The organism is Pasteurella canis (assembly GCF_900454865.1).
Classification (GTDB): Bacteria; Pseudomonadota; Gammaproteobacteria; order Enterobacterales; family Pasteurellaceae; genus Pasteurella; species Pasteurella canis.
The window spans coordinates 1,605,344-1,663,014 of sequence record NZ_UGTV01000015.1; the positions used below are offsets into that span (position 1 = coordinate 1,605,344).

Consider the following 57,671-nt stretch of genomic DNA (forward strand, 5'->3'; position numbering starts at 1 on the left):
ATCGTTGGATAACCTTTATCAATGGTGATTTCCAAACTCTCTTGAATATCGTTTAATTGCGCTGCAATATCTGCGTATGTTGGGTTATATTGGTTTTCTGCTGGTGGATTGGTATCAAGCATTTAATGCCCCCTTTCTCAAGTGGTGTAATGTGGTTTCCTGTAATTGTGCTTTGCGCTGGTGGTAGTCCATACCTAACTTAATCATTACGGCATTTTCAGAAAGCAACTGATCAACTAATTGCAATTGTTCTGCAGTTAAGTATTGGCGTATATCTACATCATCAGGATAGCCATTTACCTGTAACCACGATTTACGGTTATTCCCTAGTGCTACCACATAAACAAGGTTATTCTCTCGGCTATATGCGTGAGGGTCTTCCTTGCCTACTTGTTCTAAGCGGTACTTAATCGCCTCATTCATTCGTATTTGATCAGCTTTCATATTGGCACGTGTCGCAAGGCGTTTTTTCATCTCGTTAAACTCTTTGATGTACTGCTCTTTAAATTGCATTGCTTTCTTGCCAGTAAAACCCATTACTAACAATGTAAAACCGTCTTGGGTCATTAAATACATCGGTCTTTTCTCACCTTTTTCATCCGTGTATTTAACCGCCTTAAAATTAAGGACGTTAAATTCAGGCGAACAACCTAAATTTTTTATAGTCGCAAGAAGGTTGTCATGGCGTTTACCAAAGTAATGCGCTACTTTTAGGCTATCTGTCATCGCTACCGTTTCCTTGTGGAAGACCTTAGGAAATACTGCGCTATTTACCGCACTTTCTGCGCCTTGTAGCTCGTTTACTTGGTTTACTTGATTCTTGGTATTAATCATCATTAAATCCTCGCTATGCGCTAAATATTGGCTTTTTGGCGTGATGGTTTTTGTACTATTCTTTCACCGTCCACCACCGCCAAAGGATCTACATAGTGAAAACGGTTCATTGCCTCATTAATATCTGCCTGTGATAGTGGCTTATAACCTCGTTGGCTTGCTTTCAGGTTGTAATACTTGGCTAACTTCTCGCAATCTTTCGCACTTGCTACTCGGTAAGAGAGATAAACGCCACCGTATACCCCTTTGCGTTCCACTCGCACAAATGAAATATCGTTTTGCTCCTCGAGTTGATTAATCTCGTTACGCAAAGAACGGTTAAAACAGATTTTTTGTAATTCAAGTTCACTAACCTCACCCAATAGCACAGCTAAGCCAGCTACTTTTGGCTTACGCTCCATTGCTGGAAAGTTAAAACTTGCTAGATATTGATCACCTTCCATAATTCCCCCTTATGCGTTAGTGGATTGAATAAAGGCATTGACCTCATCAGCACTAAAACGCACAGAGCCACCGATTTTGATTTTTTTGAGTAAGCCCTGTTTTGCTAAGCGGTCAATTTTGGTACGTGAGCCAATACCAAGTGCGGTTAGCTCGTTGATTGAATAGTATTTTTTGATTGGTGTTTGATTGGTTTGAGTAGTACTCATAAATACCTCTTTTAATTTGGTTAATTAAAATTAAGCAAAGTATTTCGTTTTGCTTGTGAGGTATTTTGAGGGAGTGGGATATGACTGTGACTAAACTTCCAATATTTACAAAATAAATTTTTGGAAGTTTTTTAATGAAGTTTTTGGAAGTTTTTGGAGGTTTTATAAGCTAGTTAATTTTCTGGAGTAAATTCTTTTATTGCTTCTGATATTCTTCGATGAAATGTATCCATTTCTTTTGCGGTGATACAATGCTCCGCACTTTCTTTTGCAAGCATCCTCGCAATTTGGCTTATTTTTAATGCTCCGCTCCCTTTAAAATATAAATTAGGATTTGGGTGACATTCCGCTAACTTAAAAGATAAAAAGCAAATAGCCTGTAAATGTGTTTCTCTCTCTGTAACGCAATACTTAACTCTATCAACTATTTTAGTTATACTTTCGTTATAATTTTTATTAGTGCCTTTCCTGTAAAAATCTACATCTTGTTTTAGTTTAAGATTTTCTTTTTTTAATTTTTCTATTTCTTTCTCTTGTGAAAGTTCTTTTTGTGTAGGTTGTTCTAAAAACGTTTCCTTTCTTACATTTTCTTTTCTCTGATATTCGTCAATGCCTAAGATATAGGAAATTATCTTTTTATCTAAATAAATTTCTTTAAGATCAGCATCATCTATGGCTAGATAAACATTGTTAGTTTCTTCTCCTGTGTCCAAGTCTATATCATGGTATGTGCGATACATAATGCCCCCACTTAAAACGGTATATTTTCGTTTATTCCACTTTCCTCAATCACTTCCAAAATATCTATCAAGGAATCAAAGCCTAACGGTTCAGGTGGTTGATGCAATTTCTTTGGCAAGGTGTAGCAATCAATATCACCCAATTTCTTGAATACATCTAATTGTTTTCTTTCATTTTCATCAAGTAACTCATAAGGTAACTCATCAAGCATTAGATTGCGTGAATATTCTTGATTGTAATATTTGAATTTATCAATTAATACAGTGGCAATTTTATTATCTGATAACTTTGGATGCTTATTTCTGATCATAAGAAATAAATCATATAAACTAATAAAATTATTTTCTCTTTGATCTGCTAATTGAGTATATGCTTTCTCAAAGTCAAGCATCCAAACACCCCTATGTGTTGCCCTATTTAGTGAGAGTGCAACAAAGAACAAATAGGGTTGTTCTCTTTCGGCTCGGGTAATTAGTCCGCTCCTAGTTGCACTAATTCGCAAATTAGTCAGTTTTATACAAGAAAAGTATAATTATACTTCTTGAGTATAATTTAAACTAATTCAAAGTTAGTTAAATTTAATCATATTTCACTATACTGTACAAGCACTGTATAAAAAGTTTATTTTCAGCACAATACAATCTCTTTTTTAGGCTATTTACTACCTCATTTCGTCAAAATCACCTAAAAAAGTAGGACAAAAACAGCCAAAAATAGGACAAAAGTAACTAAAAATAGGACAATTTAAGGGTAAATTAGGACAATAATTGATTAATATTCATACTATTTTAAATGTAAGCTATTGTTTTATATACATCTGCATTTTTTATTGTCCTAATTGTCCTATAAAAATTTATGCTCCTATAAGAAAAGATTTTTTATGGTGTTGGTGGAAATAAAAAAGGCTAAACAAATTAGCCTTTAAAAGAATAGTGTTAAGCCACAACCTTAAGATGCTTTGGTGGTGGAATAATTGGCTCTGGTGCTTGGCTTTCTACATAGTCTGCCCATTCTTGTAACATCACCGCCCTTTGTGAGAGATACAAGGATTTATCATAGGTACGTCTAATTTGATTTTTATCTTTATTTTGCTTGTGTGATAAGGCTCTTTCTATCCAGTCGGCTTTATAGTCTTTCTCGTTTAATGACGTGCTGAATAGATGGCGTATGCCGTGCGTAGTAAGCCGTTTTTCCCCTATCCCCTTGATAATGGCTTTTCGCATTGTCTCAATGCTTAAATGACCGCTTTTCGCTGTTAAACTGGCAAACACAAATTCGCTATTAATCCCAAGTGCGGTGTGTAATTGTTGCATTTTATTAAATATCCCAATTGCTTGGCGTGATAGTGTTACTACGTGTTCTCTCCCCTCTGGTAGATTCTTATTGCCTTTTTGGACTCGGTAAGTCCACGTTTTTTCCTTGTAATTAATATCCGCCCATTTCGCTTTGGCTATTTCAGATGGTCGCCCACCAGTCAATACCACCAGCATAACCGCATAAAATGAAAACGGATTAAAACGGTTTTCATCTCTTGCTTTGTAAAAGCCTTGTAAAAACTCGCTTAATTCTTCAGGGGTGATAGTATTCATTCCCTTAGATACTGGCTTATCAAACTCCTTGCCTATTTCTGCTAACGAATTATGCGCAATCAATCCCCTATGAAGTGCGAACCTCATTACGTTATTAAGATTGCCAATAATCTTTTTAACGGTTTCTAGCTTGCCCTCTTTCTCAAGTGGTTTGATAGCATTAATGGCGATAAGTGGCGTGATTTCTGATATAGGGTAATTAGCAAAGCGTGGGAGCAAATGGCGTTCAAATAAAGCCCACGTATCTTTGGCGGTACGTTCTGAAAAGTTAGCCTTTATCTTTCTATCTTCAAACCACGCTTTAGCCATCTTCTCAAAGGTACGATTTAACTTATCCGCCTGTGCTTGTTCTTGTTGCTTACGGTAGGTTTGTGGGTCGATATTATTAGCCAATAACGCATTATATTCATCACGCTTGGCTCTAGCTTGTGATAAGGATAAATCAGGATAAGCTCCTATACTAATCTTAGCGCGTTTATTAGTGTAAGGTTTACTGTATATAAATCTCCATAATTTAGAGCCTGTATTAGCTACCATTAAATGCAATCCAGCACCATCAGAAAGTAAATACTCTTTGTCCTTTGGTTTTGCGTTTTTTATTTCCGTATCTGTGAGAGGTTTTACTTTTTTAGCCATATCATCAGCCCCTAGGTAATTTTGGTTACCTGTGAATAAATTTTTGCTGCCTGAAAGGTTCAACTTAACCACGTCCTAAAATGGTACGTTAATTACTGTATTTTCAACAGGTTATAATTATTTGTTACCTAATTAAAATTTTATTGTTACCTAAAAATACAAATAAAAACAAAAACAGAGACAAAAATAAATCATTTATTTTCAATAAGATAATAGCTTTTTGTTACCTTTTTATTTTTAATAAAACCTATTTTTAGGGAGTGATTTTAGAGAGTAACAAGCACATTATAAATCAGGTAACAAAAAAGGTAGCTAAAAATGCGGGTTAGAATGAATAAGTTTGATTAATTTTGCACTATGTAAAATGCGATAAATCTTGATTTTATTGGGTTTTATTGATTATTTTGGTGAGGTTTGATGAAGATTGATTTATGGATTGGCGGAGGAGAATGGGAGTCGAACCCACCCGAGATTGCTGGCAACCTCAACAGGATTTGAAGTCCTGCCGCTTCACCGGAAACGACGCTCCTCCGTGTTGGAATTAGTGCAAACTTTAACGCAAATAAGGAATAGATTCAAGTGAGTGAATCATCCTCCATACAAATGACCGTAGTTTTTTAACTTCATCACAAAATTCTCTTTTGATCGTACTGCTTACTGAATTTTGCTAAGAAAACAAGTATGATTGAGTCAATTTAATTTGTAAATAAAATAGGAATAACAATGTCTCTCTATCAAAGCCTTCCTTCTGTCGATAAAATCTTAAAAACAGCTGATGGTGTGGCGCTGGTTGCTGAATTCGGGCATTCAGCGGTGGTCAATATTTGCCGTCAATTAATCGAGCAAGGGCGTGAAAGTATAAAAAATGAAAATAAATTACCGCACTTTTTCACCGATTTTAAATACACAATTGAAACTATTCGCAGCAAATTACAGCAACAACAGCAAGTCAATATTCAATCTGTACATAATTTGACAGGCACCGTATTACATACCAATTTGGGGCGTGCGTTGTGGTCAGAAGCAGCACAACAAGCTGCCTTAACAGCGATGCAACAAAATGTCGCGTTAGAATATGATTTAGAGGCGGGCAAACGTAGCCATCGGGATCATTATATTAGTGAATTACTCTGTCAGTTAACTGGTGCAGAAGCGGCTTGTGTGGTCAATAATAATGCAGCAGCAGTTTTATTAATGTTAGCCACCTTTGCGCAAGGCAAAGAAGTGATTATTTCGCGAGGAGAATTGATCGAAATTGGTGGTGCATTTCGTATTCCTGATATTATGCAACAGGCAGGTTGTAAATTAGTTGAAGTCGGCACGACCAATCGTACCCATTTAAGTGATTATCGCAACGCAATTAACGAAAATACGGCATTTTTAATGAAAGTACATAGCAGTAATTATCAAATTTGTGGTTTTACAAAATCTGTATCTGAACAAGAATTAGTTAAGTTAGCGAATGAATTTAATCTGCCAGTAATAACGGATCTTGGTAGCGGTGCTTTAGTGGACTTAAGCCAATATGGACTACCTTCAGAGCCGACTGTACAAGAAAAATGGGCGCAAGGGGTGGACTTAATTTCTTTCTCTGGGGATAAATTATTAGGTGGTCCGCAAGCTGGCATTATTGTTGGGAAAAAAGCATGGATTGATCGCCTGCAATCCCATCCGTTAAAACGTGCATTACGTTGCGATAAAGTGATTTTAGCAGGCTTGGAGGCGACACTGCGTTTATATTTACAACCTGAAAAATTAAGTGAAAAACTGACCGCACTTTATTTACTGACCCAACCTGTCAATGAGTTACTCGCCAAAGCAGAACAGCTAAAAACTGCGTTACAAGAAAAATTAGGCACTGATTATTTACTGCAAATTGAAGACAGTTCGGCACAAATTGGCAGCGGTTCACAACCATTAGCGATAATTCCCTCTGTTGCTGTCACGATTTCGACAGAAATTTCTGGAAAATTGACCGCACTTTTACAACGTTTTAAACGTTTACCCCAGCCGATCATTTGCCGAGTAGAAAAAGAAAAAATCTGGCTCGATTTACGCAGTCTTGCCAGTTTAGCGCCGTTATTAGAAACCGTTAAACGGCTTTAAAATACATTTAAATAACAAAGGGGCATTTTTAAATTGCCCCTTCTTTTTTTATTCTCTTAGCATTAACCAATACGTTTTAATGCATCGTAAATCAGCCCCCAGAATTTATCTTTGTCTAATTTCATTGCCACTTGTGTATGGCAATTTTCAGGAATAGGGTAACGGAAATCGGCTACTGTCATACCTAATGTATGTGTACCTGTCAGTTCAATATTGACTGGCACAGCTTTTGTTGTGCAAACACTTGGATCGATCACATAAGCTACCGCACAAGGATCATGCACTGGCGGATAATCAAAACCTTGTGCTTGTTTATACATTTTGCCGAAAAACTCAAGCAGTTCGAGCACAAACTTCGCTGGTTTGGTTGGAATTTGAGCAATTTTCTCAACAACATCTGGAGTAGCAAGTGCTTGGTGTGTTAAGTCTAAACCAACCATTGTGACTTTCCATTTTTCATTAAACACAATATGTGCCGCTTCAGGATCAATTTTAATATTAAATTCGGCTACTGCGCTCCAGTTCCCTGTATGATAGCCGCCCCCCATTAATACCACTTCTTTCACTCGCTCTACAATTCGTGGTTCTTTACGCGCTGCCATGGCTATATTCGTCAACCCGCCTGTAGGTACTAATGTAATGGTTTTCGCTGGATGACTCATCACTAATTCAATAATCAAATCTACTGCATGACGAGGATCTAACGTTAAAGTTGGCTCTGGCAAAACAGGACCATCCATACCTGATTCACCATGAATGTTAGGAGCGACTTCCACTTCACGTACTAAAGGACGTACACAGCCTTTCGCAATAGGTACACCAATGATATTGGCAATTTCAGCAACAGCTAACGCATTACGACTAACTTTTTCCAAAGTTTGATTGCCCACTACTGTAGTAATCGCTAATAAATCAATTTCAGGATTACCATGTGCCAGTAAAATCGCAATCGCATCATCATGACCAGGATCACAATCTAAAATAATCTTTTTCATCGTTACCTCATTCTTAGCATATTTGATATACAACACATTGTTTCTTTTCAAATTTCTTGCTGAGATTAGAAGGATTATTATTCAATCACAATGCTTTATTCACATAATTGTGAGCAGGATCACAACATAATGGAATAAACACCATAGTAGGCTAGCAATCCTGAAAAAATCTTAGCCATTCTGTTGCTAAGTGCTAAAATTATGTAGAAATTGATTTGAGGACACTAATAACATGATTATCGTTACATCAGGCCATGTTGATCATGGTAAAACGGCATTATTACAAGCGCTAACAGGCACAAATACAGCACATTTACCCGAAGAAAAAAAACGTGGTATGACGATTGATTTAGGCTATGCCTATTTACCATTAACAGATTTGGGAAAAACAGACCGCACTTTAGGCTTTATTGATGTACCAGGTCATGAAAAGTTTTTAGTTAATATGCTCGCTGGATTAGGCGGCATTGATTATGCCATGCTAATTGTTGCAGCAGATGAAGGGATTCAAGCACAAACCAAGGAACATCTCACAATTTTACGTTTATTACAGTTACAACAAATTATTGTCGTTATTACAAAAGCAGACCGTGCAACTTCACTGCAAATTGACCAGCTTTCTCAACAATTAAAGGCAAATTACCCCATTTTAGCTCAATCGCCTCTTTTTATTACGTCTGCTAAAACCACACAGGGAATCGAAACATTACGCGAATATTTAGCACAGCTCCCGAATCTAGCTGATCAAAATAAACCTTTCCGTTATGCGATTGATCGGGTGTTTAGTGTAAAAGGTGCAGGTACAGTCGTTACAGGTACCGCATTTACTGGACAAGTCAAAATTGATGATGAATTGTACTTATCAACAGGACAAACAGTACGAGTAAAAAATATCCACAGCCAAAATCAAAAAGCCAACTTAGGCGCTGCGGGTGAACGATTGGCGCTCAATATTCATACCGATTTAGATCGTTCTTTAATTGAGCGAGGTGACTGGTTATTTTCACAACCACCAGAAGCTGCAACAGAACGTATTAGTGTTCAAATCAATACGGAAATCCCATTAGGTGAAAGCCAAGTAATACATCTATACCATGCTTGCGCAAGAACGACAGGGAAATTGAATTTATTACAAACTAAAACGCTATCTCCATCTCAACTAGGTTTAGCTGAGATCATTTTAGATAAGCCACTTTTTTTAACTTATGGTGATAAATTAATTTTACGCAGCGCTGATGCAAAACAAGTTATTGCAGGTGCCAAAGTATTAGAGATCAACTCACCAAAGCGATATAAACGTAGCGCAGAACGATTAGCCTTTTTACAGCAATTACAACAAGCAGAAACTTCTGCAAAACGTACCGCACTTTATTTACAAAACAAGGCTATTTCTGCACAAACATTAATGTGGACAGAACAATTAACGCCGAGCCAGCTAGATGAGAGCTTAAAAGAAAATCAGCAAACCTGCTTTCAAGACTGGTGTTTTAACCAAGACTACCAACAACAACAAAATGAAAAACTATTGAATGCACTAACACAGTACCATGAACAACATAACGATCAACTAGGCATTAGTAAAGCCCGTTTATATCGTATCGCGACATTAAATCAACCAGAAAAATTAATTTATCACTTTATCGACGAACTATTAAATGCAGATAAGTTACAACAAACACGCGGTTGGTTACATCTACCCGAACATAAAATTCACTTTTCAGCAGAAGAACAACAACTCTGGCAAGCTGTATTAGCGCAATTTGAACAAAATCATGGGCAAGCACTATGGGTGCGTGATTTAGCTAATGTATTAGAGCAAGAAGAAACGACTATGCGAACTTTTCTCTACAAAGCAGGAAAATTAGGCTACCTTACTCCGATTGTCAAAGATCGTTTTTTTCTCACCGAAACAATCTACGTATATTCTCGCTTAATCAAACAATTCATTGCCGAACACGGCGCTATTTCAGTTAATCAATTACGAGACGAATTAAAATTTGGGCGTAAGTTAGTTGTCCAATTAATAGAATATTTTGATCGTTCGGGTTTTTTACGTCGTAAAGGTAATCTACATATTCTAAGAGATGGAAATATATTTGATTCATAAAAAAGGCAGTAATATTTCATTTACCGCCCCTTTCTGATTTAAATTACTCAATCGATTTTGACTTGTTGTTGTGTTTCAATCGATTTTCTTACTGCACAAGCTACCGTCACCGCTTCTATTACATTTTGGCTTAACACGGTAGCTTTTTCATTATTAATAAGGCTCTGTACGACAATCTCAGCTTCAATCTCCACCGCTCTTGTTAACCAAAGTGGAGCAAGACTAGTGACCGAATTATATTTTTGAGTGGCTTTCCCACTTTCTCTTAACGATAAGTCTGCTTCAAATTCATCATATAAATTGAATTGCTCTCTTGTACCATCAGCAAGTGTTAAGGTAACAGTCGATGTAAAGAAATTAACCACAAGTGCACCAAGCTCGCCATGAATCGCAATTCCCCACTCATGTAGCCGATACGCGGTGCCCATTTCTAAAGACGCAAATACACCACTTTTAAATTGCAATAATAACTGGATAATATCATGGTGATTTGGCGTATCTGGATGTGCTCTATTAGTAGATTGTGCATAAACAGAACTCACATCGCCTAATAACCAACAAAGTAAATCCAACTCATGTATTTCATTAAATAACTTACCACCTGTTAAGTTGACATCATTTTTCCACCAATTTTTATCTTGGAAATCATCAATCCAACGTTGTCTATTTGCTCTTGCTACTGTAATTTTGCCTAATATTCCTTGCTCGATTAATGCTTTTGTTTTGATTAGCCCAGGTAAAGTACGCAATAAGTGGCCAATATAAACGTTTTTTCCTTTTTCATTTGCTAATGCAAGGATTTCTTCGCAATCTTTTTGGTGAATACTAAAAGGGACTTCAATAAAAATATGACTACCATATTTTAACGCCGTGACTGCGGGTATTTTGTGTGCATAATTAGGGGTTGCAATTAAAACTAAATCAGGCTTAGTTTCTAGTAAGAGAGTTTCTGTGTCCACATAAGCCTGAGTACTTAATTTTTGTGCTAGGTTTTCCGCCAATGCCATAGAAAGATCAGTAACACCAAGTAATTCAGCGCCTGCCTTTGTAAAACCTAGCGCTAATTGCTGCCCAAAAAATCCGCAACCAATTAAAGCAATTTTAATGTTACTCATTGTCTTTTCCTTGTGTTAAACGTTGTCTCATTGCTTGAAAATAATACAAAATCGCTCTTTGTACACGCTCAAGATCACGTGCTTCAACTGCATCGATTAATTCTCGATACTGCATAGCAAGTGCAGTTGGAGAAATCAGAATTTTCGGTAATTCTCCATCAAGCTGTTGATAAATTTGCCAAAATGCATCTAAATATTGGGTTAATAAATGATTTTGCACTGACTGATACATTAATAGATGAATCTGATGCTCCTCTTTAATAGAAAATAAGCCTTGTTGTGCATTATCTTCTAAGATATGTACGAGTTGCTGTAATTGCTGGACCTCTTGTGAATTTATCTTTTGTACTGCAATAGGAGCAAATCCATATTGCAATATTTCTCGCACATCTAAAATATCAATAATGCTTTTTAAGTTATCTTGTAAATGTAATTGTGCATAAAACGTTAATCCTCGAATCATTGGTACTAAAGATGACGTTCCAACAAAAGTTCCTATACCATGATGAATATCAAGAATATGTAATGCTTCTAGTGACTTAATCGCTTCACGCAGGCTAGAACGGCTAACGCCAAACAAATCAATTAACTCATTCTCGGTTGGCATCAAATCACCAGACTTCATTTTTCGCTTGATAATCAGCTCTTTAATTTTTTCTTGCAAAGCAAGAGATGCCGCTTTTTTAGTTAATTTCTCCATAGTTTTCTCATTTTTGTGATCTGGATCTCTTTATATTTATTTAAATATAGGACATCATATGTCTAAATAAGTGACAAAATTAAAAATTCCATTTTTAATTAATGAAATCATTTTAATGCGCTAAGTTGTTTTTAAAATCTACGAATAAACTATATTTCTATATATTACTTTAAGGTGGATACATATGGCAACGTTATTACTGAATAATATTAATAAACGTTATGATAATGGTTTTCATGCAGTACAAGATTTTAATTTAAGTGTTGAAGATCAAGAATTTATTGCTTTAGTTGGTCCTTCTGGTTGTGGTAAATCAACATTATTACGAATGATTGCTGGATTAGAAGATATTTCTAGTGGTGAATTTTATATTGATGAACGTCTAGTAAATGATGTGGAAGCAAAAGATCGAGATATTGCAATGGTCTTTCAATCTTATGCCTTATATCCACATATGACTGTCTATGACAATATGGCATTTGCACTAAAATTGCGTAAGTTTCCTAAAGATGAAATTGACCAAAAAGTTAAAGAAGCCGCTAAAATTCTTGGCTTAGATGCCCTCCTCAATCGTAAACCTAAAGCCTTATCAGGGGGGCAACGTCAGCGTGTTGCTCTAGGACGAACGATTGTCCGTTCGCCTAAAGTATTCTTAATGGATGAACCTCTTTCTAACTTAGATGCTAAGCTACGTGGTAATATGCGTGCTGAAATTATTCGTATCCATAAAACTCTTCATGCAACCACGATTTATGTCACCCATGATCAAACTGAAGCAATGACAATGGCTGATCGCATTGTCGTGATGAAAGCTGGCGTAGTACAACAAATTGGCTCACCAAAAGAAATTTATAACACGCCAAATAACCTTTTTGTTGCAGGATTTATTGGTGCACCAACAATGAATTTTATTCATGGAAGAATTGAGAATGGTCAATTTATTGCGCCAAAAGGAACAACTCTTGCTATCCCAGAACAACATTATCAATTAATAAAAGAAAAAGGATTTGATAATAAAGATATTATTCTCGGTATTCGACCAGAAAATATTTCTAATGATCCTATGTTATTAGGTATATATCAACATTCAATGATCCACGCTTATATTAATGTCGCAGAATTACTTGGTGCAGAATATATTTTACATACCGATATTGATGGCGAAGAAATTAAAGCAATTGTCCATGCACGACAAAATATCAAAATGGAACAAGTTGTTAATTTAGCATTTGATATGAAATATGCACATTTCTTTGATCCACAAACAGAAAAATCATTATTACAGCTTTAATAAATGATTTTAACGATTGTTAATAAGAATAGGAGATTCTCTCTATGAAATTGAAAAAACTTTTTTCTGTTTTATTGCCAATTATTGCTGGTGCTTCTGTATTAACGGGCTGTAATGAGGAAAATAAAACAACTCAAACAAGTGCGGCAATGCCAAAAGATGGGCAAGAGTTAGCAGGTAATATTACATTTTGGCACTCATTCACTCAAGGACCTCGCTTAGAAATCATTCAACAAGCTGCAAAAGAATTTGAGGCAAAAAATCCTAAAGTCAAAATTAAAATTGAAACCTTCTCTTGGAATGACTTCTATACTAAATGGACTACAGGCCTTTCTTCAGGTAACGTACCTGATTTAAGTACAGCTTTACCAAATCAAGTTGTAGAAATGATTAACTTTGGTGCACTTCAACCTCTAGGTGATCTTATTGATAGTATTGGGCGCGATAAATTTTCTGAAGCTGCAATTAGTGAAGGGACAGTAAAAGGACAAAATTACTCGATTCCACTTTATTCTCATGCTCAAGTGATGTGGATACGTAAAGATCTCTTGGAAAAACACCAATTATCTGTACCAAAAACCTGGAATGAGCTTTATGACACAGCTAAAAAACTAACGCAAGAGGGTGTCTATGGGCTTTCTGTACCAATGGGTAGTAATGATTTTATCGCAACTCGTTTCTTAAATCTTTATGTACGCAGTGGCGGTGGTAGCCTATTGACCAAGGATTTAAAAGTCGATCTCACTAGCCCATTAGTACAGGAGGGGATTAAATATTGGGTAAAAATGTATAAAGATACCTCACCAAAAGATTCTGTGAATTATAATGTGTTACAACAAGCAACGCTTTATTATCAAGGTAAAACCGCGTTTGATTTTAACTCAGGCTTCCAAATTGGTGGTGTAAAAGCGAACTCTCCACAATTATTAGAGTTTGTTGATGCTTACCCTGTACCAAAAATCAATGAAAATGATCCAACACCTGCATTGGAAACAGCCAATATTCCAATGGTCATTTGGAAAAATTCAAAACACCCTGATGTATCCAAAGCCTTTATGAAAACACTTTATGATAAAGAGCGCTATATTTCTTTCCTAAAAGCTGTTCCAGTAGGTATGTTACCTGCAATAAAAGGAATTTCTGATGACCCAGCTTACAAAGAGGATCCAATTATCAAACAATTTGCTCACGCAGAAAAAGTGATTACAGACGCAGTGCAACTTGGTACAGCTATTGGCTATGAGCATGGCCCAAGTGTGCAAGCGGGTATCTTAACTAATCAGCATATTATTGAAAAAATGTTCCAAGATATTGTGATAAATGGAACGGATCCAATGGTAGCTGCACAAAAAGCAGAAAAAGAATTAAATGCTTTACTCGAAGCTGTTGTAACCCCGTAAACAACCCAATCCCCTAATGTCTTTCAAATTTGCTTACACAAATAAGCATTAGGGGACTTTTACCCAAAATTTAGCGTAAATAATGGATTGAATAAGGAGTTTTCCTTATGTACTACAGACAACATAACTACACCAGATGGATATTTGTATTACCCGCGATGCTAGTCGTATCCGTTCTGTTTGTTTACCCGTTTCTATCAAGTATTTTTTACAGTTTTACCAATAAAAACTTAATTATGCCGAATTATAGCTTTGTTGGTTTTGCTAATTATCAAGCTGTCCTTTCAGATCCCAACTTCTGGCTATCATTCTTTAACTCATTAAAGTGGACTGTTCTTTCATTGACAGGACAAGTATTAGTGGGGTTTTTCCTCGCATTAGCGTTAAATCGAGTCAGACGTTTCAAATGGCTCTATAAAATTTTACTTATCATTCCTTGGGCATTCCCAACTATTGTCATTGCATTCTCTTGGCAATGGATTTTAAACGGTGTATACGGTTATTTACCTAATATGCTAGTGCAACTGGGTCTCATGGAAGTCGCACCGAATTTCCTCTCTGATCGAACTTGGGCATTCGTGTGTTTAGTGTTTATTAATATATGGTTTGGTGCACCAATGATTATGGTAAACGTCTTATCTGCGTTACAAACAGTACCAGCTGATCAATATGAGGCTGCGAAAATTGATGGTGCAAATGCTTGGCAAATTTTCCGTTATATCACCTTACCACATATTAAATTAGTCGTTGGGTTACTCGTCGTCTTGAGAACTGTTTGGGTCTTTAATAACTTCGATATTATCTATTTGATTACAGGTGGTGGCCCTGCTAATGCCACAATGACACTACCAATCTTTGCTTATGATATGGGCTGGGGCAGTAAATTGTTAGGACGTTCCTCTGCAGTCACTGTTCTACTGTTTATCTTCTTACTCTCAGTTTGTTTCATTTACTTCAAAATTATTAACCGTTGGGAAAAAGAGGGGAAATAATATGAAAAAGAAATCTACTCTATTGGGCGACATTATTTCTCATCTTTTCCTGACGGTAACCACTATTATTGCTATTTTTCCGTTGGTATGGATTTTCCTTTCCTCCATTAAAGGTAAGGGAGAATTAACAAGTGAGCCCACTCGTTTTTGGCCAAAAGTCTTAACCTTAGACTATTTTGAACACGTCATTTATGACCTTAATTTCATTGTAAATATTAAAAACAGTTTGTTTATTTCCCTTGTTACGACGGTCATTGCCATTACGATTTCATCTATGGCAGCTTATGGCATTGTGCGATTCTTTCCTAAACTAGGATCCATTATGTCTAAATTATTAGTTACAACTTATATTTTCCCACCTATTTTACTTGCTATTCCTTACTCGATTGCGATGGCAAAAGTGGGATTGACAAATACCACCACGGGGCTAATTGTTGTCTATCTTTCCTTTAGTGTGCCTTATGCTGTGTGGTTATTAGTTGGTTTTTTTCAAACCGTGCCTATTGAAATCGAAGAGGCTGCTAAAATTGATGGTGCTAATAAATTTACAGTGTTCTTCAAAATTGTTTTACCGCTAGTCGCGCCAGGTATTGTCGCCACTGCAATTTATACCTTTATTAATGCGTGGAATGAGTTCTTATACGCCCTTATTTTAGTCAACGATACAAGTAAGATGACTGTAGCTGTAGCGTTACGCTCTTTAAATGGTGCAGAAATTCTTGATTGGGGCGATATGATGGCGGCCTCGGTGCTCGTGGTTATCCCTTCTGTTATCTTCTTTTGCTTTATCCAAAATAAAATTGCAAGTGGATTATCTGAAGGTTCCGTGAAATAGAATTTATTTATCGTCATGTGAGGAGAATTAAAATGATCAAATATGGTGTTGTAGGTGTAGGTTATTTTGGTGCAGATTTAGCACGTTTTATGAACGAAAATGAGAATGCAAAAGTCACAATGGTTTATGACCCCGAAAATGGGCAAACTATTGCACAAGAATTAAATTGCATTGCAGCCAATAGTTTAAAAGAATTGGTAAGTAGTCCTGAAGTAGACTGTGTCATTGTGGCGACACCAAACTACCTACATAAAGAACCAGTAATTGAAGCAGCGAAACATGGTAAACACGTTTTTTGTGAAAAACCAATTGCACTTAATTACCAAGATTGTGATGAAATGGTAAGAACTTGCGAAGAAAATGGGGTGATTTTTATGGCGGGCCACGTCATGAATTTCTTTAATGGTGTTCATCATGCAAAAGAATTAATCAAACAAGGTGTGATTGGCAAAGTATTATATTGCCATTCTGCTCGTAATGGCTGGGAAGATGAACAACCTAGTATTTCATGGAAAAAAATTCGTGCAAAATCAGGTGGTCATTTATATCACCACATCCACGAATTAGATTGTATTCAGTTTATTATGGGTGGTATGCCTAAAACAGTCACGATGACAGCGGGTAATGTTGCACATCAAGGTGAAAAATTTGGTGATGAAGACGATATGTTATTCCTCAATTTAGAATTTGATGATGGACGTTTTGCTGTACTTGAATGGGGCTCAGCTTTCCGCTGGGGAGAACATTATGTACTTATTCAAGGTGAAAAAGGTGCGATTAAGTTAGATATGTTCCATTGTAAAGGTACACTACGTGTCGATGGCAAAGATAGCTATTTCCTTATTCACGAAACGCAAGAGGAAGATGATGATCGTACTCGAATTTATACCAGTACAGAAATGGATGGTGCAATTCAATATGGTAAACCTGGTAAACGTACCCCAATGTGGCTCAGCTCTATTATGAAAAAAGAAATGAAATATCTAAATGATATTTTACATGGTATGAAACCAACAGAAGAATTCGAGAAATTACTTACTGGTGAAGCCGCAAGAGCAGCAATTGCTACAGCAGATGCCTGCACCAAGTCTCGCTATGAAAATCGCAAAGTCGAGGTTGCAGAGATCACAGGTTAATACAAATCGCGGTCAATTTTAAAATTGACCGCACTTATTATCCATAATTAACGCTAAGTTAGGTTAGTTTGGGCGCGCAAGCGCCCTTTTTTATATGCATTAAAAATTTAACTATAACGAGTAATAAGCGTCACAGCATGCACAAAACAACTTATTTTACATTCACCACAACCATTACAATTTTGATTAACTGACAGCTGATTGTGGGAGTAAACAATTGCATCTTGTGGGCACTTTTGTTGGCATTCGTCACAAACTTGCCCACGTTGAAGTAAACAAGTTGCTGCAAACTCAGGACGCAGTTCAGTATCAGCTGGAAAAGCATAATGTAAAGCATGACGATGACATACTTCGGCACATTTAGAACAAAAATCACAAGCAGAAAAATCAATATTAAGGACAGGTTTGTGCTCAATAAGGTGAATCAAACCATAAGGACAAGCATCTACACAATCCCCACAACCATTACAAACTTCAACAAATAATGATTCTTTAGCGGCAAAAGGAGGACGATTGTGTTGACGCTTTTCTTGCTTAATTGCCTGCTCACTTCCACCTAATAACCCACGTAATAAACCTCGACGAGACAGCTTATGATGGCTTAAATATGCCTCATAATAACGTTCATCTCGGTTATTTTGCGAACTATCTGCAATGTGTTTTAACATTATATTCAAATACGATTTTTGTTAACGATATAAACGGGCTTTTTGTACTTCGATAGCTAACTGTTGCTGCCAATCAGTCAAAGTAAGCTGAGTCAATAATGCAATTCCTTGATAAAAGGCAGATTCTTGTTGTGCTGCCATCAGTTGTAAATAACGTGTTGACCAAGTTAAAAAATGTTCTGCTAAAAATACGTTCAATAACTCAGGGTGATTTTCAGCTAAGTAAGCTGCCAACATTAGCATCAAACCAATATGATCTTCAGGTTCATTTTGTTCTATTACAAAAGCAATCTCGTGTTGGCGTAAAAACTCTCGTAGTTTCAATAAAGAATGACCAAAAATCACTGATTCAGGATCAAGATATACGGATCCCCAAGGTGGGGCGATTAATGCATTTGGACCAATAAATAAATGCTGATATTCAAATACCAACTGTTCAGAAAGCAGTCCTTGCTCAATTTTTACAACAACATCTGTACTAGGTGTGGGTTGCCACTCTGCTTGCCAATCAGACTGTTGGAAAAAATCAATAATGGGCGCCAAATTCTGATTATCAGGTGCATAATAAAATAATGAACCTAATAAACGACCCGAAACTGAGATCCATTCTAGCTGCGCTGTATTCATATATTTACCCAAAAATGATTAAAAAAGACCGCACTTTATCCTTGATAATAAAGGGTAAGTATAAACCTACCCCCCATATTATGTCAGTTAAGCACCTACCGCCATGCCTGCTGTCATATGTAAGCCATAAAACAGCAAACGACCAATCATCTCAGCAACAAGTACGCTAATTACCGCAATTAGCTTACTGACCATTGAAGTAGGTTTATGCACAATATAGAACAACAATACAATAGCAAAACCAATTAAACTAAAGCGCACAGCTGTTAATATTGCAAAATCAGGCACAAGTACATTTGCTTTTTGTACTGAAGTCACAATCCCTGCCAGACTAAAGCCCTGATATATTGCAATAATAGCAGCGACTAGTGCTGTGATTGAAATAATAGAAGGTACCCAAGCAACAATTTTACCATCTGGGCGCTCAGTATGTAATAAGCCATAACCAAGTGTAAAGCCTCCTAGAATCACTGTTAAGTAGAAATTCCATGTAGTAAAACTCGTATTCCATGTGGGTACAGTCGAAATATGATAAACTTGATTCATCATATACATAAAAATGACACCAACAGCAGAAGCGAGTACTAATAAGAAACCACCAAGTGCACTAGGTAGCTTATCTAAAACAGCCAACATCCAATAGACACCAACTAAAGTAAAAAATAATACGCCTGTCGCAATTTCATTACTTAACATAGATTCACCGACACGATTTAACGAGTTAAACGCGCGCAATGGTGACCCCAAATGTGCAATAGATGCAATAAAACCAATACCCAATAACACTAATAATACAAATAGTGCTTTATGGATATAACGGCGATAATGGATATCCTGAGTGGCAAAGAGCACCATCGAAAAGAGTAAAAATGCACCCACAACGGATTGTGCTAATACAGTAAAAATCACTAAAGGTAATTCATGTAATCCATTCATTCTACACCTCTCTTGGGTTAGCTAAAAAACCCGTTGTATCGCCACTTGGGCGAGCATGTTTATTCGTTTTCACTACTAAATTTGGTGCAGTAAGATCTGCTGGCGGTAAAGGTGCAATTGAGGCTTGTTCGCCATATTTTTCTCTCAATTCAGAAATAGGCGCAAAATCTAAGGCTCGTAATGGACACGCATCAACACAAATTGGTTTTTGCCCCGCTTTTACACGAGAATAACAGCCATCACATTTTGTCATATGACCTTTCGCTGCATCATATTGTGGTGCATCATACGGGCATGCCATATGGCAATAACGGCAGCCAATACAAATATCTTCATTAACAATCACGAAACCATCAGCATTTTTATGCATTGCGCCTGTTGGACAAACCTTTACACAGGCTGGATTATCACAATGGTTACAAGAAATCGACATATAATAAGTAAAGATGTCTTGATTCCAGCAGCCTTTGCTATCTTCAATCCAATTACCGCCACAATACTCATAAATACGGCGAAAATTTACTTCAGTATCTAAATCTTTATAATCTTTACAGGCTAACTCACAAGTTTTACAGCCTGTACAGCGTTCTGAATCAAAATAAAAACCATATTGTTCCATAGCTCACTCCTTAGACCTTCTCAACTTGAACTAAATTAGAATGTTGTGGATTACCTTTTGCTAAAGGCGATGGTCGTTGTGTCGTCAACACATTAACACACCCTGCATGATCAACCCCTTTACTGTCTGGGGCATACCAAGCGCCTTCACTTAATGCAACCACACCTGGAATAATACGTGGGGTGACTTTAGCATAGATTTGAACTTCGCCACGATCATTAAAGATACGAATCATATCGCCATTTTTAATATTACGGGCTTGCGCATCCAAAGGATTAATCCAAACCTCTTGTGGATTAGCCGCTTTGATTACATCAACATTGCCATAAGTAGAATGTGTACGTGCTTTATAATGAAATCCTGTCATTTGTAATGGATATTTCTCCATTAATTTATCGCCATAATGCTCAAAACTATCTGCATGAACAGGTAACGGATGAATCACTTCATCTTTTTCTAATTTCCATGTTTGTGCAATTTCTGCTAGCCGTTCAGAATAAATTTCAATTTTGCCTGAAGGTGTTTTGAGAGGATGTGCTATAGGATCCTCGCGGAAATGTTTATACGCAATATAAAAACCATTTGGATCAACTTTCTTAAAGATACCTTGCTCTCTAAATTCTTCAAAAGTAGGTAGTTCAGGTAATTTCTCACGTGATAATTGATAAATATGCCGCAGCCATTCTTCTTGTGTCCGACCTTCTGTAAATTGTTCTTTAATACCCATTTTTTCAGAAAGTGCACTCAACATATCGTAAATATTGCGACATTCAAATGCGGGGGTAACAGCTTGATCTGCAAAAATAACATAGTTCATATTCGCCACAAATGCATCCATACAAAAATCCATTTGTTCTGAGGCAGTACAATCTGGTAATAAAATATCACTGTATTTTGCAGTAGAAGTCATGTGATTATCGATTGTAATAATCAATTCACATTGTTCTTCATTTTGTAGAATTTCATGGGTACGATTAATATCTGAATGTTGATTAATCAAACAGTTACTTGCATAGTTCCAAATAACCTTTATTGGTGCAGTGAGTTTATCAACACCTCGAATACCATCTGTTAATGCCGTCATTTCATGTGCACGGAAAATAGCATCAGTCCACATAAACATTGGAATACTAGCTTTTACTGGATTTTGTAAGGTAGGCATACGAACAAAGGGTATTTTGTAAGTACTTTCCCTTGCCCCTGTATTCCCCCCACTAATACCGACATTACCCGTCAAAATAGGCAACATAGCAATTGCACGAGAAATTAACTCACCATTACTGCGGCGTTGCGGCCCCCACCCCTGTGAAATATAAGCAGGTTTTGCCCCTGCAATCTCACGTGCTAATTTAATAATACGAACCTCTGGGATACCTGTGATTTGCGATGCCCATTCTGGTGTTTTCGCAATACCATCATCACCTTGCCCTAAAATATACGCTTTATAATGCCCATTTGTAGGCGCACTTTCTGGCAAGTTTTTTTCGTCATAACCAACACAATACTTATCTAAAAATGCCTGATCGACCAAATCTTCTGTAATCATGACATAAGCAAGTGCTGAAACGAGTGCTGCATCAGTACCTGGACGAATTGGGATCCATTCATCTTCACGACCTGCAGCAGTATCAGTATAACGAGGATCAATTACGATCATTTTCGCATTTGATTTCTCACGAGCTTGTTCAATACAATAAGTTAATCCCCCACCACTCATACGTGTTTCTGCTGGATTATTACCAAATAACACGATTAATTTAGTATTTTCAATATCCGCCAGCCCATTACCTGAAGCCCAGCCACCACCATAAGTATAATCAAGACCTACTGCAATTTGTGCAGTACTATAATCGCCATAGTGATTAAGATAGCCCCCTAAACAGTTCATAAAACGCGCTATCATTGTTGAGCCTGGCGGCCATGATTTTGTCATCGTACCGCCAAGAGTCCCTGTACCATAGTTCAGGTAAATAGATTCATTGCCGTACTTTTCAATATTTTTACGCAAGGATGCTGCAATTTCAGTCAATGCTTCATCCCAACTAATACGTTTAAACTTACCTTCACCTCGTTTACCCACTCGTTTCATAGGATATTTCAGACGATCTGGATTATAGACACGACGACGCATTGAGCGACCGCGCAGGCACGCTCTTACTTGATGATCAAGGTTATAAGTATCAGTCCCTGTATTATCCGTTTCAACATAGAGAATTTTGTTATCTTTAACATGCATTCTTAATGGGCAACGACTCCCACAGTTAACTGTACAAGCACTCCAGACAACCCTTTCTTCTGTAGAACTGACCGCACTTTTCTCTGCAGCAACAGTTTTAAAGGGTAATGAGAGATTAGTAGCGGCTAATGTAGCACCGATTGATGCTTTTTTGATTAAAGACCTTCTGGTCAATGTAGGATTGACAATTGATTTATCCATAACTTCTCCCCCAACGGTTATGTCATAAACAAAAACACAAAAGTGTTATTATTTAACAACTAAAAAGGGGTAGAAATAATGAGATAGATCAAGGTTTTTCAAAAGAAAATAATGTTAATGATAAAAAACATGATATAAATCAATAACATAAGAAAAATGATAATTATTTTTATTTAAAATAACCAAATATTACAATAAGTTATCGTCCAAATTTAACGTTTATAAAACATTGTCACACTCCAATGATCTCTTAATTTTCAATATCTACACTCACTACTTCTGATTCATTTTTTAATAATAAATAGACATTTTGTAGCATTGTTTTATCTGTAATTAAGCAACGTATATTTAATCTTACATCATCTGTATTTGGTAAATCTTTGACATTTAAACTATCAATACGGTAATTATTATTGATTAAAATATCAGTGATTTTACCAATCGCAGTCGGTGTACTGAGCTGAATCGTTAACTTGGTTTTACGAATTTTATTTTTACGGCGTACTAGGCTTTGCACAATTGGACTTAAACGTACAGCGATTAAAATCATCATTGTTGCAATAATTGCGTCAAAGAAAAAACCCGCGCCACTGGCAATACCAATTCCAGCTGCCGCCCAAATAATCGCAGCTGTCGTCAAACCTGAAATCGCATCATTACTCTTACGTAAAATAACACCAGCGCCTAAAAAGCCAATACCACTAATGACCTGAGCCGCTAAACGCATTGGATCAGTACGAATATTCTCCGAAACTTGCGCGTAATGTTCTGCCGCTTGAATCGAAACAATCGTTAGGACACAAGTAGTAACTGCAATAATAACGCACGTTTTTACCCCAACAGCTTTTCGTTTTAACTCCCGTTCTAGCCCAATAATACCACCGAGTAACATTGCCATCGACATTTTGGCTAAAATAGAAAACTGTGCTGAAGCAACAAAAAGATGAAATAATTTAATAAAGCTATCCATAAAACGGTCAAATTAAAAATTAATGAGTAATTCAATCATTCTAACAAGGGAATCTTATAAGTCTAGCGCTAAACTGAAATATATAATTAATTGCAAACAAGAATCTTTTATTAATACGTTTTTAGCTTACTTGCTCAATAAAGGACACCATAGACTGAACTTTCGAATATGTTTGCTCTACTAAAGCGAGTATTTGGGTTAAATCTTTATATCAAGTATCATAAAAATAGCTTATTCATCATCAATCTAATTAACAAAATGATTTTGTAAGGAAATCTGACAAAATTTGCAGTAAAATGACCGCACTTTTAATTAAATAGCGAACATTATGTCAATCTCTAAACAAAAATTGATTGCTTATGCACAATTAATGCGTTTTGACAAACCTATCGGTACCCTATTATTACTTTGGCCAACACTTTGGGCACTCTTTTTATCTGTGAAAGGAATGCCTGATATCAGTATTTTGACTATTTTTATTTTAGGTGTAATCTTAATGCGTGCAGCAGGCTGTGTCATTAATGATTATGCAGATCGGCATATTGATGGCAAAGTAAAACGGACCTCAAAACGTCCCTTAGCAACAGGCACAGCAACTCCCAAAGAGGCAAAATATTTATTTGCCTTGTTAATTTTATGTGCTTTTATTTTAGTCCTCTTTCTCAATTATTATGCGATAGCTTTGTCTTTTATTGCCGTATTTCTCGCCTTTATTTACCCATTTATGAAACGCTATACTCACCTTCCACAATTATTTTTAGGCATGGCATTTGGTTGGTCAATTCCAATGGCATATGGTGCATCAATTGAATCACTTCCTTTAGAATGTTGGTTACTTTTTTTTGCTAACTTAACTTGGACAGTCGCTTATGACACTCAATATGCGATGGTTGATCGTGATGATGACTTGAGAATTGGCGTAAAATCAACAGCGATTTTGTTTGCCCAATACGACAATAAAATTATTTCTTTATTACAAATCATTACTCTGATTTTTTTAGCATTTATTGGTCACCTCGCAAAATTACACAGTAGCTACTTTGTGGTGCTATTCCTTGCAACTTTACTATTCATTTATCAATGTAAGCTGATCAAAAATCGGAAAAGAGAAGATTGTTTTAAAGCGTTCTTAAATAACAATTATTTTGGTTTAATGATCTTTATTGCATTTTTATTTGGTATTTTTAATTAAATTAAGCACAACGTATTTATGTAAATATCAAATAGTTTCTAAAGGGATTACCTTGATTTTTTGCATAACATCTCAATATTAGCCAATACGTTTTGGCATAAAAGGAAAACAAAATGACAACGATTGTAAGTGTTCGCCGTAATGGTAAAGTCGTCGTAGGTGGTGATGGCCAAGTGTCATTAGGCAATACAGTAATGAAGGGGAATGCACGTAAAGTTCGCCGCTTATATAATGGTAAAGTCCTTGCTGGCTTTGCTGGGGGAACTGCCGATGCATTTACGTTATTTGAATTATTTGAACGTAAACTAGAAATGCATCAAGGTCATTTACTAAAAAGTGCGGTGGAATTAGCTAAAGATTGGCGCACTGATCGCGCATTACGCAAACTAGAGGCAATGCTGATCGTTGCAGATGAAAAAGAAAGTCTCATCATTACAGGCATTGGTGATGTAGTACAACCCGAAGCAGATCAAATTTTAGCAATTGGATCTGGTGGTAATTTTGCTTTATCTGCTGCTCGTGCTCTAGTAGAAAATACTGATTTATCAGCCCGTGACATTGTTGAAAAATCGTTACAAATCGCTGGTGATATTTGTGTTTATACTAATACTAATTTGACGATCGAAGAATTACCTTAACTTATCAAAGATATAATATGGCATGGTTCTACTTAGTAATAGCAGGATTACTTGAGATTGGGTGGCCAATTGGTCTCAAAATGGCAAATCAAGTAGAAACGCGTTGGCTTGGTCTTTTTATCGCAATAACCTTTATGATGGGTAGTGGTGCTATGCTATGGCTTGCCCAAAAATCAATCCCAATGGGAACTGCTTATGCAGTGTGGACAGGGATTGGTGCAGCGGGAGCCTTTATTGTTGGCGTGCTATATTACAACGATGCACTGACTTTCTGGCGTACACTTGGTGCATTAATGATTATTAGTGGCGTGATTGTCTTAAAATTAGCGTCACATTAAAGAAATAAGAGAGAAAAATATGTCTGAAATGACCCCTAGAGAAATTGTTTCTGAATTAGACCAACACATTATTGGTCAAGCAGATGCTAAAAGAGCAGTTGCAATTGCATTAAGAAACCGTTGGCGCAGGATGCAATTACAAGAACCGCTTCGCCACGAAGTGACTCCGAAAAATATTCTAATGATTGGACCAACAGGTGTAGGTAAAACAGAAATTGCTCGCCGCTTAGCGAAACTAGCCAATGCCCCGTTTATTAAAGTGGAGGCCACAAAATTCACTGAGGTAGGTTATGTTGGTAAAGAAGTCGATTCAATTGTCCGAGACTTAACTGATAGTGCAATGAAATTAGTTAGACAAACTGAAATTGAAAAAAACCGTTTCCGTGCTGAAGAAGCTGCAGAAGATCGTATTTTAGATACACTACTCCCGCCTGCTAAAAATCAATGGGGACAAGTTGAAGAAAGTGATAACAACAGTACAACACGACAAATCTTTCGTAAAAAATTGCGTGAAGGGCAATTAGACGATAAAGAAATTGATATTGATGTTGCCGCACCGTCAATGGGCGTTGAGATTATGGCGCCACCTGGTATGGAAGAGATGACAAATCAATTGCAATCTATGTTCCAAAATCTATCAAGTGGACAAACCAAAAAACGCAAAATGAAAATTAAAGATGCGTTAAAAACCTTGATCGACGACGAAGCCGCAAAATTAATTAATCCAGAAGAGTTAAAACAAAAAGCCATTGATGCCGTTGAACAAAACGGTATCGTATTCATTGATGAAATTGATAAAATCTGTAAAAAAGGCGAATACAGTGGCGCAGACGTTTCTCGAGAAGGTGTGCAGCGTGATTTACTGCCTTTAGTTGAAGGTACTACAGTAAGTACTAAACATGGCATGGTAAAAACAGATCATATCCTATTTATCGCGTCAGGCGCATTCCAAGTGGCACGCCCATCTGATTTAATTCCAGAACTCCAAGGACGGTTACCTATTCGTGTTGAGTTATCTGCATTAAGTGCGGTCGATTTTGAGAGAATTTTAACTGAGCCAAATGCTTCTTTAACAGAGCAGTACAAAGCACTTATGGCAACGGAAGGCGTTAATATTGAATTTACGCCAGATGCAATCAAAAAAATTGCTGAAGCGGCTTTCCGTGTAAATGAAAAAACTGAAAATATTGGTGCTCGCCGTTTACATACTGTGATGGAACGTTTGATGGATAAAATCTCATTTAGTGCAAGTGAGATGAGTGGTCAGTTAATCAATATTGATGCGTCTTATGTAGAAGATGCATTAGGTAATGTAGTTGAAAATGAAGATTTAAGCCGTTTTATTCTATAACAATGAACTAAAAAGCACCGTACTTTATATAAATTCAGCAAAAGTCCGGTGCTTTTATTCGTTTTCCACTATTTTCTGAGTTTAACCAATTCAACTGCATGATCAGCGCCTTTAGTTAAAATTAGATTGGCACGTTCTCTGGTTGGTAGAATATTTTGCTGTAAATTCAATCCATTAATTTCATCCCAAATCTTACCTGCAGTTACAATAGCCTCCTCTTTGGACAAATTTGCATAGTGCTTAAAATAAGAATTTGGATCGCTAAATGCACTTTGACGAAATTTCAAGAAACGGCTGATATACCATTCTTTTAACAAGGTTTCATCTGCATCCACATAAATAGAAAAATCTACAAAATCAGATACAAACATTTGATTTGAGCGACCATCTCCTGTTTGTAACACATTTAATCCCTCTAGAATCAAAATATCTGGCTGATCCACAAGATTAAATTGATCAGGAATAATGTCGTAAGTTAAATGAGAATAAATTGGTGCACTCACATTCGGCTTACCTGATTTAACATCGGCTAAAAAACGAAGCAGACGAGGAGTATCATACGAAATAGGGAAACCTTTTTTATGTAAAATCTCTTCTTTTTGCAACTTGGCTAATGGATATAAAAAGCCATCAGTCGTAATTAAATCAACTTTTCTTGTTTCTGGCCACTGTGATAACAAAGATTGAACTATCCTTGCCGATGTACTTTTCCCTACCGCTACACTACCTGCAATACTAATGACATAAGGTACTTTTGTTGGAGACACACCAAGAAAACGATTCATCACATACTGACGATGTAAGCTTTCTTCAATATAGTAATTAATTAAACGCACTAGTGGTAAATAAATAGTACGCACCTCATCTAAAGATAACTCTTCATTGATGCCTAACAAAGGTTTTAAATCTTGCTCAGTTAGAGTTAAAGGTACTGATTTACGCAATTCCGCCCATTGCTCACGATTGAATGATAAAAAAGGCGTTAATTGATCTGATAAAAAATTGGCGTTTTTTAATTCCACAATGTATTCAACTTAATCTATATGATGGCAAATTGGATATGAAATATACCCTATAAAAAAGCAAAATCGCATAAGTTTTTTTAAAAACAGCAAAATTTATAATAAAAAAACTATATTTTGACTGATAATTAGGCGAACAATTAAAAAAAAACATTTTTTTTCAAAAAATACTTGTCAGCGATAAAAATTTCCCTATAATACGCCTCACTTGCTTATGAGATGCCGACTTAGCTCAGTAGGTAGAGCAACTGACTTGTAATCAGTAGGTCACCAGTTCGATTCCGGTAGTCGGCACCATTCTTCTCTGCAGGTGTTCATTTAACGCGGAGGGATTCCCGAGCGGCCAAAGGGAGCAGACTGTAAATCTGCCGGCTCAGCCTTCGAAGGTTCGAATCCTTCTCCCTCCACCATTTTTTAAATGAATCGCATTCTGATGGGTCAGATGAATTTAGGACTGCGGGCATCGTATAATGGCTATTACCTCAGCCTTCCAAGCTGATGATGCGGGTTCGATTCCCGCTGCCCGCTCCATACGCTGATATAGCTCAGTTGGTAGAGCGCACCCTTGGTAAGGGTGAGGTCGGCGGTTCAAATCCGCCTATCAGCACCAGTCTTAAACTTCCTTTCTGTCCTATAATTAACAACAAATTTTGAATTTTGGTTAATGTGGTATATTGAACCATCCATAACCGTGTTTGTTTAGAGGGACTCTCAATGTCTAAAGAAAAATTTGAACGTACAAAACCGCACGTAAACGTGGGTACAATCGGCCACGTTGACCATGGTAAAACAACTTTAACAGCAGCAATCACTACAGTATTATCAAAACACTTTGGTGGAGCGGCTCGTGCATTTGACCAAATTGATAATGCACCAGAAGAAAAAGCGCGTGGTATTACTATCAACACATCACACGTAGAATACGATACAGCAACACGTCACTACGCACACGTTGACTGTCCAGGACACGCAGACTATGTAAAAAACATGATTACAGGTGCTGCACAAATGGATGGTGCTATTTTAGTAGTAGCAGCGACTGATGGTCCTATGCCACAAACTCGTGAGCACATTCTTTTAGGTCGTCAAGTAGGTGTACCTTACATCATCGTATTCTTAAACAAATGTGACATGGTAGACGATGAAGAGTTATTAGAATTAGTTGAAATGGAAGTACGTGAACTTCTATCTCAATATGATTTCCCAGGTGATGATACACCAATCGTACGTGGTTCAGCGTTACAAGCATTAAACGGTGTACCAGAGTGGGAAGAGAAAATTCTTGAATTAGCGGGTCACTTAGACACTTACATTCCAGAGCCAGAGCGTGCAATCGACCAACCATTCTTATTACCAATTGAAGACGTATTCTCAATTTCAGGTCGTGGTACAGTAGTAACAGGTCGTGTAGAGCGTGGAATTATCCGTACTGGTGAAGAGGTTGAAATTGTTGGTATTAAAGAAACCACAAAAACAACAGTAACGGGTGTTGAGATGTTCCGTAAACTATTAGACGAAGGTCGTGCGGGTGAGAACGTTGGTGCTTTATTACGTGGTACTAAACGTGAAGAAATCGAACGTGGTCAAGTATTAGCGAAGCCAGGCTCAATCACACCACACACAGACTTTGAATCAGAAGTTTACGTGTTATCAAAAGAAGAAGGTGGTCGTCATACTCCATTCTTCAAAGGTTACCGTCCACAGTTCTATTTCCGTACAACTGATGTAACGGGAACAATTGAATTACCAGAAGGTGTTGAGATGGTAATGCCAGGTGATAACATCAAGATGACTGTAAGTTTAATTCACCCGATTGCGATGGACCAAGGTTTACGCTTTGCGATTCGTGAAGGTGGTCGTACAGTGGGTGCTGGTGTTGTAGCTAAGATTATTAAATAATTAGGCTTAAAGAGCAAAACAGAAAGAAGGCGTATTTTATTACGCCTTTTTTATGACTGAAAATTCTGATTTAGTATATTTACTTGAAACAGAATCTAAAAAAACGCATGTCACTTTAACATGCGTTTTTATTTTCACTATATGAGATTTAAGTACAGTCAGATCTCCCCAAATTCTATCATTTGACCTCCATAACAAACATGGCAATCAAAAAGCGAGGAACTTTACTTTCCTAAACTTATTTTACTAACCGTTGCTCTAAGAGCCACATGATTGCTTCTGGACTATTAAAAACTGCATCCCAAGTATTATGTGGGTTATTATTGATAATGCCATTATCGCCAGCCTGCTGCACGCTAAACTCAGTGTATTTCACATTTGTTGCGTTCACTTTATTTTTTAGAATATCATAATTAATCCGAGAACCAGCAACAGGTGAGATTTTATCTTCGACGCTGTGGAAAAACCACATTGGAACATCTTTCAATGCAGATAAACTTTCAGCTGTCGCATTACCATCTACCCATTCAACCGTATTAGCTTCCCGACCACTCATCAATAATGCACCAGCAAAAAAGTGCGGTCGTTTTTGTAATAAATACAAGCCACCTTCCGCTCCACGGGATAGACCCACAATATAAATACGTGCTGTATCGATATAAGGATTATTCGCGATAACTTCATCGATCATCTTAAATACTAGCTGATGACGATTATTTGTTTGCCAATGAATCCCTTTTTTATCAAATGGATCAAATACAGAGGCATATTGTGGCGCAAGAACAAATCCATCCTCATATTGTAAAGTAGTCATTGCACCTTTACTCGATAATAAATGAGCTATATTATCTTGACCAACTTGCCCTGAACCATGCAAAAACAGTGTTAATGGATACTTTTTACCCTCTTGTAAAACAGGTTTGTATAAACGATAAAGTAATTGATTATCTGCCTTTTCTAAAGATACCGAATGAGCAGTAAAATCATCAATATAATGCGTTTTGACTTGGGTTTTAGCTGCAGTTTGTTTAATTTCACTAGGTTGCAATGTCTTACCATTAGTTAACTTTAACAAGCCTGCCTGTTTAATCGTATAGACTAATTTATCATCATAAAATTCGGGGACACGATTAGCCTGTACTTTTTCCACTTCTACAAGCTGTCCCGCAGTATCTTTCGACTTAAATTTAACAGGTTGATTATTCTCTACTTTTAGCGAATAAAAATCTGCATTTTTATCTCGTTCATCAAGCTCTAATATTACAAAACGCCCAGCTTTACTTTGATATGACTTACTTGGTGTATCATTGACATAAGCTCTTAGTAAAGTTCTTGGCATAGCTTCTGCTTGCTCAAGTGCGGTATGAATTTGATAAACTTGACGTAAATCACTCCCTGCTAACAAATTCGATTCATATTCCAGTGCAACACCAGTGATTTTTGCCCCCTTCTCTGTCACATCAGCTAACAACGTTGCTTTGATCGCTTGTGGAATTTGTGGACTATCAGGTATTTGCGCGGTAGCTGAACTTAATAAGGGAAAACTCACGCAAGATAAAATCAGCATTTTTCTTAACATAATAAAGCTCCATACAAAAGAATAGCAACAAACAAGATAGTGTTGTTGCTATTCATTCAGTAAATTAATTACAGTTTCTTACTTTGTACATTGACATACGCGAGAATCGCAGCAAGCACACCAAGTGGTAATAATAAATCAGTAATCGAACCATCATTACCCCAAATCAAGTTGGCTAAAATTACTGTGCTACCACCAATTGCCCACGCGATTGTTGTCGGTACAGACCATACTATCATTTGTTTTTTCACATCATTGATTCCCATCATACGGTTAACAACCCAGAATAAACTATCATTGAAATAACCGAAGAATAGCGAGCCCATTGTTGCAGCTTGTGCAGCTAATAGCATATTCACGCCTGGAATTTGAGCTAAAATAGGCGCAGAAATTGATGCAGCCGTAATCATAGCGACTGTGCCTGAGCCTTGAATAAAGCGGACTAACGTCGATACAATGAATGGAATCAAGATCGGTGAAATAGGTAAGGCTGCAACTTGCTCTGCAAGCTCTTTACCTGCACCACTCTCACGTAAAACCGCACCTAATGCCCCACCAGCACCAGTCACTAATAAAATAATCCCTGCAGTTTTTACGCCCTCTTCTAAATGCAATGCGGTCGTCGTTTTATCTACATTAGGTAATAAAGTATATACTGCCACTAATACACTAATAGCTAATGCAATCATAGGGTGACCAATGAAATTGAATACTTGATACAATGTATTTTCGGCCAACGCTGGATTTGTTTTTGCCATTAAGCCTAAAATCGCTTTAATAAAAATCAACCCGATTGGTAATAAAATTGGTAGCAATGATAAACCTAAACTCGGTAGATTTTTTTTCTCACGACTTTCGATGTAATCATCATATTTTTGTTTGAGCTCTTCTTGACTAAATACTTCTTGGTTAAATGTTGGGTATTTTTTATCTAACCATTTTGCATAAAGCACTATACCTACAACAGGAAGTACTGCCATCGCCATACCAACTAACAACATCGCACCAATGTCAACACTAAATAAGCCTGCGACACCTAATGGACCTGGTGTTGGTGGTACGGTATGGTGAGTTACAACTAATCCCCCCGCTAATGCAACCCCTAATGTCAATAATGAACGTTTACCATTCTTAGCTAATGCTTTCGCTACTGGATAAAGAATAACGAATGCTGAGTCAACGAAAATTGGAATACTGACCACATAGCCTGTAATAGCTAATGCCCACTCTTCCTTTTTCTTACCTAAAAATTTAATGAAGCTATATGCCATTTTCTCAGCGGCACCAGAGACCTCAAGAATACTTCCCATCATGACACCAAGACCAATAACGATCCCGATACCCCCTAAAGTACCACCAAAACCTTTAGTAATTGCTCCTAAAGTATTATCTACGCTCATTCCGCCGATTAAGCCAGCAATAGCAGCAGCAATCAGCATCGCAATGAAAGCATGCACTCTTGTTCTTAGCACTAAAAACACTAAGACAAATACGGCAACCAACAAGCCGATAATTGGAATAGGTAATCCAAACATAACGCCTCCCGTTACATATCACATTGAATAAATTGTTGAATCACATCAGCAAAATTTTGATCGGCGCTAAAACCTAAACCAAATGCTTGTGAACAGTCAATCGCAGCAGGCCAGCTTGCGACGATATTATTTATGCCTTCATCAAATTCAAATTTTACATACTGTAAAATCTGTTCTCCTTTCACTTTCACTAAATCAGCTAGCATTTGCTCTACACTCACACTGAAGCCAGGTAAATTGATGACATGCCAATCGCGTGCAGGTAAAGAAGGAAGTTTAAGTGCATGAATAAAATTATTAACGACAGTATTTGGGCTAGATAGCCACAAATTCAGTTTTTCTGATACAGGACAAATTGCTTCTTCTTGATGTAATGGTTCACGAATAATACTGCTCACAAAAGAAGAGGCGGCTTTATTTGGTTTACCAGGACGAATACAGATCGTCGGTAAACGCAAAGCAATTCCATCAACAAAACCTTTACGACTATAATCATTGATTAATAGCTCACACATTGCTTTTTGTGCACCATAGGTTGATTGTGGTGTAACAGCGGTATGATCTTGAATCACTGCAGGTAAATCACCACCATATACGGCTAAAGAGCTGGTGAAAATAAAACGAATTTTAGGGTTATTATGACGACAAATTTCAAGCAAATTACGTGTTGCTAAAAAATTAATTTGATAACCTAAATCTGGATCCTGCTCAGCATGGCTACTCACAATGGCGGCTAAATGAAACACGGCATCTGTTTTACTATCCATAATGTCTTCTAGTCCCACTGGTTGACGTAAATCCATTTCATAACAACGTACTCTTGGATCACCATTGGGTGCGATGGGCTTAATTACATCAATCAAAACAAGCTCATCAACTACCACATTAGACTGGGATAACAAGGTTTTTGCTAAACGTTGTCCAAGAAATCCTTGTCCTCCTGTAATAACAATTTTCATCATTTTCTCCTCAAATTCTGACCGCACTTTGACTACATTTTATGCGATTCAAGGTTTAGGATGTAAAAAATGCCCTACCCATCAACAGCAGGGCATTTTTACTGTTTCATTACAACGTTGCTGACTAACTAAATTTTATGCGAGGAATCGACCTATTACTTGACCACCCACTAAAACCCAAGTCATTAAGAGAGAGGTGAAAAATACCCCTAAATAAATGTAGCCAGTTTTCAAATAGCACCAGTGATTGATTACGGTAAACACAATGAACTGTGGAATAACAACTGCTAACATCATCATCCAACGTCCACCAAATTGTGGAAGACCGAGTAAATCAAAGCCAGGTCCCATTTGCATAAAGCCAGGTACAAAATGGAATAGCCACAAAATAACTAATCCAGCTGTGGCAAAAATGATTGTTTTAATACTCCAAATAATGAGTGTTGAGCTAAAAGATGCCGCCAATTTTTGTTTCATTTGCACTGAAACAATCAACCCATTAAAAATGAAGAAAAATGCTAAAATTGGTAACCAATAAACAAAGAATAAACTAAAACGTTCTGCTGTTAATGGTTTCAATAAAGGCCATAGGAAGCGTAACTCGACACTCAACGCTTGATAAATTAAGCTTGTAAGTAGGTACAAACCTAAAATTAACATGACACTGAGGAGTAAATAACGTCCAATAATTTGACGTGTTGTTAATACTGAAGAATGGCTGGTGACACCAAATTCTGCGAGTGAAATAGTAGCTTTTCTTTTCCATAAACTGAATAAAATGATGCCAACAATCCCACTCACCACTAACCATAGAATGATACCATTACCCATTTCCAGTGGCATAAAACTCAATTTAGATGCGATAGGCTCATTAGCGCCACCCCACTGAGTAAACAATGGATAAAGCAACATCGTCAACACAATATTGACCGCAGCAAACACCCACCATTGTTTATCAGAAATAGCTGTTTTTTCAGTTACTGGTTTACGAGCAACAGAGAAATATGCACTATTTAATAACCCACTTGCAAAACATAATGCCGCAATTAAGGCTGATCCTAAGGCAAATAAGCCTGCAAATTCTTTGTACCAATATGTTTGCTGCTCAGGTTCAAGCCAATCCTCCCCTTTTTCGCCATTTTGTAGTGCTTGGTTAAACCAAAGAATTGCTTCTTTATTACTATCAGCCGCAATCATCACGCCAAGATGTGTACCATCAACCATAGCTGCACGACGTGCAGAGCCATCATTAAAATCACCATAGGTATGATCCCACTTTAATGTATCATTTTCAGGCAAACCAAAAGCACTTAAACGTTTAGGGTGAGTCACTAAATTTTTAACAGGGAACGTTCTTTCACGATAACCACCAATTTCCTCATATAAACCTTGAGTTAATAAGTAGTTATTTAGTTCCATATCACCACCATTACTACTTAATCCATTGACTGCTTTGTGATCAGGATTGAGCTTAGCAACACGAATTGCATTTAGTGCACCTGTTGAATGCCCAAAAATACCGAGACGAGATTTATCAACAAAAGATAAAGATTTCAAATATTGATAACCATTATTTGCCCCACTCATATTTTTATTAGATGCAGGTAATTTTGTTGAATAGCCATGTCCAAAGTGGTCAATCGCTAATACAACAAAACCACGTTTTGCTAATTCTAATGCACCAAAAGTACTGGTTGCTTCTTTATCACTTTGATAACCATGTAATGCTAATAACCCTGGTTTCGGCGTCTCTGCAGTTGCAGAAACAGGGCGATAAAGCTTACCTACCATAGGTTGCATCTCTTCCGTCATAAAACTTACTGAACTGACTTCAATCCGTCCAAAATCACGATCAATAGAAGACGCAAGATAAGCACTTAGAAAAGTAAATAATAAAAATACACATCCCCAAAAATAATTTTTCATTAAGTTCATACTAAGCTCCTTCTGCCAGCACGGTGACTTGTGCACTATCAATTCCTTTGACTAATAAAGGCATTGCTAAAACACGTTTTAAAGTTTTGCTATCAAGTTGCGATAGCTTCATATCTTCAATAATGCAAATAAAATTTTCTTTATACATTCCCAACATCACTTGATGCGCTTCAACACCATGATCAGGATTAGCTGGTGAAGCAAGAGAGATAAAATCAAAACCAATAGCTTTTAAATTACTGGCATGATCAATCAAATATTTTGCTGCCTGAATACTCACTGCACCGCCATTTGCGGCATATTGCTGTGGGTCCTTAGCTCTTAATTGCTCTAAACCAGTACGAATCAATAGACAATCAGCTTGTTTAATCTGCATTAAATAAGGTGCTAAATCTTCAGGTTCAATTAACGAACCTGCGGATTTTGGCAAATCAATTAACAGTGGTTTCTCGTAAATGAAATACGTTAAAGGTAGCTCAGTAATGGCTAAACCATTTGGGTTAAAATGCTTAGGCGCATCAAAGTGTGTCCCAAAATGATTAAATAAATGGATAATAGCACTGTTATACACATCACCTTGTGCAGTGCTTGTACAAATATCATAAGTTAGTGTAGGTTCACCTGGAAATCCGGGGTCTTTTACATCCAATGGATAAGAAAGTAACTGATAAGTCATTGTGATCACCTATTTTATTCTTGCTGATAAGGCTTAAACCAATCTAAACCCGCAACTGTCTCAATTCTTGGTTTATACTCACAGCCAACAAACCCTTGATAACCAATTTGATCTAACTTATCAAAAAGATATTGGTAATTTATTTCACCCTCATCAGGTTCATGACGATCTGGCACAGAAGCAATTTGAATATGTGCTACTTTGTCTTTTAACTGATCCGTTAAACGGGATAAATTGCCATCGACATTTTGTGCATGAAAATAATCAAGTTGAATAAATACATTATCTCTGTCTACTAGATTTACTATTTCTAAAGTATCAAACTGGCTTTTTAACAGATAATTAGGCTTCACTTGTGGGCTTAACGCTTCCAATAAGATTTTTATTCCATGTGGTTTAAATTTTTCTGCCGCATAACGAATATTTTTCACAAATGTTTGCTTATATTGCTCTTTATCAGCCCCTTCTGGTACTACAGCTGCCATAATATGTACATTAGGACAGTTAAGTGCCAGCGCATATTCCAGAGCTAAATCAATATCATGTTGACTATCTGCTTCACGATTTGGGATAGCAGATACACCCCATTCACCGTTATCAATATTGCCAGCTGACGTATTAAACAAGACTTGCTGTAAGCCATATTGATCTAATTTCGCCTTCAATACATCTGCTGGATAGTCATAGGGCCATAAATACTCAACATATTTAAATCCTGCTTTCGCAGCGGCTTCAAAACGATCTAAAAAAGGCACTTCAGTGAACATCATTGTTAAGTTTGCTGCAAATTTTGGCATCTTACTTTCCTCTATTTTCGAGATCTTTCACTTCGCTATCTGTGAGATAACGAATTTTTTGTCCTTGCAAAATGAAATACAGCTTTGCGGTTTCTTCTAATTCTTCAGTATTGTCAACAGCATCCACTAAATCACTACCTGTCACCACAACACCATGATTAGCTAATAAAAATGCTTTGCCAGATAAGGCTCTTTCACTTAATTCACGTGCAATATTCACATCTCCTGGCCGATAATAAGGAATCACAGGTAATTTCCCTACACGCATAACATAATAAGGAGTGAACGCTTGCATCGCGTTCTCTGGATTTAAATTTTCCAAACAAGACAACGCAGTTAAATACGTAGAATGTAAGTGAACAATCGCTTTACAATCTGGATTTTTTTTGTACATCGCGAGATGGAATACCGATTCTTTCGATGGTTTTTTACCAGATAACAAATGGCCATCCATATCAAGTACAGATAAACTTTCTGCCTCTAAACGACCTAAAGATGAACCTGTTGGCGTGACTAAAATCCGTTTGTCATCTAAACGAACTGATAAGTTTCCTGCCCCACCGACAGTATAACCGCGCTCAAACAACGAGCGCGCAAGTTTGACCATTTCAATTTTTTGTTCTAATTCCGTCATACAAACATTCCTTGTGCAAAAGCAAAAAAGTCTTCTGTACCAAAGTTACCCGATTTCAGTGCTAAGAAAATATTGTCATCTAATGCTTTTAACCAAGGCACACCTGGTGCAATTTGCTTGCCGATGTGGAAACCTGTAAAACCTAATTGTTGTACGACAATACTTGATGTTTCGCCACCTGCAGTGATGAAGTTCACTACACCTGCTGCTTTTAATTTTTCGGCTAACTGAGCAAAAGTATTTTCAATTGCATGACTTGCCTTATCTGCACCAAATTCTGCTTGAATCTGTTTCAGTTTCTCTGGTGATACTGTGGCATATACCATTGGTGCTAATGTATGATTTAAATTTGCAAGAACCCATTGGGCAAGTTCATCAGCATAGGCTGGGTTTGAAATACTTTGCGCGACATCTAAATAAACGTGTGGTGCTTTTTCTGCATATTTAGCCACTTGTTTATTCGTCATAACCGAACAAGAGCCAGACAACACCACTGTTTTTGCTTTATTTGGTAATAGCGCATTATCCCCTTGTTTACCACCACTTAAGCGTGCTGCCATATAGGCGGCTAATCCTGAACCACCTGTAACTAATTTAAAATCGGCAATCGCTTCTGCAAGTACTGCCAATTGGCTGTTATCTACAGAATCTACTACCGCATAACGAAAGCCTTGCTGTTTTAATTCCGCAAAACGTGACTTCACAAAATCAGCGCCTTTCATTAAATCTGAATAGCTTACTAAGCCAGTCTTTCCTCGTGCTTGTTTGTCCATTAAGCGCACTAAATTCGCATCTTTCATTGGCGTAATTGGGTGGTTTTGCATACCAGATTCATTTAAAAGCACATTACCAACAAATAGATAGCCATTAAAAATAGTACGTCCATTCACAGGTAATGCAGGACAAATCATAGTGAAGTCATCTTGTAACGCATCTAATAATGCATCTGTGACTGGACCAATATTACCTTTCTCAGTGCTATCAAACGTAGAACAATACTTAAAATAAAACTGTTTACAGCCATTTTGCTGCAACCACTCTAACGCCTGTAAAGATTGCACAATCGCTTCTTCAACTGGATTAGAACGCGATTTTAAGCTGATGACGATAGCATCAACTTGGCTTTGTAATGCACAGTCAGGTACGCCATTCATTTGGATTGTTTTTAATCCATTTTCGACTAAGAAGCTCGCAATATCACTTGCCCCAGTGAAGTCATCTGCAATCACACCTAACATTACGCATCTCCTTTTTTACTTGGTAATTCAATACCACTGAAAATCTTAATCACGGCACTATCATCTTCTTTACCGTAACCAGCATTGCTAGCGGAAGTAAACATATTAAATGCTGTACTTGCTAGTGGTAATGGGAATTTCAGCGATTTTGCCGTATCTGTGACTAACCCCAAATCCTTCACAAAAATATCCACCATTGATAATGGTGTATAGTCACCATCTACCACATGTTTCATCCGATTTTCAAACATCCATGAGTTGCCTGCTGCGTTAGTCACAACGTCATACATCAAATCAAGTGGAATCCCTGCTCGTGCCGCTAATGCCATCGCTTCAGCGCCCGCAGCAATATGTACACCTGCCAATAATTGATGCACAATTTTAACTGTTGCGCCTAAACCAATTTCTTCGCCAATGTTATACACTTTACCTGCCACTGCATCTAAAACGGGCTGTAACTTATCAAAGGCTTGCTTTGAACCAGATGCCATTACTGTCATTTGACCCGCAGCAGCTTTTGCCGCACCACCAGAAACTGGTGCATCTAACATAAATAAACCTAACTCTGTTAATTTTTGTGAAATTTGTTGTGCATCTTGAGCAGAAATTGTTGAAGAAACCATCACAGCTGTGCCGGGTTTTAAATGTGCTGCCAGCCCATTTTCACCAAATAATACCGCGTTTACTTGATTTGCATTCACAACAAGTAACACTACAGCATCTAAATCTTTAGCAAAACTCACCGCACTTTGTGCGACTTGTGCTCCTTCTGCTTTTAGTTTCTCTAGAGCAACTGGATTCAGATCTACACCATAAGTTGCTAAGCCTGCGCGCAAACAGGATTGTGCAGCACCCATTCCCATAGCGCCTAAACCAATTACTGCCACTGAAAAATCTTGACTCATAAGTTCCTCCACTAAATTTTATTCAACGAATAGCTCTTACGCCCTATATTGCCTGCTTTTTACAAATAAATCTGCGATCAAGATCTCAAAAATTAACAATCAAATGTTAATTTTTGTTAATTAAGGCTATTTTTAATACTACAAAAGTAAATTCTTATACAAAAAAGGGAAATAGGCGTATAATTTCACTGGTTTTATTTGAATGGATGTAAAATAATGTTAATTCCTGCAGAACGTCAGAAAAAAATTCTTAACTTAATTCACCAACAAGGCATTATGCGAATTGCTAATTTAGTCGACATCATGGGCGTTTCGCATATGACCATTCGCCGTGATATTCAAAAATTAGAAGAAAAAGGCAAAGTCATTTCTGTTTCAGGTGGAGTTCAATTATTAGAGCGTCTAATTTCAGAACCTACTCGTGATGATAAATCATTGCTTTTTCATCAACAAAAAGCCGCGATTGGTCTTGCTGCGGCTAATCTGATTCCTTCTAACGCAACAATTTATCTCGATGCAGGAACAACTACCTTAGAAATCGCAAAACATATTACAGAACGTGAAGATGTGTTAATTATCACGAATGATTTTGGTATTGTGGATTTTCTCATTGCTCATGGTCGTTGCGACTTAATCCATACTGGTGGACGTGTATGTAAAGCAAATCGTTCTTCTGTAGGTGAACTTTCTGCCCAGTTTCTGCGTAATGTATCGATTGATCTAGCTTTCATTTCTACGTCGTCTTGGAATTTACAGGGTTTAACTACTCCCGATGAAGATAAATTACCCGTAAAACGCGCTATTGTGCATTCAAGCCAACGTAATATCCTTGTTACTGACTCATCAAAATACGGTAAAGTTGCAACCTTTCTACTCTATCCATTAGATACATTCGATCAAATCATTTGCGATAAAGCATTATTAATTAATGCACAAGAAAAGATTGTTGAAATGGATATTGAATTGTTATTAGTCTAAAAAAGTGCGGTCAACTTTTTGTAAATTCTGACCGCACTTTTACTCTTATTTAAAGATTATTTTTTCGGCATTGCCGCTAATAATTTCGTTAATAATGCCCAATAAGTTTGAACTGCTGGAATATGCACTTTTTCATCAGGTGAATGGGCATTACGAATAGTTGGTCCAATAGAAACCATATCTATATTTGGATAGATTTTCTTCAAAAGACCACATTCTAAACCTGCATGAATCACTTTAACTACTGGCGCATACCCGAGTACGTCCGCATAGATTCTCTCTGTTAAGTTCACAATCGGCGCATCATTATGTGGCTCCCAACCTGGATAGTAGCCATTAAACTCAACTTCAGCACCGACTAAAGAAACTAAAGATTTCAATAAACTACCAACATAACGATTTCCACTATGAATCAATGAACGAATTAAAATTGTTCCTTTAATATGAGTCTCATCTGTACGCAATATACCAATGCTTAATGAACTCTCTACTACATTATCTAACACATCACTATTACGAATGACACCATTTGGTAATACATTCAATAAATGAATTGCTTTATGTGTTGTACTTTGTGAGAAAACTGTATCCGCTTTTTCTACAGATTGTAGTGTAAATGTTAGATTAGGTTCTACTTTTGCTAGCTCATGTTTTAATACACTTTCAAAATCTTGAACCGCATTTTTCAATGTATCTAGTCCTTCATTAAATACTAATGTAGCAAAAGCTTCACGAGGAATAGCATTACGTACAGAGCCGCCACGAATCTCGCTTAAGGAAAATTGGAATTGAGGTTCATCTTGAGTCAGTCTTGCTAAAAAACGAGCAAGTACTTTAATTGCGTTCGCTCGTCCTGTATGAATATCACCACCAGAGTGACCGCCAGATAAACCTTTTAGTACCAATTGATAACTATGTTCAAACGTATTCAGTTTACGTTCAATTTCTAATGAGATATTCGCGTTTTCACCACCAGCACAGCCAATGTAAATTTCGCCATTCTCTTCTGTATCGGTATTAACCATGACTTCGCTTTGTAGCCAGTTTGGACGTAAGCCAATTGCCCCTTCCATACCAGCTTCTTCAGTCATCGTTAATAAAACTTCAAGAGGCGGGTGTACCAAGTCTTCAGAATCTAATACTGCTAATGCAGATGCCATCCCAATTCCATTATCAGCACCTAATGTTGTACCACGAGCTTTTACCCATTCCCCATCAATATAAGGTTGAATTGGATCTTTCTTAAAATCATGCTGTGTACCTTCATTAGCTTGTGGCACCATATCCAAGTGGGCTTGCAATGCTACAGGCACATGATCTTCCATACCTGCGGTTGCAGGTTTACGGATCAAAATATTACCTACTTCATCACGTTCAGCATAAAAGCCTTTTCCCTTTGCCCAATGTACAATGAACTGAGCAATTTGTTCTTCTTGATAAGATGGATGTGGGATTGCACAGATTTGACTAAACCATTTCCACAGTAATTTTGGTTGTAATGTTTGGATCTCTGACATAACGCCTCCTAATTTGAGATTTGTTATTATTTTATGTATAAAACTGCGAAAAAAACCAGCAAAATTATAGCATAAAATGCTATTTCAGGTTATCCTAACGCAATTTTATTTTACGAGCAAAATTGCTCCTCCGTTTTTAAATAGGTGTGTCTATGAGTGAAAAATATGTAGTGACTTGGGATATGTTCCAAATGCACGCACGTAAATTATCAGAGCGTTTACTCCCCGCCTCTCAATGGAAAGGGATTATCGCGGTCAGTCGTGGTGGATTATTTCCTGCCGCAGTATTAGCACGTGAATTAGGTATTCGTCATGTTGAAACAGTTTGTATCGCGAGTTACCACGACCATTCAGAACAGGGTGAATTAAAAGTGTTACACCGTGCAGAAGGTGATGGTGACGGTTTTATCGTAGTTGATGATTTAGTTGATACAGGCAATACTGCGCGTGCAATCCGTGAAATGTATCCAAAAGCAAGATTTGTCACTGTATTCGCAAAACCTGCAGGTGCGCCATTAGTGGATGATTATGTCATTGATATTCCACAAAACACTTGGATCGAACAACCTTGGGATTTAGGTTTAACTTTTGTACCACCTTTGGCAAGAAAATAATTCAGCCTTAAATTTACAACATAAAAAAATGCGAGTAATAAACTCGCATTTTTTGTTATCTGTGATTCAACTTATTGATTAAATTTTGCTTTTAACACATCAAGTAATTGTTCTTTAGCGATCATTTCTTTTTCGCCAGAACGACGATTTTTATATTCAATTTCGCCTTTCTCAAGATTTTTCTCACCAATCACAATCATATGTGGCACGCCGATCAATTCCATATCCGCAAACATCACACCTGGACGCTCTTTACGATCATCGAAAATCACCTCCACACCTTGTGCCATTAAAGTGCGGTATAATTCTTCAGAAAATTGTTGCACGCTTTCAGATTTATGCATATTCATTGGTACAATAGCTACTTTAAACGGCGCAATATTTTCTGGCCAAATAATACCACGTTCATCATGATGTTGTTCAATCGCTGCGGCAATGACACGTGTTACACCGATACCATAGCAACCCATGATCATGGTTTGTGGACGCCCATCTTCGCCTTGTACTGTGGCATTCATTGCTGCTGAATATTTCGTTCCTAATTGGAAAATATGACCCACTTCAATACCACGTTTGATCTGTAACACACCTTTACCATCTGGACTTGGATCGCCTTCCACCACATTACGTAAATCGGCAATTTGTGGCACTGGTAAATCACGTTCCCAGTTAATACCAAAATAATGCTTACCATCTTGATTCGCGCCCGCTGAGAAGTTATCCATATTTGCAACAGTGCGATCAATCACAATTGGCATTGGTAAGTTAATTGGGCCTAAAGAACCCGTACCAGCCCCCACTACATTACGGATTTCTTCGTCTGTTGCAAATTGTAACGGGCTAGCGACAATATCGACTTTTTCCGCTTTAATTTCGTTTAACTCGTGATCACCGCGCACTAACAACGCCACTAACTTGTGACCGCTTTCTTCAGTCGCGTGTACCACTAACGTTTTCACAGTTTTCTCAATAGGTTGATTAAATTGTTCAACTAATTCGGCAATCGTTTTTGCATTTGGCGTATCGACTAAACGCAATGCTTCTGTTGGTGCACCACGTTCACCTAAAGCCACCGCTTCGGCGAGTTCAATATTGGCGGCAAAATCTGACTCAGTTGAAAACACCACATCATCTTCACCACTTTGGGCTAACACTTGGAATTCGTGTGAAGCACTCCCACCAATCGAGCCTGTATCCGCTTGTACTGCACGAAAATCTAAACCTAAACGGTTAAAAATATTCGAATAGGTTTCATACATCACATCATAGGTTTTTTGCAAACATTCGTGTGTAGTATGGAAAGAGTAGGCATCTTTCATCACAAACTCACGCGAACGCATCACGCCAAAACGTGGACGTACTTCATCACGGAATTTAGTTTGAATATGATATAAATTGAGTGGTAATTGTTTATAAGAACTCAATTCACGGCGCACTAAATCCGTAATCACTTCTTCATTAGTAGGTCCAATTACAAAATCACGCTCCCCACGATCTTTAAAACGTAATAATTCAGGTCCATATTCTTCCCAACGACCTGATTCTTGCCAAAGTTCTGCTGGTTGTGTCACCGCCATTTTGACTTCTAATGCACCACTTTTATCCATTTCTTCACGGATAATATTTTCTACTTTGTTTAACACACGTAAACCTGTCGGCAACCAAGTATAAAGCCCTGATGCTAAAGGACGAATCATCCCCGCACGCAACATTAATTGATGGCTAACAATACTTGCCTCCGCAGGCGTTTCTTTTAAGGTTGAGAATAAATATTGACTTGTACGCATTGATATACCTGTTGAGTTCTAAAAACGGTTTATAAATCGAAAAAAATTGTTGGTTAGTTTATCACTGTGTGGGCGTGGGACAAAGAGTTATAAATAAATTTACTCATAAAACAAAAAGAGCTGTAAATAAACTTCTTCTATTTCATTTCGGTAGTAATCTATTAGTCTCGAACAAAAAATAGGTTAAATAACTTTTGTCATTTAACCTAAGGTATATTTCATTAATTATGCAGAATATTGCTGTAATAATGTTAAATATCGTTGATAAATTCGTTCATATTCAACAAAACTCTGTGGTTCTGGTTGAACAACAGACTCCTCATCAAGATGCACAAAGTCTTGGCATAACTCTGTTAACTCCCCTTCACCATTTGCCCACATAGCTTGGATTGCACCTCCTAGGGCAGCTGCTTCTTCCTCTTTCAAGCACACCACTTCAGTGTTCATAATATCCGCGATCATTTGCCGCCAAACTGCACTTTTTGCCCCCCCTCCAATTAAACGAATTTGTGAAGTGGATAAGCCTGCTTGGCGGAATAAATCTAAACCATAACGTAAAGTAAAACTGGCTGCTTCCATCATGGCTCGGCATAAATTCGCTTGGGTGAAATTAGCCGCATCTAAACCTAAAATACTGGCTTTGGCTTGGGGTAGCGGAGGCACACGCTCACCATTAAAAAAGGGTAAAATCGTAATACCTTCTGCGCCAATAGGGCTTTGTTGAATAAATTCATTAAATTTTTTCACATCAATTTGCAGTAAATCCATTACATTTTTATTGGCGGAAGTCATATTCATCACGCATACTAACGGCAACCAACCGCCTGTGCTTGAGCAGAAATTGGCAATTTCCATTGGTAAATCGCTGAGAGGTGTATCCGTATAAGCATACAGTGTACCAGAGGTGCCTAAACTCATCGTGGCAATACCTTGTTTAATATTGCCCGTACCAATTGCCCCCATCATGTTATCACCCCCACCAGTAGAAACTATTACCTGAGGAGATAAGCCTAATAACTTAGCAATTTCAGGGCGTATAGTGCCAATTTTCTGTTCTGCTGAAACCAAAGGGGCTAATACTTTTTGTGGATCAAGTTCAGGGGCGAGTAAACGGAAAGCATCAAGATCCCATTGGCGATTAGCTACATCAAAATACCCTGTCCCAGATGCATCGCCATATTCCATACAAAAGTGCCCTGTCAACCAATAGTTCAGGTAATCATGCGGCAACATGATTTTGGCTATACGTTGATATTGTTCAGGATAATATTTTCTAAACCATGCAATTTTTGAGGCAGTATAGCCCGTTTGTGGCATGATACCTAATTGAGCAAATGCCTGTTCATTTCCACCTAATAATTGGATAAATTCCGCATTTTCAGCTGCAGTTTCAGTATCACACCAAAGTTTTGCATTATATAGAGGCTGATCATTCTCATCTAACATCACTAGCCCATGCTGTTGCCCCGATACACCAATCCCTTTAATTAAGTGCGGTTCGATTTTGGCTAATTTTATTGCCTCATGAAATGCGCTCACTAAGGCCGCAGTCCACCATTGTGGTTGCTGTTCTCGACGTCCTTCGCTATTCTCGATGATTTCATGTGCTGCATAACCAACAGCAATCACTTTTTTCTGCTGGCTATCTACTACGATTGCTTTTGTTCCTTGCGTGCCACAATCAAGACCGATATACATAATTCACTCCTCAAGTTAGGACTTATTCAGTGCAATAAAACGCTTCAGTTCCTGATAACTCACTGCACCATCTGTTGCCGAAATGGAAAATAAATTGAAATAGGCTAAACCGTGTCCTAATTGCAATACCTCATGTAAAGGTAAATCATGATGTAAGCCATAAAGTACACCTGTACAAAACGCATCACCTGCACCTAATGTACTGACAATATTATTTTTTTCTACCCAATATGATGGAACAGCAATTTGTTCACCTTGTTTATTGATTGCGGCAGCCCATTTGGGATCATGAACAATCACAGCTTCACGCACACCTTGTAACATAATTTTTTCTGCCATGTGCTGTAAAACATCTTGAGTCGAATCTAAGTGAACAGAATCCGTAAGCAATTTTGCTTCAACGTCATTAATAATGACATAATCGACAAAAGCTAAAATCGGTTGAATTTGTTGTATGAAAATCTGTTTATCCAAAACAGACACTAAATCAATCGAAACCAAAAAACCACGTTGATGCAATTCAGTAAGCATTGCTTTCAACTTTTCTACATCAAGAAATTGCGGTAATAGTGGTAAATAGGCGATATGTACAATTTTCGCAGAATGATTGAGTTGAAAAAGATGTTCTATCCGATACTCTGCCATCGCCCCTACATAATGAAAAAAAGTGCGATCACCTGTTTTTGAATTGATCATCACATCAGTGAATGATGTTGGGAGATCAACAGTTACTACACTTTCAACATTAACACGATGTTGATGGGCTTGTTGTAAAATAAACTGCCCTTCACTATCTTTGCCAATTGCCCCAGCGAGAAAACGAGGTAAGTTAGGATCAAGTTTATCAAGATTAAACAATACATTAGTACAGCCACCACCACAATGTAACTCCATTTTTGAAATAGTGGCTAACATGGATTCTTGTGGATAGTCCGAAATCACTAACGTCCTATCCACTAATAAGTTACCAATGGCTAAAATACCGTTACGATCCTGCATATAAATGTGCCTTATTAATGCTATCAAAAATGTGCATTTGTTCTACAACTGTTCGGTTAATTGCCTGTTGCATATTATTCATCATCATAAGGTAATAATTATATTTTGTATCTAATTCCGTATTATTAATATCTTGTTCTACACTCTGTAATGCCGATTGTGACATCCCTGTAAAGAAATTAATTTTACAAATTCCGCGTTGAATCGTTTTTTGGAAATCTTCTACACTTAACCCCGATCCACCATGTAATACTAATGGTACAGAAACCGCTTGATGAATTTGCTCAAGGCGTTCAAAATCAAGTTTAGGTACACCCTTATACTTACCATGCGTATTTCCAATCGCAACCGCAAGTGCATCAATTCCCGTTTCATGGACAAATTCCACCGCTTGTTCAACTTTAGTATACAACGCGACATCCGCACGACTTTCTAGTGCACCACCTTCATCTCCACCAACAGCACCTAATTCTCCCTCAACAGAGATCCCATAATTTTGGCAAAGCTCAACTACTTTACGTGTTTGTGCAATATTTTCTGCATAAGAGAGTTGTGAGCCATCAAACATGATAGAAGAAAAACCGCACTTAATTGCGCGCTCAATGGTTGGAAACGTTAAACCATGGTCTAAGTTTAAACATACTGGCACCCCTGCTAACGCGGCTTTTTTCTTGATGTATTCTACGGTCGGCTCTAGATCAATATATTTTAAATGCACCTCTGCCACATTAATAATAACAGGTGATTGCTGCTGTTGTGCCGCAGCAAAGACTGCATCAATAAAATTAGAATCAATCGCATTAAATGCACCTACAGCAAACTTGTGTTGATTTGCAACTGCCAAAATCGATTTTAAGTTCAATAATGCCATTTTATACTCCCATTAAATAATGCTGATAATCACTACATAATAAATGAATTGGTTTCTCATCTTCTTCAATCTGTGAAAAACGCCCTAACGGCTCTAAAAAGCGATTATCGGTTAAGTCATCATTAGCCATTGACACCTCACCAGCCAATACCACACCCTCTTCTGCCCAAAAACTATGGTATAATAAAGGTGTTAAACAAATACTTTGTCCTGGCTTTAATTTGACTATCCCCCCTGCTTTTACCGTAATTTGTTTACCGTCAACTGCCACTTGAATATCCGCTTTTTCATCTAATAAATCTGTTTGTTCATCACGTTGATATAGACGAATCACTAAAGTTCCACCACCACGATTTATGATGTCTTCCATTTTTTTCCAATGGTAATGCATCGGTGTAATTTGCCCTTCTTTCACCATCATAATCTTTTCTGCATAGGGCTTATTATTAGTAGAAGATTGATTTCGAATAGTAAATAAGGTTAAACCAAATTTAGCAAAATCATGGAGATTAAAATCCGTCACATCCCAACCAAGACGTGCATCTAATAATTCCTGTTGAGCATTTAAATCTTGCTCTCGCCAATTTTGTAAATTGTGGTAAGCAAATTCAGGCAAATGAAAACAATATTGTTGCATTAAGGCTTTTGCCTCACGGATAGCCTGATTAATTTCAGAACGCTTCATTCACTCCCCCTTTATCTACGGTATAAAGTGCGGTCTCTTTTTAAAAAGTTTTATCATTTCTCTAATGGCCATAACCAAGCAGCGCCACGAACCCCACTGGAATCGCCATGCAACGCTTTACGAATAGGTGTATGAAATTCTCGACCAAAAATATAATTCGGCATTAATTTCGGGACATTAGTGTAAAGACGATCGATATTACATACCCCGCCTGCAAACACAATCACATCAGGATCAAGCACATTCACATAAGCAGATAAGGCTTTCGCTAAACGATGCTCATACGCTTGAAGAGATTGTTCAGCGATTTCATCGCCCTGTTCAGAAAGGGCGACAATTTCATCACCTTTTAGTCGTTTACCTGAACGGCGCTCATAGTCATCACACAATCCTGTCCCTGAGACAAATTGCTCAACACAGCCATAACGACCACAATAGCATTGATTATGACGAGCGACTTCTAATTCTTCCTCATCCATCCAAGGTAATTGATTATGTCCCCATTCACCACCAATACCATTACCACCATTGTGTGGTTTACCATTAATCGCAATCCCTGAACCCGATCCCGTACCTAAAATCAGCGCCAATACAACTTCACTTCCAGCGCCAGCACCATCCGTTGCTTCTGAAACCGTCATACAATTTGCATCATTTGCAATACGTACTTCTCGCCCCAATAATGCACAAAGATCTTTATCTAGTGGCTGACCATTCAACCAAACAGAATTCGCATTTTTCACTTTATGACTAAAAGGAGAAATTGTGCCCGGAATGCCAAGACCGACTGTACCAGTTTGTCCTGTTTCTCGCTCTGCATCATCTACTAATCCTTTAATAGCTAAAAGCGTCGCTTCATAAGAACCTCTAGGTGTAGGTACTCGCTTCCTAAATAATTCTTTTCCTTCGTTAGAAAGTGCAATGACTTCAATTTTTGTTCCACCTAAGTCAATACCAATGCGCATATTTACCTCATATTTTTAATTTTGTTTATTGATGAATACTATTTCACCAAGAAATTATATATACTTTATAGCATGATTTATTCAATCAATGAGCCTAATAATGCAACAACAGACTACTATTCTTGTTATTGATGATGATGTTCAAATTTGTGAACTATTAACTGATATTTTTGAAGAACATGGTTATGCTGTTGTGACAGCACAAACAGGCACACAAGCCCTCGCATTATTACAGACAACACATTTTTCTCTTATTTTTCTTGATTTAATCTTGCCTGATGTCAATGGGCTTGTTTTACTACAACGTCTAAAAAGTATTAGTTCAGCACCTGTTATTATGTTAAGTGGTTTAGACTCTGAATCTGATATCGTAGTGGGTTTAGAAATGGGTGCTGATGATTATATTGCTAAACCCTTTTATCCTCGTGTTGTAGTTGCAAGAGCCAAAGTCGCACTACGTCGTCACCATCCCCAACTTTTTACAAACCCAAACATTCAGCAAGGATTTACATTTAATCATTGGGTACTTGATACAGAAAATCACAAATTATTTTCACCACAAAAACAGGAAATAGACCTGACACAAGGTGAATATACTTTATTGCATGCGTTAGTTTCACACGCCCAAAAAGTTCTATCTCGAGAAAAACTGTTAGAATTAACTCATAGTGAAAGTCTCGAGATTTTTGACCGCACTATTGACGTGTTAATTATGCGGTTACGTAAAAAAATTGAACCCAATCCCAAAGCCCCTACTTATATTCAAACAGTTCGAGGTATGGGGTATTTATTTTCTGTTGCAGTTGAACGCTATTCTTAAATTATCCCCCTCCCTTTAGGAGAGGGATAAAATGAACACTTAATTACTTCACTGTCCAACCTTTATAATCTTTGATGTTATCACGTGTAATTAAATTCACAGGGATTAACACTGGATCTTTTGGCGCTGGTTTACCTTGTAAAATGTCATAACCAATTTTCACTGCTTCAGCAGCCATCACTTGAGGATCTTGTGCTGGTGTACCACGGAATAAGCTATCTGATAATTTCAATGCTTCCTCACCATCTGGCGATCCATCCACACCCATAATGAAGAATTCACCACGTTGTGCTTGTTTTGCTGCTAAATCAGCACCGATTGCTGTTGGATCATTGATCGCAAAAACAGCATCAATTTTCGGATGGGCAATTAATAATGATGTCATCACTTCTAAGCCGCCCTCACGACTACCTTTCGCATTTTGGTTGTGTGATAACACTTTGATATCACTATGTTTCGCAAACACATCTTGACAGCCTTGAACACGGTCTTGTACTGCTGATACTGGTGGTCCGTTGATGATCACAACGTTACCCTTACCGTTTAATTTTTCAACGATAGTTTGACATGCAATTTCACCTGCTTGGTAATTGTTTGAAGTCACAGTTGCATCTGCACCATCTGCTGCTACATCTACTGCAACAACAACAATACCCGCTTTACGTGCACGTTCTACCGCAGGTCCAATTCCTTTAGAGTCCGCTGCATTGAGGATAATCATATCTGTTTTAGCCGCAATGAAGTTATCAATTTGGGCAACTTGCTGACCTAGGTCATAACCACTTGATACCGAAACTACATTGACTTTATCGCCTGCTAATTCTTTCGCTTTTAACTCTGCCCCTTTCGCAATCTGTACGAAGAATGGGTTAGCTAGATCACCAACTGTTACACCAATTGATTTCAGCTCTTTCGCCTGAGCAAAAGGTGCGATAGCTAACATTAAAGATACTGCTAAAGTTTTTAATTTCATTACAATTTCTCCTATGAAGTGGATAATTAAGCTGAACGAGTACGGTATTTATCGATTAATACTGCAACGATGATTACCCCACCTTTAATAACGAGTTGCCAGAAATAAGACACGCCCATTAACGTCATACCGTTATTTAAGGTAGCGATAATCAAGGCTCCAATGAGTGTACCAGTAATAGTACCAATACCCCCCACGAAACTTGTGCCGCCCAAAATAACAGCTGCAATCGCATCAAGTTCATAACCAACGCCAAGATTACCGTTAGCACTATATAAACGAGATGCACTCATTACGCCACCTAGTCCAGACAATAAACCACTAGTTGCGTAAACGAAGATTAAAACTAAAGAGACTTTGATACCTGTTAAACGGGCTGCTTGTAAGTTGCCCCCTACTGCATAAATATGTGTGCCTAATGTTGTACGACGTAAGATAAACCAACAGACAGCAATCACGGCAAAAGCGATGATAACTAGCCAAGGCACTGAACCAAGATGACCATTTCCGATCCAACTGAATGAGATTTTTGAGTTAATCACAGTTGTACCATCTGCGACAAGATAGGCAGCTCCACGTAATGCAGTATAAGTACCAAGCGTGACAATGAAGGGAGGTAATCCTGCATAAGCGACTAATAAACCATTAAATACTCCCATACCTAACCCAGCAAGTAATGCTAATGGTACAGCAAATTCAGCTAAAGCTGGGTTTAATGAAGTCACCAAGCCAATCACTGCTGTAACCCCGAGAATAGAGCCTACAGACAAGTCAATACCGCCCGTTAAAATAACAAAAGTCATACCAGCTGCTAATACAATATTAATCGATGCTTGGCGCGTGATATTCATCATATTCGCTTCGGTCATAAAGTTTGGTGCGACAAAAGAAAACACAATCACAATTAAAATTAAAATAGGTAAAATCCCCATTGCTTGCATCGCATCAGCAATTGCGAGCTTTTTAAAACCTGCTTTGGCTGGTTGTGCAGTTCCCATTTTTACATCTCCTCAGTATATTTAATTTTATTCGTTATCTCATTTAGTTAAGCAGCACCACAAGCAAATGCCATGATTTGCTCTTGATTAATTTCATCACCACTCAACTCACCAACAGTATAGCCTTCTCTCATCACATAAACTCGATCACTCATACCCACGATTTCAGGTAATTCACTGGAGATCATTAAAATAGCAACACCTTTCTTGGCCATTTCAATCATCATGCGATAAATCTCACTTTTTGCACCAACATCTACACCACGTGTCGGCTCATCCATAATGAACAACTTCGGATGAATAGCTGCCCAGCGAGAAAGCAGCACTTTTTGCTGATTACCACCAGATAACCCACTGACATTCACATTTGCACTTGGCACACGCATTTTTAAGCCTTCAATCGCCTCTTGTGTTGCCTGCTTACCTTTTGCTTGATCAATCACCAGCATAGTTGCATCGCGCTCAATGGTTGCCATCGTGACATTTTTTAGAATATTTAAATCAAGGAATAATCCCTCTTCTTTACGGTTCTCTGGTAATAGCGCAACATGATGTGCTATCGCATCACGTGGTGAATTAAAACTAATCTCCCCACCACTTAAATACATTTTTCCTTTAGTTGCTTGCTTTACACCAAATAACAAATGCGCTAATTCAGAACGCCCTGCCCCAACTAAACCAGACAAGCCAATAATTTCACCCGCTCTGACGACTAACGAAGCATCTTGCACTTTATTGCCATCTGATAAGTTTTCTACGCGTAGCACCTCTTCACCAACAGGCACTTTTTCTTTATTAAATAAATCTGTCAGTGGGCGACCTACCATCATCTGCACTAAAGTAGCAGAGTCTAAATTCTCACGTGTTAATGAGCCTACATACTTACCATCACGTAGTACACTCACACGATCAGCAAGTTCATAAATTTCTGCCATGCGATGACTGATATAAATAATCGCCATGCCTTCATCACGTAACTTTTTAACTAATTCAAATAAACGCTCTGTTTCACGTGAAGAAAGTGCCGCAGTTGGTTCATCCATTACTAAAATACGACTATTACGATGCAATGCACGCGCGATTTCAACTTGCTGTTGTTCTGCGATGGTTAAAGATGAGACTTTTTGAGTAGCTAAAAACTGGGCACCTAAACGATCTAAAACTTTTTGTGACTCTTCTGCCATGGTTTTGCGATCTAAACCAAACAGATTTTTGATTTCACGGCCAAGAAAAATATTTTCAGCAACAGTCAAATTAGGTGAAAGGTGAATCTCTTGATAAATGAGAGTAATGCCTGCTTTAATAGCATCTTTAGGTGATGAAATGGAGAAACTCTCGCCATCAATCAGAATTTCACCTGCTGAGGCAGTATAAGCACCCGCGAGAATTTTCATTAAAGTACTTTTACCAGCCCCATTTTCCCCCATGAGGGCGTGAATTTCGCCACGATAGATGGATAAATCCACATCTTGTAAGGCATAAAAAGTCCCGAATCGCTTCGCAATACCTTTCATTTCTAATAAAGGATGAACTGGCGAGCTGTTATTTACTTGTGCCATTGTCATAGATCCCTATTAAATTAAACATATTTGCATTTAATCATAGGAATATGAATAGAAAATGTTTAATCTCATTCATAATTGTCATAATTCTTTGTTTTTTCCAATTTTGAGAAAGAGATCACGAAATTTCGTTAGAGATAGTATGCTCATCAGTGTATAAATCAATATCCTTTACCTAATATCAAACCAGTAAAATTTTCTACTATTAGTTTAAAGATAATCAATAATAAATATATTTATCTTCTAAAATGAAAATATATAATACACAACGTTTTTGGTAAAAAATTAATATTAAGGGAAAAAGAATGAAAACTATCTATCACTCAGCAAATAGTCGTGGTAATGCAGATCACGGTTGGTTAAAAAGCAGACATACTTTTAGTTTTGGTCACTACTATGATCCTAGCCGTGTTAATTTTGGTGTATTAAGAGTCATTAATGATGACTTCGTTGAAGGGGGTATGGGATTTGGTACCCACCCACATAATAATATGGAAATTATTTCTATTCCATTAAGTGGCGATTTAGCACATAAAGATAGTATGGGAAATGGTAGCATTATTCGTAATGGTGACATTCAAGTGATGTCTGCGGGTACAGGGATTACACACAGCGAAATGAATCCGAACGCAGATATCCCAGTAAAATTTTTACAAATTTGGGTTATCCCAAATAAACGTAATGTTGAGCCTCGCTATCAACAAATTACAATTGCAGATAACGCAAAACCAAATGATTTCCAACAAATTCTATCGCCAAATCCAGATGATGAAGGCGTTTGGATTCATCAAGATGCGTGGTTTTCACTAGCAAAATTTGATAAAGGTATTGCTAAAAATTACTCGCTAAATAAAGCAGGCAATGGTGTATATGCCTTTGTTATCAAAGGACAAGCGAATGTCGCTGGTGTTGATCTCAATGAGCGAGATGGATTAGGTGTATGGGATACTGATAACCTAGATATCGTTGCATCAAGTGATGCCGAGATTTTACTCATGGAAGTACCAATGGAAGTCTAATCCAGCTATATACATAAAAAACCTGAGCATTGCCTCAGGTTTTTTATTGACCATTACTTTCAGCTACAGACGATTATTATCAATTCATTAAAACCGTAAAATTCGCCTGAAGATCATCTTTGCCCCCCACAGATTTAAACTGAAAAGAGGTGCACTCATCATTGAACTGTATATTATCAACCTACTTAAAGATTAAGTAGGTCGTTTTTCTTTTTCCGATACAAAAAACACGACTCAATTCATATTTGTCATTTTTTTTCTGTCAGTTATGCTTAAAATAATGGCAACCTAATTCAAGTGCGGTCTAAAAAATGAAAAATTGGAAAACATCTTTTTTTACTAAGCCTTACAGCGTACGCTTTCGTTTAATGCTCTTTTTGATCACCGCTATTTTTTTGATTATTGTGATCAGTATGACAGCAATTATGGGGTTAAACAGTACCTATCAATCCCTCTCTAATTTACGAGATCGCTCACTTAACCAAATGTTTTCCTCTATGACATTAGGTGTAAAAACAGCACAGATCGCCACATATGCAAAACGACTCACTCAAACAACACGTGCACTAGAATATCAAGAGGAATCTAAAACACTTGCTTTGCATGCCGAACAATTACAAACTCTACTTACCCAAGCCAAACAATCGACATCAAAGCAAGAGCAACGTTTTACTCATATCGTACAGCACATTGATTTATTAAGTAAAAGTGTCCAAGAATTACTGTTACAAACGCATAATCGCCATGTCTTACATACCAATATTATTAGCGAGCTAAATCAAGGGTTACTTTATATTAGGCATATCAAAAGATTAGAAAAACGCAGTGCATTAAATCATGAATTAGCCAATGATTTTATGTTGCAACTTACACGAGTAGAAAAATTAATCGAAGATGCAACTAAAAGTAGTTTTTCTACAAGTGTCTTTCTCAGTATCCAATCGAACTTTTTATTCTTCCCAACGATCGATAAACTTACTGATATTGATGCCGAGTTGAGTAAACTCAAACAACTCTTTCCATCCATGATCCAAAATGCAGAAGCATTAGCGCAAATCAATTTACGTATTCAATTTTTAACGTTCCAAATTGACGCATTGGTCCAACAAATTAACCAACAATATACATTGTTAGCAACAGAGAAAGTACAGAGTGTGAATGTGGATTCGGAACAAATCCAACAACATTTATCGACATTTTCACTTTCTATTTTATTATTTTCTCTATTTACAATTTTACTAATCATCATTCTCGCTCAATATATTTATTCATTGATTGGTAAGCGTCTTTACTCTATTACAGATGCATTAAAGCGTTTGTCACAAGGTGATAAAAATGTCACGGTACCTCAACAACAAACGCAAGATGAAATTGGTGATTTAGCTCGGACATTTGATATTTTTCATCAAAATGTCATCACTCTTGAGCACACAGACTCTTTACTCAAAGAAAAAAGTGAGTTGTTAGAACAAACTTTTTTAGCGATGCGTGATGGACTAGCTATTTTTGATAACCAACTCAATTTAGTCTCTTATAATGCGCAATTCAAAAGCTTACTAGAGGAGTGCTTCCAACAGCATCAACAACTGAGTATTCATTCACTCGTTGAGTATTTTAATACTCAGCAAGCGAAAGTGATTGGCAGTGAACAAACAATTGATTTAGCGTTATTGAAAAAAATTCGCCAAGCACAAGATTTACTTGAAATTGAGTGCCGACAACAAGTGCTGGAATGGCGTGTGAGCCCTTTAAAAGATGGTTTAGTAACTTTTCTGATTGATCGTACACAGCGTAAAAAACTCGAAAATGAGATTGCACATAGCCAAAAAATGCGTGCGATTGGTCATTTAACAGGTGGCATCGCGCATGATTTTAACAACTTCTTAGCCGTCATTATTGGTAATCTGGATTTAATTGATCCTGAGACACTCAACGAACGTCAAGCTAAACGTTTACAACGTGCTTTAAAAGCAGCAGAAAATAGTGCCACTCTCACCCAACGTTTATTAGCTTATGCTAGAAAGCAACCACTTCATCCAACTATCTTAGAGATCAATCAACTTGTTTTAGAGTTAAATGATCTGATCAAGCATACCATCCCGC

53 protein-coding genes and 5 tRNA genes (2 of these 58 running past the window's edge) are annotated in these 57,671 nt (G+C 37.4%); 21 read left to right on the plus strand and 37 right to left on the minus strand.

Going from position 1 to position 57,671, the window contains the following annotated elements; translation table 11 throughout:
- The 8 genes from DYE19_RS08090 to DYE19_RS11265 form a co-directional block, all read right to left on the minus strand.
- Positions 1–122, minus strand: partial view of a hypothetical protein gene (locus tag DYE19_RS08090; protein WP_115323223.1) — the 5' end (the start) only. It extends 157 nt beyond the left edge of the window; only the first 122 of its 279 coding nucleotides appear in the window; the start codon lies at positions 120–122; its stop codon lies off the left edge, out of view.
- Positions 115–834 carry a Rha family transcriptional regulator gene (locus DYE19_RS08095; RefSeq protein ID WP_115323224.1) on the minus strand — a complete coding sequence of 240 codons (720 nt, stop codon included), beginning with the start codon at positions 832–834 and terminating at the stop codon, positions 115–117. Before DYE19_RS08095 ends, DYE19_RS08090 begins: the two co-directional genes overlap by 8 nt.
- Before the next feature lie 20 nt (positions 835–854).
- Positions 855–1,277, minus strand: coding sequence for a PM1773 family protein (locus DYE19_RS08100; RefSeq protein WP_083004181.1), 423 nt, complete (start codon positions 1,275–1,277; stop codon positions 855–857).
- Positions 1,278–1,286: 9 nt separating this feature from the next.
- Positions 1,287–1,484, minus strand: a complete 198-nt coding sequence (locus DYE19_RS08105; protein ID WP_005764228.1) for a helix-turn-helix transcriptional regulator — start codon at positions 1,482–1,484, stop codon at positions 1,287–1,289.
- 173 nt (positions 1,485–1,657) lie between these two features.
- Complete coding sequence (locus tag DYE19_RS08110; RefSeq protein ID WP_115323225.1) at positions 1,658–2,224, minus strand: hypothetical protein; 567 nt, start codon at positions 2,222–2,224, stop codon at positions 1,658–1,660.
- An 11-nt stretch (positions 2,225–2,235) separates the two neighbouring features.
- Positions 2,236–2,616, minus strand: coding sequence for a hypothetical protein (locus DYE19_RS08115; RefSeq protein ID WP_115323226.1), 381 nt, complete (start codon positions 2,614–2,616; stop codon positions 2,236–2,238).
- Positions 2,617–3,160: 544 nt separating this feature from the next.
- The gene (locus tag DYE19_RS08120) at positions 3,161–4,450 is read right to left on the minus strand and encodes a tyrosine-type recombinase/integrase (protein ID WP_115323227.1); all 1,290 of its coding nucleotides are present in this window, start codon (positions 4,448–4,450) and stop codon (positions 3,161–3,163) included.
- Positions 4,451–4,887: 437 nt separating this feature from the next.
- Positions 4,888–4,982 (minus strand) — tRNA-Sec (locus DYE19_RS11265).
- 191 nt (positions 4,983–5,173) lie between these two features.
- Here DYE19_RS11265 and selA point away from each other — a divergent pair.
- Positions 5,174–6,556 (plus strand): L-seryl-tRNA(Sec) selenium transferase, encoded by a 1,383-nt coding sequence (gene selA, locus DYE19_RS08125; RefSeq protein WP_115323228.1) that lies wholly within the window; start codon positions 5,174–5,176, stop codon positions 6,554–6,556.
- A 62-nt stretch (positions 6,557–6,618) separates the two neighbouring features.
- On the opposite strand, the gene uriH is transcribed toward selA, so the two are convergent.
- Positions 6,619–7,551 carry a uridine-preferring nucleoside hydrolase UriH gene (gene uriH / locus DYE19_RS08130; RefSeq protein ID WP_115323229.1) on the minus strand — a complete coding sequence of 311 codons (933 nt, stop codon included), beginning with the start codon at positions 7,549–7,551 and terminating at the stop codon, positions 6,619–6,621.
- 232 nt (positions 7,552–7,783) lie between these two features.
- On the opposite strand from uriH, the gene selB reads away from it, so the two are divergent.
- Positions 7,784–9,658: a selenocysteine-specific translation elongation factor gene (gene selB, locus DYE19_RS08135; RefSeq protein WP_115323230.1), complete on the plus strand. Its 1,875-nt coding sequence runs from the start codon at positions 7,784–7,786 to the stop codon at positions 9,656–9,658.
- 47 nt (positions 9,659–9,705) lie between these two features.
- Here selB and DYE19_RS08140 read toward each other — a convergent pair whose 3' ends face one another.
- Positions 9,706–10,773 carry a Gfo/Idh/MocA family protein gene (locus DYE19_RS08140; protein WP_115323231.1) on the minus strand — a complete coding sequence of 356 codons (1,068 nt, stop codon included), beginning with the start codon at positions 10,771–10,773 and terminating at the stop codon, positions 9,706–9,708.
- Entirely contained in the window at positions 10,766–11,473 is a 708-nt protein-coding gene (locus tag DYE19_RS08145) for a FadR/GntR family transcriptional regulator (RefSeq protein ID WP_115323232.1), read from the minus strand. Before DYE19_RS08145 ends, DYE19_RS08140 begins: the two co-directional genes overlap by 8 nt.
- Positions 11,474–11,657: 184 nt before the next feature.
- Between DYE19_RS08145 and DYE19_RS08150 the strand changes: the two genes are divergently transcribed.
- The 5 genes from DYE19_RS08150 (at position 11,658) to DYE19_RS08170 (ending at position 17,127) form a co-directional block, all read left to right on the plus strand.
- Complete coding sequence (locus DYE19_RS08150) at positions 11,658–12,764, plus strand: ABC transporter ATP-binding protein (RefSeq protein WP_049215581.1); 1,107 nt, start codon at positions 11,658–11,660, stop codon at positions 12,762–12,764.
- Between the two features lie 44 nt (positions 12,765–12,808).
- Entirely contained in the window at positions 12,809–14,164 is a 1,356-nt protein-coding gene (locus DYE19_RS08155; protein WP_049215580.1) for an ABC transporter substrate-binding protein, read from the plus strand.
- Between the two features lie 107 nt (positions 14,165–14,271).
- Positions 14,272–15,156, plus strand: coding sequence for a carbohydrate ABC transporter permease (locus tag DYE19_RS08160; RefSeq protein WP_049215577.1), 885 nt, complete (start codon positions 14,272–14,274; stop codon positions 15,154–15,156).
- Between the two features lies 1 nt (position 15,157).
- Positions 15,158–15,991: a carbohydrate ABC transporter permease gene (locus tag DYE19_RS08165; RefSeq protein WP_049215576.1), complete on the plus strand. Its 834-nt coding sequence runs from the start codon at positions 15,158–15,160 to the stop codon at positions 15,989–15,991.
- A gap of 32 nt (positions 15,992–16,023) precedes the next feature.
- Positions 16,024–17,127, plus strand: coding sequence for a Gfo/Idh/MocA family protein (locus DYE19_RS08170; RefSeq protein WP_049215574.1), 1,104 nt, complete (start codon positions 16,024–16,026; stop codon positions 17,125–17,127).
- Positions 17,128–17,234: 107 nt separating this feature from the next.
- Here the strand turns inward: DYE19_RS08170 and napF are convergent, their stop codons facing one another.
- The 6 genes from napF to DYE19_RS08200 all read right to left on the minus strand — a co-directional run bounded on the left by napF (position 17,235) and on the right by DYE19_RS08200 (position 23,384).
- The gene (napF, locus tag DYE19_RS08175) at positions 17,235–17,795 is read right to left on the minus strand and encodes a ferredoxin-type protein NapF (RefSeq protein ID WP_049215570.1); all 561 of its coding nucleotides are present in this window, start codon (positions 17,793–17,795) and stop codon (positions 17,235–17,237) included.
- Between the two features lie 21 nt (positions 17,796–17,816).
- Complete coding sequence (gene dmsD / locus DYE19_RS08180; protein ID WP_115323233.1) at positions 17,817–18,422, minus strand: Tat proofreading chaperone DmsD; 606 nt, start codon at positions 18,420–18,422, stop codon at positions 17,817–17,819.
- 87 nt (positions 18,423–18,509) lie between these two features.
- Positions 18,510–19,358, minus strand: a complete 849-nt coding sequence (locus DYE19_RS08185) for a dimethyl sulfoxide reductase anchor subunit family protein (RefSeq protein WP_115323234.1) — start codon at positions 19,356–19,358, stop codon at positions 18,510–18,512.
- A gap of 1 nt (position 19,359) precedes the next feature.
- Positions 19,360–19,977 carry a DMSO/selenate family reductase complex B subunit gene (locus DYE19_RS08190; RefSeq protein WP_115323235.1) on the minus strand — a complete coding sequence of 206 codons (618 nt, stop codon included), beginning with the start codon at positions 19,975–19,977 and terminating at the stop codon, positions 19,360–19,362.
- A gap of 10 nt (positions 19,978–19,987) precedes the next feature.
- Positions 19,988–22,414: a DMSO/selenate family reductase complex A subunit gene (locus DYE19_RS08195; protein ID WP_115323236.1), complete on the minus strand. Its 2,427-nt coding sequence runs from the start codon at positions 22,412–22,414 to the stop codon at positions 19,988–19,990.
- A gap of 250 nt (positions 22,415–22,664) precedes the next feature.
- On the minus strand, positions 22,665–23,384 hold the full coding sequence (locus DYE19_RS08200) for an MgtC/SapB family protein (RefSeq protein ID WP_049215561.1): 720 nt from the start codon (positions 23,382–23,384) through the stop codon (positions 22,665–22,667).
- Positions 23,385–23,712: 328 nt separating this feature from the next.
- On the opposite strand from DYE19_RS08200, the gene ubiA reads away from it, so the two are divergent.
- The 4 genes from ubiA to hslU all read left to right on the plus strand — a co-directional run bounded on the left by ubiA (position 23,713) and on the right by hslU (position 26,903).
- Complete coding sequence (gene ubiA / locus DYE19_RS08205) at positions 23,713–24,576, plus strand: 4-hydroxybenzoate octaprenyltransferase (RefSeq protein ID WP_115323237.1); 864 nt, start codon at positions 23,713–23,715, stop codon at positions 24,574–24,576.
- Between the two features lie 113 nt (positions 24,577–24,689).
- Entirely contained in the window at positions 24,690–25,214 is a 525-nt protein-coding gene (gene hslV, locus DYE19_RS08210) for an ATP-dependent protease subunit HslV (protein WP_049215557.1), read from the plus strand.
- A gap of 17 nt (positions 25,215–25,231) precedes the next feature.
- Positions 25,232–25,552 (plus strand): DMT family transporter, encoded by a 321-nt coding sequence (locus DYE19_RS08215; protein WP_049215555.1) that lies wholly within the window; start codon positions 25,232–25,234, stop codon positions 25,550–25,552.
- 19 nt (positions 25,553–25,571) lie between these two features.
- Positions 25,572–26,903, plus strand: coding sequence for an ATP-dependent protease ATPase subunit HslU (gene hslU / locus DYE19_RS08220; RefSeq protein ID WP_115323238.1), 1,332 nt, complete (start codon positions 25,572–25,574; stop codon positions 26,901–26,903).
- A gap of 68 nt (positions 26,904–26,971) precedes the next feature.
- Here hslU and coaA read toward each other — a convergent pair whose 3' ends face one another.
- On the minus strand, positions 26,972–27,925 hold the full coding sequence (coaA, locus tag DYE19_RS08225; protein WP_115323239.1) for a type I pantothenate kinase: 954 nt from the start codon (positions 27,923–27,925) through the stop codon (positions 26,972–26,974).
- Positions 27,926–28,146: 221 nt separating this feature from the next.
- On the opposite strand from coaA, the gene DYE19_RS08230 reads away from it, so the two are divergent.
- From DYE19_RS08230 to tuf, 5 genes are all read left to right on the plus strand, one after another.
- Positions 28,147–28,222: transfer RNA gene (locus DYE19_RS08230), tRNA-Thr, on the plus strand.
- Positions 28,223–28,250: 28 nt separating this feature from the next.
- Positions 28,251–28,335 (plus strand) — tRNA-Tyr (locus tag DYE19_RS08235).
- 46 nt (positions 28,336–28,381) lie between these two features.
- A tRNA-Gly gene (locus DYE19_RS08240) sits at positions 28,382–28,456 on the plus strand.
- A gap of 3 nt (positions 28,457–28,459) precedes the next feature.
- Positions 28,460–28,535: transfer RNA gene (locus tag DYE19_RS08245), tRNA-Thr, on the plus strand.
- Between the two features lie 104 nt (positions 28,536–28,639).
- Positions 28,640–29,824: an elongation factor Tu gene (tuf, locus tag DYE19_RS08250; protein ID WP_049214773.1), complete on the plus strand. Its 1,185-nt coding sequence runs from the start codon at positions 28,640–28,642 to the stop codon at positions 29,822–29,824.
- 238 nt (positions 29,825–30,062) lie between these two features.
- On the opposite strand, the gene DYE19_RS08255 is transcribed toward tuf, so the two are convergent.
- The 9 genes from DYE19_RS08255 to ltnD all read right to left on the minus strand — a co-directional run bounded on the left by DYE19_RS08255 (position 30,063) and on the right by ltnD (position 40,082).
- Complete coding sequence (locus tag DYE19_RS08255; protein ID WP_115323240.1) at positions 30,063–31,403, minus strand: carboxylesterase family protein; 1,341 nt, start codon at positions 31,401–31,403, stop codon at positions 30,063–30,065.
- A 68-nt stretch (positions 31,404–31,471) separates the two neighbouring features.
- Entirely contained in the window at positions 31,472–32,938 is a 1,467-nt protein-coding gene (locus tag DYE19_RS08260; protein WP_049214934.1) for a GntT/GntP/DsdX family permease, read from the minus strand.
- Positions 32,939–32,949: 11 nt separating this feature from the next.
- On the minus strand, positions 32,950–33,897 hold the full coding sequence (gene denD / locus DYE19_RS08265; protein ID WP_115323241.1) for a D-erythronate dehydrogenase: 948 nt from the start codon (positions 33,895–33,897) through the stop codon (positions 32,950–32,952).
- Positions 33,898–34,032: 135 nt separating this feature from the next.
- Positions 34,033–35,832 (minus strand): alpha/beta hydrolase, encoded by a 1,800-nt coding sequence (locus DYE19_RS08270; RefSeq protein WP_115323242.1) that lies wholly within the window; start codon positions 35,830–35,832, stop codon positions 34,033–34,035.
- A 1-nt stretch (position 35,833) separates the two neighbouring features.
- Positions 35,834–36,508, minus strand: a complete 675-nt coding sequence (locus tag DYE19_RS08275) for a cyclase family protein (RefSeq protein WP_115323243.1) — start codon at positions 36,506–36,508, stop codon at positions 35,834–35,836.
- A 14-nt stretch (positions 36,509–36,522) separates the two neighbouring features.
- Entirely contained in the window at positions 36,523–37,305 is a 783-nt protein-coding gene (otnI, locus tag DYE19_RS08280; protein ID WP_049214927.1) for a 2-oxo-tetronate isomerase, read from the minus strand.
- A gap of 1 nt (position 37,306) precedes the next feature.
- On the minus strand, positions 37,307–37,939 hold the full coding sequence (gene otnC / locus DYE19_RS08285) for a 3-oxo-tetronate 4-phosphate decarboxylase (RefSeq protein WP_049214925.1): 633 nt from the start codon (positions 37,937–37,939) through the stop codon (positions 37,307–37,309).
- Positions 37,936–39,177 carry a 3-oxo-tetronate kinase gene (gene otnK / locus DYE19_RS08290; protein WP_115323244.1) on the minus strand — a complete coding sequence of 414 codons (1,242 nt, stop codon included), beginning with the start codon at positions 39,175–39,177 and terminating at the stop codon, positions 37,936–37,938. Before otnK ends, otnC begins: the two co-directional genes overlap by 4 nt.
- Positions 39,177–40,082, minus strand: a complete 906-nt coding sequence (gene ltnD / locus DYE19_RS08295) for an L-threonate dehydrogenase (RefSeq protein ID WP_115323245.1) — start codon at positions 40,080–40,082, stop codon at positions 39,177–39,179. The genes otnK and ltnD overlap by 1 nt, the downstream gene beginning before the upstream one ends.
- Before the next feature lie 216 nt (positions 40,083–40,298).
- On the opposite strand from ltnD, the gene DYE19_RS08300 reads away from it, so the two are divergent.
- Positions 40,299–41,060 carry a DeoR/GlpR family DNA-binding transcription regulator gene (locus DYE19_RS08300; RefSeq protein WP_049214919.1) on the plus strand — a complete coding sequence of 254 codons (762 nt, stop codon included), beginning with the start codon at positions 40,299–40,301 and terminating at the stop codon, positions 41,058–41,060.
- A gap of 56 nt (positions 41,061–41,116) precedes the next feature.
- On the opposite strand, the gene DYE19_RS08305 is transcribed toward DYE19_RS08300, so the two are convergent.
- Positions 41,117–42,577, minus strand: a complete 1,461-nt coding sequence (locus tag DYE19_RS08305; protein WP_115323246.1) for an aminoacyl-histidine dipeptidase — start codon at positions 42,575–42,577, stop codon at positions 41,117–41,119.
- A 152-nt stretch (positions 42,578–42,729) separates the two neighbouring features.
- Between DYE19_RS08305 and gpt the strand changes: the two genes are divergently transcribed.
- A complete protein-coding gene (gene gpt, locus DYE19_RS08310) occupies positions 42,730–43,191 on the plus strand; it encodes a xanthine phosphoribosyltransferase (RefSeq protein WP_049214915.1) in 462 nt (153 codons plus the stop codon).
- Between the two features lie 71 nt (positions 43,192–43,262).
- Here gpt and proS read toward each other — a convergent pair whose 3' ends face one another.
- The 6 genes from proS to mak form a co-directional block, all read right to left on the minus strand.
- Positions 43,263–44,978 carry a proline--tRNA ligase gene (gene proS, locus DYE19_RS08315; RefSeq protein WP_115323247.1) on the minus strand — a complete coding sequence of 572 codons (1,716 nt, stop codon included), beginning with the start codon at positions 44,976–44,978 and terminating at the stop codon, positions 43,263–43,265.
- A gap of 225 nt (positions 44,979–45,203) precedes the next feature.
- Positions 45,204–46,676, minus strand: coding sequence for a xylulokinase (gene xylB, locus DYE19_RS08320; protein ID WP_115323248.1), 1,473 nt, complete (start codon positions 46,674–46,676; stop codon positions 45,204–45,206).
- 15 nt (positions 46,677–46,691) lie between these two features.
- On the minus strand, positions 46,692–47,675 hold the full coding sequence (locus tag DYE19_RS08325) for a carbohydrate kinase family protein (protein ID WP_115323249.1): 984 nt from the start codon (positions 47,673–47,675) through the stop codon (positions 46,692–46,694).
- A complete protein-coding gene (locus tag DYE19_RS08330) occupies positions 47,662–48,546 on the minus strand; it encodes a ketose 1,6-bisphosphate aldolase (RefSeq protein WP_115323250.1) in 885 nt (294 codons plus the stop codon). The genes DYE19_RS08325 and DYE19_RS08330 overlap by 14 nt, the downstream gene beginning before the upstream one ends.
- 1 nt (position 48,547) lies before the next feature.
- On the minus strand, positions 48,548–49,231 hold the full coding sequence (locus DYE19_RS08335) for a D-lyxose/D-mannose family sugar isomerase (RefSeq protein ID WP_115323251.1): 684 nt from the start codon (positions 49,229–49,231) through the stop codon (positions 48,548–48,550).
- Positions 49,232–49,284: 53 nt separating this feature from the next.
- A complete protein-coding gene (gene mak, locus DYE19_RS08340; protein ID WP_115323252.1) occupies positions 49,285–50,196 on the minus strand; it encodes a fructokinase in 912 nt (303 codons plus the stop codon).
- A gap of 100 nt (positions 50,197–50,296) precedes the next feature.
- Here mak and DYE19_RS08345 point away from each other — a divergent pair, with 100 nt between their 5' ends.
- On the plus strand, positions 50,297–51,016 hold the full coding sequence (locus DYE19_RS08345; RefSeq protein WP_115323253.1) for a response regulator: 720 nt from the start codon (positions 50,297–50,299) through the stop codon (positions 51,014–51,016).
- Between the two features lie 43 nt (positions 51,017–51,059).
- On the opposite strand, the gene DYE19_RS08350 is transcribed toward DYE19_RS08345, so the two are convergent.
- From DYE19_RS08350 to DYE19_RS08360, 3 genes are read right to left on the minus strand one after another with little or no spacing between them, the layout of a single operon-like run.
- Complete coding sequence (locus tag DYE19_RS08350; RefSeq protein ID WP_049214901.1) at positions 51,060–51,989, minus strand: ABC transporter substrate-binding protein; 930 nt, start codon at positions 51,987–51,989, stop codon at positions 51,060–51,062.
- Between the two features lie 26 nt (positions 51,990–52,015).
- A complete protein-coding gene (locus tag DYE19_RS08355) occupies positions 52,016–52,987 on the minus strand; it encodes an ABC transporter permease subunit (protein ID WP_115323254.1) in 972 nt (323 codons plus the stop codon).
- A gap of 47 nt (positions 52,988–53,034) precedes the next feature.
- A complete protein-coding gene (locus tag DYE19_RS08360) occupies positions 53,035–54,546 on the minus strand; it encodes a sugar ABC transporter ATP-binding protein (RefSeq protein WP_049214941.1) in 1,512 nt (503 codons plus the stop codon).
- A gap of 308 nt (positions 54,547–54,854) precedes the next feature.
- Here DYE19_RS08360 and DYE19_RS08365 point away from each other — a divergent pair, with 308 nt between their 5' ends.
- Together DYE19_RS08365 and DYE19_RS08370 are read left to right on the plus strand one after the other, a co-directional pair.
- A complete protein-coding gene (locus DYE19_RS08365; RefSeq protein WP_049214897.1) occupies positions 54,855–55,568 on the plus strand; it encodes a pirin family protein in 714 nt (237 codons plus the stop codon).
- A 311-nt stretch (positions 55,569–55,879) separates the two neighbouring features.
- Positions 55,880–57,671, plus strand: partial view of an ATP-binding protein gene (locus DYE19_RS08370; protein ID WP_115323255.1) — the 5' portion only. It continues 797 nt past the right edge of the window; only the first 1,792 of its 2,589 coding nucleotides appear in the window; it begins with the start codon at positions 55,880–55,882; its stop codon lies beyond the right edge, outside the window.

Coding starts and splice junctions, on each gene's coding strand:
- tuf (WP_049214773.1), top strand. CDS start 28,640: ATGTCTAAAGAAAAATTTGAACGTACAAAACCGCACGTAAACGTGGGT.
- DYE19_RS08150 (WP_049215581.1), top strand. CDS start 11,658: ATGGCAACGTTATTACTGAATAATATTAATAAACGTTATGATAATGGT.
- otnI (WP_049214927.1), bottom strand. CDS start 37,305: ATGCCAAAATTTGCAGCAAACTTAACAATGATGTTCACTGAAGTGCCT.
- DYE19_RS08345 (WP_115323253.1), top strand. CDS start 50,297: ATGCAACAACAGACTACTATTCTTGTTATTGATGATGATGTTCAAATT.
- gpt (WP_049214915.1), top strand. CDS start 42,730: ATGAGTGAAAAATATGTAGTGACTTGGGATATGTTCCAAATGCACGCA.
- otnC (WP_049214925.1), bottom strand. CDS start 37,939: ATGACGGAATTAGAACAAAAAATTGAAATGGTCAAACTTGCGCGCTCG.
- uriH (WP_115323229.1), bottom strand. CDS start 7,551: ATGAAAAAGATTATTTTAGATTGTGATCCTGGTCATGATGATGCGATT.
- DYE19_RS08100 (WP_083004181.1), bottom strand. CDS start 1,277: ATGGAAGGTGATCAATATCTAGCAAGTTTTAACTTTCCAGCAATGGAG.
- DYE19_RS08335 (WP_115323251.1), bottom strand. CDS start 49,231: ATGAAGCGTTCTGAAATTAATCAGGCTATCCGTGAGGCAAAAGCCTTA.
- DYE19_RS08170 (WP_049215574.1), top strand. CDS start 16,024: ATGATCAAATATGGTGTTGTAGGTGTAGGTTATTTTGGTGCAGATTTA.
- DYE19_RS08185 (WP_115323234.1), bottom strand. CDS start 19,358: ATGAATGGATTACATGAATTACCTTTAGTGATTTTTACTGTATTAGCA.
- DYE19_RS08160 (WP_049215577.1), top strand. CDS start 14,272: ATGTACTACAGACAACATAACTACACCAGATGGATATTTGTATTACCC.
- napF (WP_049215570.1), bottom strand. CDS start 17,795: ATGTTAAAACACATTGCAGATAGTTCGCAAAATAACCGAGATGAACGT.
- DYE19_RS08105 (WP_005764228.1), bottom strand. CDS start 1,484: ATGAGTACTACTCAAACCAATCAAACACCAATCAAAAAATACTATTCA.
- DYE19_RS08195 (WP_115323236.1), bottom strand. CDS start 22,414: ATGGATAAATCAATTGTCAATCCTACATTGACCAGAAGGTCTTTAATC.
- DYE19_RS08145 (WP_115323232.1), bottom strand. CDS start 11,473: ATGGAGAAATTAACTAAAAAAGCGGCATCTCTTGCTTTGCAAGAAAAA.
- DYE19_RS08300 (WP_049214919.1), top strand. CDS start 40,299: ATGTTAATTCCTGCAGAACGTCAGAAAAAAATTCTTAACTTAATTCAC.
- DYE19_RS08360 (WP_049214941.1), bottom strand. CDS start 54,546: ATGGCACAAGTAAATAACAGCTCGCCAGTTCATCCTTTATTAGAAATG.
- DYE19_RS08190 (WP_115323235.1), bottom strand. CDS start 19,977: ATGGAACAATATGGTTTTTATTTTGATTCAGAACGCTGTACAGGCTGT.
- DYE19_RS08120 (WP_115323227.1), bottom strand. CDS start 4,450: ATGGCTAAAAAAGTAAAACCTCTCACAGATACGGAAATAAAAAACGCA.
- DYE19_RS08255 (WP_115323240.1), bottom strand. CDS start 31,403: ATGTTAAGAAAAATGCTGATTTTATCTTGCGTGAGTTTTCCCTTATTA.
- DYE19_RS08155 (WP_049215580.1), top strand. CDS start 12,809: ATGAAATTGAAAAAACTTTTTTCTGTTTTATTGCCAATTATTGCTGGT.
- otnK (WP_115323244.1), bottom strand. CDS start 39,177: ATGTTAGGTGTGATTGCAGATGACTTCACTGGGGCAAGTGATATTGCG.
- DYE19_RS08165 (WP_049215576.1), top strand. CDS start 15,158: ATGAAAAAGAAATCTACTCTATTGGGCGACATTATTTCTCATCTTTTC.
- DYE19_RS08350 (WP_049214901.1), bottom strand. CDS start 51,989: ATGAAATTAAAAACTTTAGCAGTATCTTTAATGTTAGCTATCGCACCT.
- hslU (WP_115323238.1), top strand. CDS start 25,572: ATGTCTGAAATGACCCCTAGAGAAATTGTTTCTGAATTAGACCAACAC.
- ubiA (WP_115323237.1), top strand. CDS start 23,713: ATGTCAATCTCTAAACAAAAATTGATTGCTTATGCACAATTAATGCGT.
- selA (WP_115323228.1), top strand. CDS start 5,174: ATGTCTCTCTATCAAAGCCTTCCTTCTGTCGATAAAATCTTAAAAACA.
- proS (WP_115323247.1), bottom strand. CDS start 44,978: ATGCGTACAAGTCAATATTTATTCTCAACCTTAAAAGAAACGCCTGCG.
- DYE19_RS08325 (WP_115323249.1), bottom strand. CDS start 47,675: ATGCAGGATCGTAACGGTATTTTAGCCATTGGTAACTTATTAGTGGAT.
- xylB (WP_115323248.1), bottom strand. CDS start 46,676: ATGTATATCGGTCTTGATTGTGGCACGCAAGGAACAAAAGCAATCGTA.
- DYE19_RS08140 (WP_115323231.1), bottom strand. CDS start 10,773: ATGAGTAACATTAAAATTGCTTTAATTGGTTGCGGATTTTTTGGGCAG.
- DYE19_RS08095 (WP_115323224.1), bottom strand. CDS start 834: ATGATTAATACCAAGAATCAAGTAAACCAAGTAAACGAGCTACAAGGC.
- DYE19_RS08215 (WP_049215555.1), top strand. CDS start 25,232: ATGGCATGGTTCTACTTAGTAATAGCAGGATTACTTGAGATTGGGTGG.
- mak (WP_115323252.1), bottom strand. CDS start 50,196: ATGCGCATTGGTATTGACTTAGGTGGAACAAAAATTGAAGTCATTGCA.
- DYE19_RS08355 (WP_115323254.1), bottom strand. CDS start 52,987: ATGGGAACTGCACAACCAGCCAAAGCAGGTTTTAAAAAGCTCGCAATT.
- DYE19_RS08260 (WP_049214934.1), bottom strand. CDS start 32,938: ATGTTTGGATTACCTATTCCAATTATCGGCTTGTTGGTTGCCGTATTT.
- selB (WP_115323230.1), top strand. CDS start 7,784: ATGATTATCGTTACATCAGGCCATGTTGATCATGGTAAAACGGCATTA.
- DYE19_RS08110 (WP_115323225.1), bottom strand. CDS start 2,224: ATGTATCGCACATACCATGATATAGACTTGGACACAGGAGAAGAAACT.
- DYE19_RS08115 (WP_115323226.1), bottom strand. CDS start 2,616: ATGCTTGACTTTGAGAAAGCATATACTCAATTAGCAGATCAAAGAGAA.
- DYE19_RS08305 (WP_115323246.1), bottom strand. CDS start 42,577: ATGTCAGAGATCCAAACATTACAACCAAAATTACTGTGGAAATGGTTT.
- hslV (WP_049215557.1), top strand. CDS start 24,690: ATGACAACGATTGTAAGTGTTCGCCGTAATGGTAAAGTCGTCGTAGGT.
- DYE19_RS08270 (WP_115323242.1), bottom strand. CDS start 35,832: ATGAACTTAATGAAAAATTATTTTTGGGGATGTGTATTTTTATTATTT.
- DYE19_RS08275 (WP_115323243.1), bottom strand. CDS start 36,508: ATGACTTATCAGTTACTTTCTTATCCATTGGATGTAAAAGACCCCGGA.
- ltnD (WP_115323245.1), bottom strand. CDS start 40,082: ATGAGTCAAGATTTTTCAGTGGCAGTAATTGGTTTAGGCGCTATGGGA.
- dmsD (WP_115323233.1), bottom strand. CDS start 18,422: ATGAATACAGCGCAGCTAGAATGGATCTCAGTTTCGGGTCGTTTATTA.
- denD (WP_115323241.1), bottom strand. CDS start 33,897: ATGAAAATTGTTATTACAGGAGGACAAGGATTTCTTGGACAACGTTTA.
- DYE19_RS08365 (WP_049214897.1), top strand. CDS start 54,855: ATGAAAACTATCTATCACTCAGCAAATAGTCGTGGTAATGCAGATCAC.
- DYE19_RS08200 (WP_049215561.1), bottom strand. CDS start 23,384: ATGGATAGCTTTATTAAATTATTTCATCTTTTTGTTGCTTCAGCACAG.
- DYE19_RS08330 (WP_115323250.1), bottom strand. CDS start 48,546: ATGGCATTATTGAACTTAAAATCGATTTTGGCAGTTGCAAATCAACAC.